The sequence below is a fragment of the Polaromonas sp. P1_F2 genome (genome assembly GCF_056405735.1).
Genome location: NZ_JBFUBN010000002.1, coordinates 396,468 through 449,938 on the forward strand (window position 1 = coordinate 396,468; position 53,471 = coordinate 449,938).

Genomic DNA, 53,471 nt, shown 5'->3' on the forward strand with positions numbered 1-53,471 from the left:
GATGTGCACCGTTTGCCCGGCGAAGGTGACGGAAACCTCGGTGCCCGTCAGGTAGTGCATGCCCTGGGCCTTGGCGGCCGCCGCGGCGCGCTGCTGGCCGCCGATTTCGTCATGGTCGGTCAGGGCCCAGAGTTCCACCCCGTTGGCCTTGGCCCGTTCGGCCAGCGCCTCGGGTGTCAGCGTGCCGTCCGAGACCACAGAGTGGCAATGCAGGTCGGCATTCAGGATGTTTTGCGGGGTCACATCGACATTTTAGGCTTTATGACTGCCAGCTGCAGTGCGCGCTCACATATCCCTGGTGGTGCCTCCGACCACCGGGCTACTACAAGCCCAAGGCTGTCAGCTCTGGCGAGAGGTTTTCCCAGGGCACGTCAAAGCCCGGCGTGCCGCGCTGCGGCGGCGGCGCATGGCTGCGCAGGGCCCAATGGGCGCCGGCCAGCACGCTGTCGATAAGCGGCACGCCGACCCCGGGCTGCAGGGCCGCGGCCATGCCGGCCAGGCCCGCGCCGCCCAGAATCACCGCCTGCGCGCCCAGCTGGCGCACCGCATCGCGGCAGGCCTGGGCCAGCAGGGTGCGCGCGGCGGCCGGGTCGGCGGCGAGCTGCGCGCCGGTCGGCGCCACGGTGTGGATGCCGGCCAGCGAAGGCGCATGGCCCAGAGCCTGGGCCAGCCGCTGCAGCATGGGCCCCCAGCGCTCGCCCCCGGTGACGATGGCAAAGCGGCCATGGCGCGCCGCCTCGATGAAGGCCGCCTCGGCCAGGCCGGTGACCGGCACCGGGCTGCTTTCGCGCAGCGCCAGCAGCCCTGGGTCGCCAAAGCAGCCTATCAGCACCGCGTCGGGCGCTTCCTTCGCGCCGGCCAGGGCAGCCGCCCAGGCGTCCAGCGTGGCATGCGCGGCCACCGCGTAACTGGCTTCGTCCGAAATATAGGGCGCGCCGAAACGCGCGGTGACGGTGCTGACCTGCACGTGCAGCCCGGCGGCGGCCTGCACATGGGTTTGCAGCAATGCGCTGACCGACGCTGAAGTATTCGGATTGATGACCAAAAGCCTACGCATGCCCGCCGCGCCCTACACCATTCCCGAGAACAGCGCCGACAGATCCGGCGCCTCGCCCGCCGGCGGCGTGAACTGCAGCTGCGACTCCAGGCGCGTCAGGTGCTCGCGCATGTGGCGCGTCGCTTCCCGCGCGTCGCGCAGGCGGATGGCATCCAGCAGCACGCGGTGTTCGCGGCAGCCGCAGGCGGCGGCTTCATCACGGCTGTCCTTGTGGCCTGTGCTGTAGGTCATCAGGATCAGCGAGGTGCGCGAGGTCAGTTCGCGCAGGATGCGGCCCAGCGTCTGGTGGCCGGCGCGCTCGGCGATCTGCAGGTGGAAGTCGCCCGACAGCCGGATCGCGCGGTGCATGTCGCCGGCCAGCCGCGCGGCCTCCTCGTCGTCAATGCAGCGCTTGAGCTGCCGCATGTCGGCCTCGTTGGCCCTGGCGATGAACAGCTCCACCAGCGTGGGCTCTATCAGCCGGCGGACCTCGAAGACCTCGCGCGCTTCCTGTTCGGTCGGCTGGGCCACGGTGGCGCCGCGATTGGGGATCAGGGTGACCACCTGCTCATTGGCCAGGCGCACCAGCACCGGGCGTATGCGCGTGCGCGACACGCCGAAGGCGCCGGCCAGCTTGTCTTCCCCCAGTTTGGTGCCCGGCGGCAGGCGGTGGTCCAGGATGGCCGAGACCACGCGCTCATACATCTCGCTGTCGGTCAGGGGCGTTGCGGGGGCTGCCGTATTCGCGGGGGTCATCGATGTCCTTTTTTCTGCCGCCTGCCGAGCCACCAGGCCAGGCCCATGGCCAGGGCCATGACCCCCAGCGACACCACGGTGGTGACGGTGCCCAGCGCATAGATGGACGGCGTGGTGACGGTGGTCGTCAGGCCCTGCAGTTCCAGCGGCAGCGTGTTGACGTCGCCGATGGCCTGCGAGGTGCGGGCGATTTCGTCCCAGCTCAGGGTAAAGCCGAACATGCCGATGCCCACCACCGAGGGCGCGACCAGCGGCAGCACCACATGGCGAAAGCCCTGCCACGGCGTGGCGCCCAGGTCGCGCGCGGCTTCCTCGTAAGCCGGGTTGAAGCGGTTGAACACGGCGAACATGATCAGCAGGCCGAAGGGCAGCGTCCAGGTCAGGTGCGCACCCAGCGCCGAGGTAAAGAGGCCCAGCGCCGTGCCGTAGTCTTCCAGCGCGCCGGACATGCCGAACAGCTCCAGCGCCTTCTTGATGCCGTTGTCCAGCAGGCGGAACTCCAGGCCTATGCCCAGCGACACGATGATGGACGGCATGATCAGGCTGGACACCACCACAAAAAACAGGGTGTTGCCGCCCGCGAGCTTTTTGCGGAAGGCCAGGCCGGCCAGCACCGACAGCACGACCGTGAACGCCGTCACCGCCAGGCCCAGGCCCAACGAGCGCTTGAGCGCCGCGCCTATGTCCACCACGCCCAGCCCCTCGGCCAGTTTGTGGAACCAGTGCAGCGAGACACCGCGCAGCGGAAAGGTCAAGCCGCCTTCCGGGCCCTGGAAGCTCAGCAGCACGATGACGAACATCGGGCCGTAAAGGAAGAGCACGAACAGCGCGAAGAATGCGGCGAGGAACCAGAAACCGGCAGAGCGTTTATCGGACATAGCTTAGAACCTCCGCAGGAGGGGCCGCAGCGCCGGGCCGCCCCAAGCAAGGCCAGCCCCCTCGGGGGGCAGCGTAGTACACGAAGTGACAAGCGTGGGGGTCATAGTTCTTTGCGGATGTCGACCAGCCGCGTCAAGGCCCAGATGATCATCAGCACCAGCGCCAGCAGGATCACCGCATTGGCCGCCGCCAGCGGGAACTGCAGGTAGGACGTCTGCACCTGGATGACCTTGCCGATGGAGGCGATCTGCTGGCCACCCATGACGCCTATGGTCACGAAGTCGCCCATCACGATGGTGATGACAAAGATGGAGCCGATGATGATGCCGGTGCGCGACAGCGGCACGATGACGTTCCACAGCGTCTGCCAGGCCGAGGCTCCGCTGTCGTTGGCCGCCTCGATCAGGCTGCGGTCGATTCGCATCATCGAGTTGAAGATGGGCACGATCATGAACATCGTGTAGAGGTGCACAAAGGCCAGCACCACCGAAAAGTCCGAGAACAGCAGCCACTCCACCGGCTGGTTCACCACGCCCATGCCCGTCAGGCTCTGGTTGACCAGGCCGTTGCGGCCCAGCAGCGGCACCCACGAAATCATGCGGATCACATTGGACGTCCAGAACGGGATGGTGCACAGCACGAAGAGCAGCGTCTGCACCCCTTGCGAGCGCACGTGAAACGCCAGGAAGTAGGACACCGTGAAACCCGTCACCAGCGTGATCAGCCAGACCAGGAAGCTGAACTTGAAGGTCGACAAATAGGTCTTGAAGGTCACGCACAGCTCGGCGGTGTTGCCGCAGCCGTCGAAGATGGCCAAGTAGTTCTTCAGCGTGAAGCCCGGCAGCAACTCGTATTCATTGAAGTCCCAGAAGCTCACCGCCAGCACCAGCGCCAGCGGGACCAGGAAGAACAGCACAAACACCGCCGTCAGAGGCAGCGCCTGCCACCAGGCGGCAAGGCTGCGGCCCGGTGCGCGCGTGGGTGAAGGCAAGGATGCGGTAGGTGTGCTCATGTGCTGGGTCTTGTTCTTGTTCCCTCTCCCCCTGGGAGAGGGTTAGGGTGAGGGCAGCAGCGCGCGCCGCCGGCCCTCACCCCACCCTCTCCCAGAGGGAGAGGGAGTAAGAAGGCAATGCGGTCAGGCTGCTACGAACTCATTCCATTTCTGAACCATGTAATTGTTCTCATCCATCACCGCATTCCAGCAGGCAATCCCGCCCATGCGCGCTTCGTAGCTGCCGCCGTCGCGCACCGCGCCGGCCTTGGCCAGCACGTCGCCGGTGGGGCTCTTGATGTCCTGCGAAGCGGGCTTGCCTTCCATCCAGTAGGCCCACTCATAGGCTTCCATCTTGGCCTTGGCGGTTTCCAGCACGGCGCTGTAATAGCCCTGGCGGTTCAGGTAGGCGCCGGCCCAGCCGTCGAGGAACCAGTTGATGAATTCATAAGCGCCGTCCAGCTTCTTGCCCGACAGCGTGGCGGGCAGGCCGAAGCCGGCGGCCCAGGCGCGATAGCCTTCCTTGAGCGGCTGGAAGTTGCAGGCGATGCCCTTGGTGCGCACGGCCGTCACGGCGGGGCTCCACATGGACTGGATCACCACCTCGCCCGACGCCATCAGGTTGACCGACTCGTTGAAGTCCTTCCACAGCGCGCGGAACTGGCCCGCCTTCTTGGCCTCGATCAGGGTGGCGATCGTCAGGTCGATCTCCTTCTTCGTCATGTTGCCCTTGTCCGGGTATTTGTAGATGCCTTTGGCCTCCACCACCATGGCCGCGTCCATGATGCCGATGGACGGGATGTTCAGGATGGCGGCCTTGCCCTTGAACTCGGGGTTCAGCAGCTCGGCCCAGGAACTGATGGGGCGCTTGATCAGGTCGGGGCGTATGCCCAGCGTGTCGGCGTTGTACACCGTGGGAATCAGCGACATGAACTGCGTTGGGCTCTTGGCGAAGACCTTGCTCTTTTCGCCTTCGAGGTAAATCACCTTCTTGGGCGCCGTGCCCTGGTCGCCCACGGCCTTGCCGGCCACCGTGCCGGTGGTGAACAGCGAGGTGATCTTGTCGGCGTTCTTGATCTTCTTCGTGTCTATGCCCTTGAGGTTGCCGGTGGGCACGATCTTCTTGAGCGAGAAGTACTCGGTGTCTATCAGGTCAAAGCTGTTGGGCGCGGTCACGGCGCGCTTGGTCACGTCGTCGGTGGTGACAGCCACGTACTGGATGGTGATGCCGGTGTCGGCCTTGAATTTTTCGGCAATCGCCTTGTCCTGGTTCACCGCGGTGCCCAGGTAGCGCAGCACGATTTTTTCCTGCGCATGCACGGCGGGAAACATGCCCGTGGCCAGGATGCCGGCCGTGCCCTTGAGCAGGGAACGGCGGGCCACGCCGCCTGCCGGTGTGTCGGCGGCGATGTCTTGGGGAGCTTGTTGATCAGGAAGAGCGTCGGACATGGTGAAAACTCCTGGTGAAGCGGTTGAGGAAAAATGATCTTCAGGGCGAGGGGGCAAGAAATGAAGGCGGGTCGCAGTCATTGATCAGGCTGCCAGCGAGTGCGCCGCCTCGGGTGCCCACGACAGCTGCACGCTGTCGCCGGGCGCATAGGGCCGGGCCGCGAACGCCGCTTCCGGCACCATCACCGACAGCTCGGCCGTGCTGCTGGCGCTCAGCGACACGCCGGGGTTCTGCAGGCCCAGCAGCACATAGGTGCCCTGGTACTCGACGTCGGTGACCACCGCCCGCCGGTTGTGCGCCGCGTCGGGCGCCGCCTGGCCGGCCGGGGTAATCTGCATGTGGTCGGTGCGCACGCCTATGCGGCCCGCCGGCGTGTCCAGCACGTTGTGGCCGCCCATGAAACGCGCGACGAATTCGCTCGCGGGCCGGTTGTAGACGTCGTGGGGTGAACCCACCTGCTCGATCAGCCCGTGGTTCATCACCACCATGGTGTCGGCCAGCGCCATCGCTTCTTCCTGCGAATGCGTGACGTGGATGAAAGTCAGGCCCAGCTCTTTCTGCCAGCGGCGCAGCTCGGCGCGCATCTGGATGCGCAAAAAAGGGTCCAGCGCCGACAGCGGCTCGTCCAGCAGCAGCACGCGCGGCTGCGTGATCAGCGCGCGCGCCAGCGCCACGCGCTGCTGCTGCCCGCCCGACAGCTCGGCCGGCTTGCGTTCGGCCAAGTGGCCCATCGCCACCCGCTCCAGCAGGTCGCCGGCCTGTTGCCGCCGCGCCGCCTTGTCCACGCCTTTCATCTTGAGGCTGAAGGCCACGTTGTCCAGCGCCGACAGGTGCGGGAACAGCGCGAAGCTCTGGAACATCATGGCCGTGCCGCGGCCGGCGGCCGGCAGGTTGGTGATGTTGCGGTTGTCCAGCAGGATGTCCCCGCTGGTGACGGACTCATGGCCCGCCATCATGCGCAGCGTCGTGCTTTTGCCGCAGCCCGAAGGCCCCAGAAGGCAGCAGTAGCTGCCGCTGGCGATGCGCAGGTTGATGCCGTCCACCGCCGGCCGGTCCTGCGGCGCGTACCGCTTGGTCAGCGCGACGGCTTCAATGGCGGCGGGCGTGGGGCTGGCAAGGGCGTTCATGCCAGCCTTGAGTGCAAGGCTTGTGCCAGGTTTTGTATGCGATTGGCGGCGAGATTGTGTACAAAATTCCTGCTTCTGGTGCCCATTCGCCCCTATCGGGTGCAAAAGCCACCGGCCACGGTGCGCGATGGAGACCCTGTCGCGGCTGCGGCTTCAAGGCCGCCGGTGATGGCCTACCATGGCGCTTACCTTTCCGGAATCCCCATGATCACCCTGCACCACCTGAACAACTCCCGCTCGCAGCGCATTCTCTGGCTCATGGAAGAGCTGGGCTTGCCCTACGAAATCCAGCGCTACCAGCGCGACCCCAAGACCATGCTGGCCCCGCCCTCATTGCGGGCCGTGCACCCCCTGGGCAAGTCGCCCGTGATCACCGACGGCGAGCTCACGCTGGCCGAATCGGGCGCCATCATCGACTACCTGGTGGGGCGCTACGGCGCCGGCCGGCTGGCCCCCGTGGCCGGCACGCCCGAGCACCTGCGCTACACCTACTGGCTGCACTACGCCGAAGGTTCGGCCATGCCGCCGCTCTTGCTCAAGCTGGTGTTCGACAAAATCGAGAACTCGCCCATGCCGTTTTTTGTGAAGCCGATCGCCCGCGGGATTGCCGGCAAGGTCAAGAAGACCTTTATCGAGCCGCAGCTGCGCCAGCACCTGGACTTCCTGGAAATGTCGCTGCCCCAGGGCGGCTGGTTCGCCGGCGCCGACTTCAGCGGCGCCGACATCCAGATGAGCTTCCCGCTGGAAGCGGCCGCCGCGCGCGGCGGGCTCAATGAAAGCCGGCCGCGCCTGATGGATTTCCTGGCGCGCATCCACGCCCGGCCTGCGTACCAGCGCGCGATTGAGCGCGGCGGCGAGTTCGGCCTGCAGTGATGCTGCGGTTTCCTCCTTCCCCCGCCGGGGGAAGGCCGGGATAGGGGCTCTCCGGCCTGCGATCCGGAAAAGACCCGAAAAACTCAGATTTCCGCGCCCTCGACCAGGAAACGCACCCGCTTCACGCCCTGCCACTCGTCCGCATCCAGCCGGAAGGCCAGCTTGACCCGCGCCGGCAAGGCCTCGGTATGGCCGAACCAGATGCCGTCCACCGGCTGGCCCTGGTGCTTGAGTTTGAGCGCCAGGTGTTTTTCGCCGACCAGGCGCTGCGACACCACTTCCACGATTTCGCTGAAGGTCGGCGCGGCAAAACCCTGGCCCCAGACTTCCTTGTGCAGCGTGTCGACCAGGTCGGCGCGCCGGTATTCGGGCGCCAGCGGGCCGTCGGTGTCCATGCGGCGCGTCAGCGTGGCCGCGTCCAGCCATTCATGCGCCACCTGCTGCAGCGCCTGCTCGAAGAGCTCGAAATTTTCCTCGGCGATGGTGCAGCCCGCCGCCATCGCGTGGCCGCCGAAGCGCAGCATCACGCCCGGGTGGCGCTTGGTCATCAGGTCCAGCGCATCGCGCAGGTGAAAGCCGGGGATGGATCGGCCCGAACCCTTGAGCTCGTGCTCCTTGCCCGGCGCCTGGCTCGCGGCAAACACAAAGGTCGGCCGGTGCAGCTTGTCCTTGATGCGCGAGGCCACGATGCCCACCACGCCCTCATGGAACTCCGGGTCGAAAATCGCGATGGCCGGCGGCGGCTCTTCGTCCTCGTCGATCATCGCGTCGGCCGCCAGCTGCGCCTGCTCGCGCATGCCGGCCTCGATGTCGCGGCGCTCGCGGTTGATGCCGTCCAGCGTTTTCGCGAGTTCCTCGCCGCGCGCCGCGTCGTCGGTCAGCAGGCATTCAATGCCCAGGGTCATGTCGCTGAGCCGGCCCGCCGCGTTGATGCGTGGGCCCAGCGCGAAGGCGAAGTCAAAGGTGGTGGCTACCGCCGCCTGCCGGCCCGCCGCGCTGAACAGACCCGCCAGGCCGGCCGGCAAGTGGCCGGTGCGTATGCGCTTGAGGCCTTGCGCCACCAGGCGGCGGTTGTTGGCGTCCAGCTTGACCACATCAGCCACCGTGCCCAGCGCCACCAGCGGCAGCAGCGCATCGAGCTTGGGCTGGCTGGCCGCGTCGAATACCCCACGCGTACGCAGCTCGGCCCGCAGCGCCAGCAGCACGTAAAACATCACGCCGACGCCGGCAATCGATTTGCTCTCAAACGTGCACTCCGGATGGTTGGGGTTCACGATCACGTCGGCCTCGGGCAGCACCACCAGCCCGTCCTTGAGTGCCGGCAGGTGGTGGTCGGTCACCAGCACCCGCATGCCGAGTTCGCGCGCGCGCGCCACGCCGTCCATGCTCGCGATGCCGTTGTCCACCGTCACCAGCAGGTCGGCGCCGCCGGCCTTCACGCGCTCGGCAATCGGCGCCGTCAGGCCGTAGCCGTCGGTCACGCGGTCCGGCACCAGGTAACCCACATGCGGCGCGCCCAGCAGCTTGAGGCCGCGCAGCGCCACGGCGCAGGCCGTCGCGCCGTCGCAGTCGTAATCGGCCACCACGCAGATTTTCTGGCCGGCGGCCATCACATCGGCCAGCAGCTTGGCTGCCTCCAGCGCGCCGCGCAGCGACGAAGGCGGCAGCAGCCGGCCCAGGCCGTCGTCGAGTTCGTCAATCGAATGCACGCCCCGCGCCGCATACAGCTGCGCCAGCAGCGGGTGGATGCCGGCCTGTTGCAGCGCCCAGACGCTGCGCGGCGGGACTTCGCGTACCTGGATTTTCATGAGGGGGTCAAAACTCTCTATATATATGAGGGGGTGTCTGGGCGCAGGGAATGCCGGGCGTTTTACAGCCGTTCCAGCACGGTCAACAAAGGGGTGGGCGACAGGCTTCCGGCGATTTTGGCGAAGAAGCCTTGCCGTGCCGTTGCAAACGTCGTCGCGCCGCGCTCTCCGCACAGCGTCAGCCGCACGGTCTCGCCCGCGCGCTGGCGCGCCAGCAGGGCGGCGATCTCGTTCGCATCCAGCGCCGCCCAGGCCTGGGCATAAGCCGCCCAGTCGTCGGCGAACACGGCTTGCGCCAGGCTGCGCGGCACGGCTACTTGCTCCCTCTCCCTCTGGGAGAGGGTTGGGGTGAGGGCCGACGGCCTGTGCGCCTGTCCTGGAGGATGAATCGGGGCTGTGTCGACAGGCTGTGAATGGATTGACGGCTGCTGGCCCTCACCCCCGCCCTCTCCCAGGGGGAGAGGGAGAAAATCCAGAGCGCCCGAGCCGCTAAGCCAGAAGGAGTTGACCGGCAGCTGGCGCCGCGCCGCGCGCTCGTCGTTGAGCGCATGCGTGTACAGCAGCATCTGCATCTCGTTTTGCAGCAGCTTCATCTTGCGCGCCGTGCTGTTGGCGTCGTTCTTGTCCTGCTTGGGCAGCCAGGGGTCCACATTGCGGCCCAGCACCCGGTCCAGCGAGGCGGTCGGCAGGCTGCGAAACAGCTCGCCCTCGGCCAGCCAGCGCGCCGGTCCCAGCGCGGGAACGTAGTGGATCGTGATGCCGTCGTCGATGAAATAAGGCTGCATGGCCGCCAGCAGCGCGCGTGATTCACCTTCCTGCAGGCCCAGCGCGGCCGGGTCCGTCAGCGTTGCATGCTCGCGGCCCATGGCCCAGTGGCAGGGCGTGATCCAGGCCCAGGCCTTGGCCGTGGCGGCCGGCAGGTGCAGCGCCGCATCGCGCGCCGCCCAGGGAATCAGGCCGTCCGCCGTACCCGAATCCGCCAGGCCCAGCGCCGGGGCCAAGGCCCGTTCATGCGGCGGCGACAGCGTGTGGGCATCCGCTTCATCAGTGTGCACTGACTTCATGCCCTTCAGCAGCTGGCCCAGGTTGCGCGTGCTGTCGGCCGGCAAAGCTTTCATCGTGGGCAGCCAGGCCTCCGCGCTGCAGGCCGCAAAGGGAAGCAGCAGCTGCGGCCCTGTGAAAGGGGTGGGGGAATTGGCTGACATGGGGCTATTGTCCGGGATGCAACAATACCCGCATGCAAATTCCCTACGAGCTGATATTGGGCTGGCGCTACACCCGCGCCGGCCGCGCCACCCGGCGCAACGGTTTTATCTCTTTTATCTCGGGTGTCTCCATGCTGGGCATCGCGCTCGGCGTCGCGGCCCTCATCATCGTGCTCAGTGTGATGAACGGCTTCCAGAAGGAAGTGCGCGACCGCATGCTGGGCGTGATCTCCCACATCGAGGTCTTCGCCCCGGGCGGCGTCGCGCTTCCCGACCCCGCCAAAACCCTGGCCGAAATCAAGGCCAACCCGCAGGTCACCGGCGCCGCCACCTTTATCGCGGCCCAGGCCCTGCTGGCCCGCGGTGAAGACATGAAGGGCACCATCGTGCGCGGCATAGACCCGGCGCTTGAAGGCCAGGTTACCGACCTTGCCGTGACCTCGGCGCCCACGCTGGCCAAGCTGGTGGCCGGCAATTTCGGCGTGGTGCTGGGCGGCGAGCTGGCCCGAGCCATGGGCGTGCGCGAGGGCGACACCGTCACCCTGATCGCGCCCAGCGGCCAGGTCACCCCGGCCGGCGTGGTGCCGCGCCTCAAGCAGATGACGGTGGTTGGCACTTTTGATTCCGGCCATTACGAATACGACTCGGCCCTGGTCATGATGCACCAGGAAGACGCCGCGAAAATCTTCCGCCTCGAAGGCCCCACCGGCATACGCATACGCCTGAAAGATTTGCACCAGGCGCGCGAAGTCGCTTATGAACTGTCGAGAAGCCTCAGCGGCGACTTGCTGATCCGCGACTGGACGCGCCAGAACAAGACCTGGTTCGCCGCCGTGCAGCTCGAGAAACGCATGATGTTCATCATCCTCACGCTCATCGTCGCGGTAGCGGCCTTCAACCTCGTCAGCACCCTGGTCATGACGGTCACCGACAAACGCGCCGACATCGCCATCCTGCGCACCCTGGGTTCCAGCCCGAAAAGCATCATGAAAATCTTCATGGTCCAGGGCGCGCTGGTCGGCGTCATCGGTACGCTTTCGGGCCTGCTGCTGGGCCTGGGCATCGCCTTCAACATCGACGTCATCGTGCCGGCGATAGAGCGTGCGCTCAACGCCAGCTTTTTGCCCAAAGACATTTACCTGATCAGCCGCATGCCGAGTGAACCGCAATACGCCGACATCATGCCCATCGTTGTCATCTCCCTGGTGCTGTCCTTCCTGGCCACCATCTACCCCAGCTGGCGCGCCAGCCGTGTGAACCCAGCGGAGGCTCTCCGCTATGAATGATCAAACCATGAGCTCAGCTTCCCCTTCTTCACTCCCTCTCCCCCTGGGAGAGGGCAGGGGTGAGGGCCAGCGGCCTCAAACCAACGGCGAAGTGGTTTTAAAAGCTAGCGCCCTCACCAAACGCTTCCACGAAGGCCTGATCGATTTGACGGTGCTTCACGGCGTCGACCTGCAAGTCCACGCCGGCGAAACCCTGGCCATCGTCGGCGCCTCGGGTTCCGGCAAAAGCACGCTGCTGCATTTGATGGGCGGCCTCGACGCGCCCACCAGCGGCCAGGTTGAATTGAAGGGCCAGACGCTCTCAGCCTTGTCGCCCCAGCAGCAAGGTGACTTGCGCAACAAGCACCTGGGTTTTGTCTACCAGTTCCACCACCTGCTGCCCGAATTCAGCGCTCTCGACAACGTCGCCATGCCCCTGTGGATACGCCGCGAGTCCCCGGCCGAATGCGCACGCATCGCCACCAAGATGCTGGCCGCCGTCGGCCTCAAGGACCGCATCCACCACCGCCCCGCCGAACTCTCAGGTGGCGAACGCCAGCGCGTCGCGATTGCGCGTGCGCTCGTCACGCAGCCCGCTTGCGTGCTGGCTGATGAGCCGACCGGTAACCTGGACAGGTCGACGGCCGACGGCGTGTTTGAACTGATGCTGCAACTTGCGCGCGACTTCGGCACGGCCTTTGTGCTGGTCACGCACGATGAAACGCTGGCCGCGAGATGCGGGCGGCGGTTCAGGCTGGTGTCGGGGCGGTTGTCGGAGTGGGCTTGAGCGGCTGCGTCGGACATGGCGTGCCGCGTCGACGGCAGCCTCCACTGTGAGGACTAGCGCTTCGTGTTACTTTGTCACGCATTCCCAAAATGAGCCTTAAACATTGGTTTCTTGCAAGCGCAATTGCCGTGCACGGCGCTGCTCAGGCCTTGTCGCCGGTTCGGGTTGAGCATGTTCGAGCCATCGAGCTGCCTGTGCATGCAGTAGCTTTGTCGGCGGCATCAAGAACAGAACTTCGCGAGTGGATTGAGTCACTGCGCGGCAATCGAGGGTTGTGTCGCTTTGAAGTAGCCGTGATCATGGGATGGGCCTCAAGGGATGAAGGCGACGCGCACCGAAGAAGCCAACTTGCCAAAATGCGAGCGGAGTATGTGGCGCATCAGCTAATGGGAAACTCACTGCCTCTGTCGAACACTTTCGTATCGGAAGGTGATTTGCAAATATCCGGCCCTTCACCTCCAAGCCGGGGAGTTACCGTTTACGTGCTGGGGTACCCGGCGATGGACGACTGTACTTCCTTCCGGGAGTACACGGCGGATACCGCCGCACAGGTGCGCGCGAGAAGGGCGGCCGTGGCCCAGCATCCGCGTGATCTCAAACCTGGAAGCCGAAACGATCGCCGAACCGGTCCCTGATTTATGCCGCGTTGTGAACGCCAGTGGTGTGCATGCTGGCCGATGAGCCCACCGGCAACCTGAGCCGCAGCACCATCAACGGCGTGTTTGAACTGACGCTGCAACTCGTGCGTGATTTCGGCACGGCTTTTGTGCTGGTCACGCATGACGAGACGCTGGCAGCTCGCTGCGGGTGGCGCTTCAGGCTGGTGTCGGGGCGCTTGTCGGAGTGGAACTCACTGCCGCTCGTTTGAACCCGGGCGGATGGACGCTTGCGCCGCGCCGGCATGAACTTGTGCAGCGCGATGTGCGGGGCGATTCCTGGCGAAGGCGAGAAACCAGAACGCAGCACCCGTCACTGCGCCATATCCTCCGAAGGCCAACGCATCCGACCCATTCACAATGCCGGTCGCGTCAAGACTGCTGAAACCGCTAAGGAAGGACGCCAGGACTCCCAGGGCTGAGGACACAACGATGATTCGCCAGGGCTCGCGCCAGCCGCGGAGCCGGAAATAAAGATAGGCGGGAATGCCGGTCATTGAGAAAAGATAGGCAAAGGGCGCGACGACGAAGATCCAGCTGAAGTGGCGATGCAGCGCGGCGGCCACGATGCAAGGCGCCAGGGGAGCCAGAAGGAAAGCCGCTATGGTGCGCTCGCGCCTGTGCTGTATCCGGCTTTCGAAATACGCGGCGCATAGCCTTAAATGCCGCATGCCATGATCGAGGCATTTCCGGGTAAAACTGTCTGTTATCGGCCCCATCTTGTTGGACAAGACGATTGACGGCCTTTCGGACAAAAACAAAAGAGCGGTGGCCGCCGCGATTGAAATCACCGCGAGCGACATGATGGACAGCGCCATGGTCAAAGCATAGGAAAATCCGTAACCGAGCATCGCCATCGCGCTCGCGCATACAAAGGAATTCAGGAGCGGCACGTGGATCAGGTACAGCGGAAACGATATCCGGCCAAGAAACCCGAACAGGGGCGTAGAAAGCACCCTTCGGAATGGAAGGCAGGCGTTGGCCCCCATCAAGACCAGCACCGCGCCTAAAGAGTGAAAAAAACTCACCGACGAGTGTGCAAAAGGAGTTCCGTTCAGCATCGGGACTGTCCGCTCAAAGAACGGTCGAACAATGTCCCATGGAAGGGCACTGTAGGGAATCGTTCCCCAAAAAACACCGACGCCCAACAGGATTGCCGCCCCTCTTGAGCTCAGCTTTCGATGGAGCTGGGTCAGTTGCAGCAAGGCGCCGAAGGCGAACAAACCGAGGTATGAACCAAATCCCGGAAGGGCCAGCGCGGAAAGAAGAAGAATTCGGTCTCGCGCGCGTATCTCTGGGCGCGACGTACGAAAAGCCGTCAGGCTGAAAACCGCAATCAGGATGAGTGATCCCCAGAGCTCAATGCGCATCGTCCAAAGAGAGGAGTTGTAAGCCGATGAGCCCACTATCAGCGCGCCATACAACCCTTCTTGAACCGCTCGGACAAATGAAGGTGCCTGCTGCATTTGATTTGCAAGCCAGGTGGACCTGGAAACTATCGCCAAATTCTGGTTTTCCATCAGGCCCGCGGCCAGCAGCACGTAGGAAATTAGACCGGCGGACAGGATGGAGGGTGTAAAACGGGCGTACCTCTTGACGAATAGCGCCACCGCTCCGAGGCGCGTTTTAACGAAGGAGTGCGATAAGACGTAGCCGCTGAGGGCAAAAAAAACGCAGACCGACAAGTCTCCCGCCATCGGTAGCAGGAATGGAGCGCCCGAAAGAGAAACATCCCAGGCAAAAGCACTGTGTGCAACCAGGCCGGTGGAGAGGGCGAAGTCGAAGGCAAGAATCCCGTGATAGACCACAACCACCAATGCGGCCAAGCCGCGCAAACCGTCTAGATGTGTGTCCCTCTCTGGCTGCATAAGGTCCCGGTTTGATTCATGTTTGCTCGAAAACGACCGCATCACTTGTGCAGCAGTTCGAATGCGGCCTTGCGGCCTTTCCATTCTGTGCAATTCTATGGCGGGAACACAAACTACCGGTTCTTTCCGGAGGCGCACGAGCAACCTGGACAGATCCACAGCCGACGGCGTATTTGAACTGATACTGCAACTTGCGCGTGATTTCGGCACGGCTTTTGTGTCGGTCACTCACGATGAAACGCTGGCCTCGCGTTGCGGGCGACGGTTCAGATAGGTATCGGGGCGATTGTCGGAGCGGGTTTGAGCGGGGCGTCAATACCACCTGCGACCCGACCCGCGGGCGGCAAGTGCCAAACAAGGCCATTGACCGGCCACCAGCCTCCACAGCCCCAGACAGGCATAATCCTTGATCCCTTCGCCGCGCGCGCAGGCGAATCTCCCTCACTTCGTGAGTCTTTCAACATGCCGTGCAGCTCCCTGCCTGCGGTCCAGGACACAGCACCTTCGCATGACTGATCATTACACCGCCCTCGGGCTGGACAGCGCAGCAACGCTGGCCGATGTCAAAAAAGCCTTTCGCCAGAAGGCCTCCTTCTGGCACCCGGACAAAAATGCCGACCCCGAGGCGCCCGGGCGTTTCAGGGCGGTGCAGCAGGCCTATGAGGTGCTGTCGGATGCGGACAAGCGCCAGGCCTATGACGACAACCGCCGCCGCAACCTGCTCGACAGCCCGATAGACACGGCGCGTGCCATCTGGACCGATTATTTCAACCCGCTGCTGTGACCCCGGCTGACCCAAAGAAGAACACCCCATGAAAAACCCGGCAGCATGAGCGTCTCCCCTTATTTCCTCGACCTGCGCTCGGCCTACCAGTCCGAGATGGATGACCTGCGATTCGACTCCGAGGGGCGCGACGTGTTGCACCAGCGCCTGGCCGGCAAACGCCAGGAGATGGCCTTTCTGGTGCAGATGATGGACACCAGCCCCGAGATGGTGGCGGTGGTGTTTCACCAGGGTTTTGATTTCACGGGAAAAGCCGTGATGGAACACCTGCTCACCCACGATGTCGATGTCGATGGCTTTCCGGCCTGGGGCAGCCTGGCGGATGGCTTTGTGCTGGCGCCCTGGGCCCAGGACCTGGCGCACATCGTGCTGCAGGCGCCCGGCGGGGAGAAATTCCTGACGCTGACGGCGGGGCTGGAATACATGGCGGGCCTGCCGGTTGCCGCGTCCATGGTGAGTGCCGAAGAAGACGATGACGGCGATGACGACGAAGACAGTGATGAGAACGGCGACGGCGCCCCGGTGATGTTTGAGGGCGATGACGAGCGTAAGCAAAGCGGCGATGCCCGGGCGCGCCATGAGGCAGGTTCCGACTGGCTGGTCCAGCAGGGCTTTGACGCCAAAGACTGATGCAAGCAAACATGACCTGGAAGGTAAACCCCTGATGACAACGCATCTCGCCCTGATCGAAAAAACCCAAAGCCTGATTGCGGCCGGCGACATCGTCGGCGCCGAGGCTGCGCTGGTCGGGCTGGCCGACGCCGAAGGTGATGCAGCGCTGATGGTGGTGCTGGAGCAGTTGCCGCCCAAGGACGTTCTGGCCGTCATTCGCGAGTACGACAATTCCAAGGCGTCGGTGGTCGGCCTGCTGGTCACACCCGCGCAGTTTGCCCGCGCCGTGGTGATTGAAAAGCTCTACAAGGACCTGACCCGCACGCATCTGCGCGGCATGGTCAATGCGGTGATCTTCCGGGAGGACGCGGACCCGGTCGAATTTCTCAGCGCGATCGGCGACCTGGACGGCGGCAGCGAAGCCCTCGCCGATTATTTTTCCGACCAATGGAGCCGTGTTGAGGGCTTTGCGCGCAGCGGCGGCTTTGAGGCGGCCGACGAGTACGGCAAGATGCTGTCCCAGTCCGCCCTGCTGGCCTCGGCCTACGAAAGACCGCGTGTCCAGCAGGAGGAGATCGCCGACCAGGACTGGATGCAGCTCGCCTGGATACTGCGTTACGAACTGCCGGACCTGTTCATTGAAATGCTGATGGTGCTGCGCGCCAAGGGCAGTGCCCACAAGGCGATAACTTCCGAAGGCGATGAAGAGGACGAGAACGACGACGATGTGCAGGACGACGGCAAGGTTGAGACCGGCGACACCGATCGCGGCAAGGCCACACCGACGGCGCGCGAGTCCGACGAGGAATCGGCGATTTGAGGGCGATCTGAGCCTTCGCAGCCATCTCCTTACCCAGATTACCCAGACTACCCAGACTACCCAGACAAGCCTCGTACCCATGCCGTCGCCTTCCACCATTTCGCTCTACGATACGCGCCACTTTTTTGAGAAGGCGCTGCAGTACGGCGTGCAGCACGGCATCATCAGTGCCGAAAAAACCGAAGCCATGCGGGTCGAAGGCCCCAAGGGCATGGTGCAGATCGCGCGTTATTTCGGCAATGAGTTTTTGCGTCCGGACCTTGAAAAGGCCCGCGATCGCATGGTGAACCTGATCAGCCTGTACCTCGAAAATTCCTGCCGCGGCGACCTCCGGCAGGCGGCTGAATCGCTGCGCGATTTCTCGCTGCTGTCGCGCTCCAAGGGCGGCTCGGACATGCTCAAGGCCTTGATCGCCATGCCGCAAAACAGCCACTTCGGCATGAATGAAGGCGGCGGCTTCACCGACGCGCACATTCCGCTGCTGGCCAAATGGTCGCTGCGCAGCCTGGCCGACTACCAGGCCGAACTTGCCCGGCGTAGCCAGGTGGCGCAGGTGATCGATGCGGCCGTCTGGCTTGCCGGCGAGCTGGGCATGGACGCCGCCGAACTCGAAGAAGCGGGCAAGGATGCCGAAGCGGTGATTCGCACCGCCTTGCTGGTGCCGGCGACGGGCCGCACCGAGATGCCCGACTGGGTCGCGTTCGAGAAGATGGTCACCGCCTTGCGCAAAAAACACGGGGCCGCTCCGGCTGCGCTGCCCCTCGTCGTTCCGAAAAAGCTGCCTGCCCATCTGCGGGATGTGGTGGAGGCGGTGCGACAGTCCGTGATGGCCGACGCGCCAAAAATACTCGATCCGGCCTTGCCGCCGCGCCAGTTGTTTGACCGCAGCCCGGCTTTCATGGGCCGGTACTTCTGGGTGGAAGACGGCCTGAACGAGGTCGATCACCATGACCGCCAGGCATCCGCTGTGTGGAGCAAGGTGACCGGCGGCAATGCGGACGACGGTTCGCTGTTGACCCTGTTCCTGTGCGTGGCCGCCGGTTCCGCGCCCAAGACCGTGCTGACCGAGAAAAGCGCCGCGACCCTGCTGCGCAAGATCCGCAAATCAGGTTTCAAGCCCGCGCTGGCCCACCAGTACATCGTGGACCACGCGCCGGTGCAGCACCAGGATGCCTACGCCAGCTTGTGGGATGATTTTGTGGAAGAGGCGCAGGCCACGCTGCAAAGCGATGCCGTTCATGCGCTCCACGACGCGCTGGCCTTGCTGCGGCGGGAATGCCATGTGCAATAGGTGGTGTGTGCCTGCGGCGGCGGGAACGCGGGCCAGGGCCTGAAACACGCAGCGACTCTTCCTCGATTGCAGGAGCGAGTTCGCGATGCCGGCACTGCGTCTATGCGGGTCTCTTGAGGTGTTCCTCAAATCATGCGCTTCTGCGGTGGGCCGAGCGAGCCGTCCTCGTTGACGCGATGAAAACCCAACTCGGACAGCTTCCACGACTGTGGGGCAGGTTTGAGCATTCCCTCCGGCACAAAGCCTGTGCCACATGCCTCGCAGTAGAGGCCGGCCACAAACTGTTGAAGCGACCCTTCTGTCACGAACTCGGCCTTCAGCCCATCGACACTGAGCCCACCCTCGCACGCGCAGGAAGAGCGCTCGTTGGGGCGGTGCTTCAGGTGTTCGGCATTGAGCTTGTCGATCAAGAGCAGCTTCTCGCGAACATTCTTGCTTGATGCGCAGTTCGGGCATTCGGTTGAAAGCATTGTTTGTGTCATGTGCGGGTGGAGTGTCAGGCAGCGCTGGTGATTCGCCACACGAAGACTCCGAAGGCGAGAAAAATGACTGCCAATCCCGCAAGCCGGCCGAAGCGCTTCCCGACGTATAGCGTGGTAGCCACAAATGCGAGCAGGCCGAAGAACCAGATCGTCCCGTGCCAACTGGTGAACCACTTGGAAAATAGCAGGAGAACCAGGCCCACGGTAGCCGTGGCGGCCGATAGCCACCAGGCGCCACGCGGAAGCCGGTCCGCCCAAAACCACAGCAGCAAGGATGCCGCCAGGACGACCGGCGCGGCAAACCGGGGCCAGCCATTGATCCACGGCACTAATTCCCTGGCGGTTTCGGTGCGTCCCACGCTGATGACCAGAACCTGGCCGGTGGATACTGCAGACACGATGGCGCTGAAAAAGGACCATAGGGCCGGCAGCAGCAGCAACCCGGCAAGCGCCAATGAGAGCTTGGCGTACGTGGACAGCGGCGGTGATTCGCTCATATGCCTAGCGATGCGCCCGGCTTGAAACACTCACCGAATTCTTATCCGGGTCCTTGGCGTTGGCGAACGAATAGCCATTGGCCTCATGGATAGCCCCGAACTTGAGCCCTCGCACCGCCGCTTCGGCCACAAAGGCCGCAACGTCCTTCACATGGAACACCAGCTTCACGCCCACCTGCCCGAGCTTCACCGATTTGGCGGCCTGGTGGACCAGTATCCCGGCGCCGGCTTGGGGCGCGCGCAGCTCAATGAGTCCTTCGCTGACTTCGCCGGTGGTGATGAAACCAAAATGCCGGGCATAGAAGTCCGCGGACTTCTTCATGTCGCGTGCGTAGAGGATGACGGTGCCTAGCGGTGAGTCCATATCAGGTGTCCAGTGCGTGAGAGGAGCCTGCTCCGTGATTTTTGGACCAACCCTCAAGCCTCAACATAAAGATACCGGTCCGCATTCTCGCAAAGATGCCTGACCAGCCGCGGAATACGCTCCCAGTCATCCTTGAAGGGATTGTCCACGGCCTCATACGCGGCCTCGATCCGGTCGTAGTCCAGCGGTGTTTGTGTGTACTGCGCCAGCATGCGCGCCAGCGCCATGGCTTCCTCCGGCAGGCCGGCTTCGGCATAGGCTTTTGCCGCGGCCTGGACCAGTTCCGGCCCCGAGTTGTCCGTACCCGTCTTGAAGCCTTCGCCGGCCCGGCTTGTTTCCCACTGGAAGATCGCGTAGACCATCCGGTAGCCGGGTGGCAGCTGGTCGAGAAGGTGGCCGGGGTTTTCGATGTCCAGTTCAAGCGCCAACTGGTACATGCCTTCCTCCGGCGTTCCCTCGCTGTCCGACTGCCAGAACGGGGAAACATCGGAGCCGGCGGAACTGGAGGCCCCGTTCACCATCTCAAGGACAAGGGGCGGGATGATATGTGTCATTTGGGGCCTGTTTGAACCGGTGCCGTTGAAGCCGCTTATGCGCCCAGCATTCGGCTGAATGAGCCGAATCGGTAAAAGGCAAAGCCGGCCATCAAGAGCAGGAACAGCATGAAGACGATAAATGTTTTCCTGTTCTCGCGGCGCGCACGCTGCAAGGCGTCGGTGCTCGAGGCCTGCCACTCGCCGGCCTGGTCCATCGCCAGCAGATTCCGGCCCGCGGCCTCGACGTTCATGGCCTTGATGTCGGCGATGAGCGTGTTCTGCTCTTTCAGCAGGTCACGGATCTCGGATAACAGCGCTGTCTGGTTAGTGTCCATTGGTTTCTCCCCCTTTGACTTCTGTTGGCTAAGTAGCTGTCACGACAAATCCTGCAAATGATTCTAGGCGAGGGATCGCCTAGCGCTCATACCTTGCGTCTACGCCGATCCAGCCGTTGGTCCGCAGAACTTTGTTCGCCGCGGCCATGACGTCTAGCCAGACAGGCGATTCATGCATCTCGAAAAGCCGGTCTGGAAGCTGCGAAACCCGCACGTCGTAGAACTCGTTGAACTCAGCCAGGGTTTCAAGCTCGCGCGGCGAAAATTCGGCATCAAATTTCGCATCACCCGGATGGAGAAGTCGTCAAACCATTGGTTGACCAGTTCCGTCGCCACATTGATGCGTGGTGCGTGCTGTTGATACTCAAGCTGCTCAGACGGCGCTGCGATCAGCTGCAGCGTGTTGATGATGTTGACGCGGTGGGGTCCCATAAGAGCTAGCGTCCAATCCGGGCGGCTCTGCAGGTGCTGGCTTTGGGGGGATTGCGGTGTGGTTTACCCAACATATCGCCTCCAGATTCCGATCACAACAAACCAGAGAACTGCGATGCCCAGGAGTTGAAGGATTCCCTTGGCGGTCAAGGACATCGGGCCACGCCTTTTCGCGGCGACTTCTTTCTTGAAGTCGGTGAACGAGGCGATGAAGTCTTCTTCAAACTTGATCTGCCTGTTGAGCTGCTCGTACGCCTCCGGCTGGCTTGCAGCGTCCGGCAACGTCCGCTCCTGCAAGAGCTGGTCCCTGCGCTTGCGGGCATCCGACAGGGGGTCGACCCACAATGAGCGAAGCTTAGCCATGCGCCGGCACCTGGCGAAACGCCCGGCTCGAAACACTCACCGAATTCTTGTCCGGGTCGTTGGCGTTGGCGAATGAATAGCCATTGGCCTCATGGATCGCCCCGAACTTGAGCCCCCGCGCCGCCGCTTCGGCCACAAAGGCCGCGACGTCCTTCACCTGGAACACCAGCTTCACGCCGACCTGCCCGAGCTTCACCGACTTGGCGGCCTGGTGGATCAGTATCCCGGCGCCCGCATTGGGCGCGCGCAGTTCGATGAGCCCTTCGCTGACTTCGCCAGTCGTGATGAAACCAAAATGCGTGGCGTAGAACCCGGCGGACTTTTTCATGTCTCGCGCGTAGATGATGATGGTGCCTAGTGGTGATCGCATAGGAGGTATCGCCTTATGTGTCCTGGCCTCAATTTGAAATGCCGAGCCTCGCGCTCAACCGCCTGCTGAACGTCTGGCATACCATCCGAAGAACCAACGGATGGCGACGTAATGAATGGCCGAGATGAAAAGGAAAAAACCGGCGGCCAAAGCCAACGCACTCCCCGATGTGAAGGTGCGCAGGAAACTCCAGACCTCGCTTGCCGGAACCAGGGCTGCAATGAACACGGCTGCGCAAAGAAGCGAGACCAGCCACACACACAAGAGGGCGCGCCATGCAAAAGACGATTTCTCTTCATTGGTCGGAGCGCGAGCATGATCCTTTGCGAATGCCATGGACGCGAAGAGGGTGGCGCCCAACACGGAGGTCACGGCGAACGGTGCGCCAGATTGAATTTTCAGGATTTCGGCGAGTCCTGCCAATAGAACAATCAGGATGAGGTAAGAGGCGGTGAAAATTTTGATGTAGCGGCTCAAGATGCCCTCCAGTGAATTGTTGTGATTCGTCTAACCTGGATCAATGTCGCGGATCATTCTAGGCCGCAAAGCATCCCCTGGCACCGTCAATCCCTGGAAGCTGTCCTACACCGCAGTGGAAAATTTGAGCCATACCATACGCCTTTTAACAAGAGACAGACAGGAGACCGTATGGACAACTACCACATCAAATCGCACGATGGCCATTGGGACCTGACCCGGCAAGGGGCTGATCGCGCGTCCCTCAGCAAGCCCACCAAGGCGGAGATCCTCGAAGCCACGCAGCAGTTCATGGCCGGAAAGACCGGCTCCGTGAAAATCCACCGCGCCGACGGAACGTTCGAGGAAGAGCGGACTTATCCGCGCTCTGCGGACCCGTCCACATCCAAGGGTTAGTTCGGCATCCCAAGCCTGGATTCAATGAATACGATAGGCGCTCTTGCCTCCCCCCGGTGGTTGCCGGGGTGCCCAACGCTTCAACTCACCACAACTTCAGGAGACACACAATGGCCAGCAAAAAAGTCAGCAAGAACACCATCTGCCTCTGGTACGAGCGCGACGCGCTTGAGGCCGCGAAGTTCTATGCCCAAACATTTCCCGACAGCAAGGTCGGCGAGATATTCCACGCGCCCGGCGACTACCCCGACGGCAAGCAAGGCGACGTGTTGACGGTCGAGTTCACCGTCGCCGGCATCCCCTGCATCGGGATCAACGGCGGCCCGACCTTCAAGCAGAGCGAGGCCTTCTCTTTCCAGATCGCGACCGACGACCAGGCCGAGACCGACCGCCTGTGGAACGCGGTCGTCGGCAATGGCGGGCAGGAAAGCCAGTGCGGCTGGTGCAAGGACAAGTGGGGCCTGTCATGGCAGATCACCCCGCGCGCCCTCACCGATGCGATAGCCGACCCTGATCGCAAGGCCGCCAAGCGTGCCTTCGACGCGATGATGGAGATGAAGAAGATCGACATCGCCAAGATAGAGGCCGCACGGCGGGGCTGAAGCGCGAGCTCAAACCCTCTTTCGCACTGATCGCGTATCTCCCGCGGCCCGGCTGTTGCAGCCCGGGCCGTCTGCTTTGTGGTGACCGTTTCACGCGCGAAACCGCCGGGCGAAATGGGACGGGACCTTGGGGCCTCGTCCTACACCCGTGGACACTCAGCCTCCTAGCATGAATAAACCAGCAATGAAAAGCCATCGCCGTGGCTTGTCTGCAATGCACGGTTGGAGGCGATTCATTCACGGGAAGAAGGCGTGGATGGCGTGATACAGCGGCATTTATGGCTCTTCAGACTTTCATCCACTTTCTGAAGGAGAACGACATGATTGGAATCAAACAAAGCATACTTTGCGCGGCGCTATTCGCCGGCCTGGCAGGCTGCAGCGGCATGTCTACGCAAGACCGGAACACCGTCATCGGCGCCGGTGTCGGCGGTGTGGCCGGCTCGGCTTTGAGCGGCGGCAGTGCCCTGGGTACTGTCGGCGGCGCCGCGGTCGGCGGTGTGATCGGCCACGAGGTCAGCAAGCCGAAACGCTAAGCCTTAGCCCGGAAGCCGGGTTCGTTCGCGCATGAAGCGCCAGGCAGGCGCTGCATGTGTACGAACCCGGATGCTTTATGCGCACCGACACCTTGGTCCATGAAGGCCTGACACTCGGCCTGATCGCGGCCGGCGATCCCGCCAGGCCCGCCATCGTGCTTTTGCACGGCTGGCCTCATTCGAAGGATCTCTACGCCCCGGTGGTCGACACGCTCGCCACCGGGCATTTTGTGCTGGCCTTCGATTTACCCGGCATCGGCGATTCACGCGGCGCCCCAGCTTCCGCGGAGAAGACCGTCCTGGCCGACATCGTGATCGGCGCGGCGGAACGCGCCGGTGCGCGCTCACCCGTCATTGCCGGCCTCGATGTGGGCGGCATGATCGCCTATGCGGCCGCGCGCGACCACGGTGAGCGCATCGCCGGGGCTGTGGTCATGAACACCGTGGTCCCCGGCATTGACCCTTGGGACAAAATTCTGGCCGACCCCCGCATCTGGCACTTCGCCTTCCATGCCCTGCCTGAACTGCCCGAGCTTCTGGTCACGGGCCACCAGCGCGCCTACTTTGATTTTTTCACCGACTTCCTGGCCGGCAACAAGGAGGCCGTGACCGAGGCGCATCGCGCCGCCTTCGCACAAGCCTACGAGCGCCCCGAAGCGCTCAAGGCCGGCTTTGACTGGTACCGCGCCCTGCAGGCCGATGCCCGGCACAACAGCCGGCACAAAAACATCGAAACGCCGATGCTCTACCTGCGCGGCGACGCCGACGGCCGTTCGCCCGATGACTACCTCCCCGCCCTGAAGGCCGCGGGTGCCAAGCGCCTCAAGGGTGAGGTGCTGGAGGGCAGCGGCGAGTTCGCGCCGCTGGAGGTGCCCAAGGCTTTCACGCGGGCGCTGGCCGCCTTCGCGAAAGAATGCCAGGCCGGTTGATCCGGCCGTGCCGTTTCAGGCTCAGGCCGCTTGCGGCAAGTAGCTGGGCCGTGCCGCCGTCATGCCTTGCTTGACATGCTGTGTCACCTCATCGGCCAGCACTTCATCGGCGCCGGCTTCCAGGCCGTCCAGCGCACGCTTGACGATGTCCTCGGGGCTGGACTTGGGCACTTCGAAGCCGCGCGTGAGGTCGGTGTCGACATAGGCCATGTGCAGGCCCAGCACCTGGGTTTTCTGGGGCGCGAGTTCGCTGCGCAGGGCATTGGTGAGCGACCAGGCCGCCGACTTGCTGGCCGAGTAGGCCGCCAGTTCGCCGCCGTTGACCCACGAGGCCACCGACAGCACATTGAGCAGCGCGCCGCCGCCGTTGCCCTTGAGCACGGGCGCGAAGGCCTGGCTCATGCGCAGCACGGCAAAGAAGTTGGTCTCAAAAATCCGCCGCGCAACCTCCTCGCTGTCGGCCGCCAGGAAGCCGCCCGGCTGGGCAATGCCGGCGTTGTTGATCACCAGGGTCACGTCGGATGCCAGCGCCGCGGCGGCCGCCACGTCTTCGGGTTTGTTGACGTCAAGGCGCAGGGCCTGCACACCGGGCAGGGTGACGGTGGCCGGGTCACGCGCGGCCGCATACACCTTGCGGGCGCCGCGTGCCAGCAGCTCGCGCGCGAAGGCCAGACCTATGCCGCGGTTGGCGCCGGTGACGAGGACAACAGCGTTTTTTATTTGCATGAGAAAACTCCAGTGGGTGGGAAAAGAAAAGCAGACCAGGGAAAACAGGTTCACTTGACCTTGATGACGACCTTGCCTTTTGCACGGCCCGCCTCGACGTAGGCCAGAGCCTCGTTGCTTGCTTCGAACGGAAAGACCCGGTCCACCACGGGGCGGATGACCCCAGCATCGAAGAGCCGCGTGATCTCGCGCAGTTGGTTGCCACTGGCCTTCATGAAGAGGAACGCGTAGTCAACTCCGCGGCCCTTTGCCCTGCGCCGGATGCCTGAACTCAGCATGCGCATCACCAGCTTTACGAATGCAGGAGCACTGCTTTCCTTGCCGAATGCGGGATCGGGTGGGCCGGAGATGGAGATGAGTTTCCCACCGGGCTTAAGCACACGCAGTGACTTCTCCAAGGTCTTGCCGTCCTGGCTGTTGAGGACCACGTCGTAGTCGCGCAAGATGTCTTCGAAGTCCAGCGTCTTGTAGTCGATCACGACGTCCGCGCCCAGGCTCTTCACGAGCGCGACATTGCCAGTGCTCGTCGTCGTGGCGACGGTTGCGCCTAGATGTTTGGCCAACTGGATGGCAAAAGTGCCTACGCCGCCCGAGCCTGCCTGGATGAAGACCTTCTGCCCCTTTTGCAGCTTGGCCTTCTCGACCAGTGCCTGCCAGGCCGTCAAGGCCACCAGCGGGATGGACGCGGCTTCTTCCATCGTCAGGCCCTTGGGCTTGAGCGCCAGGGACGCCTCTTTGACCGGGACGAATTCAGCGAAGGTACCGATCCGGAAATCATCCGGTCGCGCATAGACCTCGTCACCCAGCTTGAACTGCCGCACGCGCGGACCGACCTTGACGACCACCCCGGCGACGTCGTGGCCCAGGATGAGGGGCAGGCGATAGGGCAGTATGAGTTTGAACTCGCCGTTGCGGATCTTGAAGTCCAGCTGGTTCACGCCAGCGGCATGCACCTGGACCAGGACCTCGTCATCGCGCAGCTCCGGGATCGGCATGTCCGCAAACCGCAAACTGCTCTTTTTTCCATAACGTTCAACGATGAATGCTTTCATGATGTTTTCACTCCCAGCATCACGTCGAGCCGCAGGTCTTTTCGAATCCCGGCATCCACCAGACCAGCAGGCGCAAATCTGCGTAGCAATCGCAGGCGGCTCGCGAGCCCGCCAGCTGTGTATCGGAGTTTCGGGCGAGCGGCATTGGCAGCTTTCAGCACGACGTCAGCCACGACGCCGGGCTGTTCCGCAGTTGCCATCACTTCTTTCACGCGCTGGCTCACGGCGGCGCGAACCTCGCGGTACTCGTGGAGCTTGGCGTCGGGTTCCAGGAAGTTCGCGTCGAACGGCGTCTTCGTGTATGCGGGCTCGATGACCGAGACCCGGATGCCCCTCGTGCGTAGCTCATGGTCGAGCGACTCGGAGTAGCCTTCGATCGCGTGCTTCGTCGCCGCATACAGTGCCCCGTACGGCATTGGCAGGAAACCAAGCACAGAGCCGATGTTGATGATGCGTCCCGCACCCTGCCGGCGCATATGCGGCAAAACGGCGCGCGTCATCCGGACGATCCCGAAGAAGTTGGTGTCGAAGATGGCCTGGGCCTGCGTGATCGAACTCTCTTCCGCACCGGCCGGGGCGACGCCGAAACCCGCGTTGTTGACCAGCAGGTCTATGCGGCCCTCAAGCTGAATGAGCTGCTGCACCGCGGCTTCCACCGACGCGTCCTGGGTCACGTCCAGCGGCAGCATGTCAAAAGCTTGCCCGCCTGCCTGGCCGCCGCGCCGGCTGGTGCCGTAGACCCTGTAGCCTGCCGCGGCCAGCCGCTGTGCGGTCGCTTCGCCTATGCCTGAGGAGGCGCCTGTCACCAGGGCAATCTTGTTGTGGGTGTTCATGGTTCGTGTCTTTCGGTGAAAAATGAGTTTGGCATGATGACTGTCATATATAAGGGCGAAGAAAAAAGCAGGCGTGGCTCAAAAAAAAGGGTTCAGTGGGAAACCGGAACCAGCTGCTGCAGCGCGGCTTCGCAAAAGCTGTCCGCCAGCGCGGGCTCGTCGACCACACGCGCCACCAGCAAGGTGCCGACCATGGTGGCCACCGTCGCCAGCGCGCGTTCGTGGGCGCCGGGCTGGCCCCAGTCGGGCGACTGGCGGGCGACAAAGTCCACCATCTCCTTGACGTGACGGGTGATCGCGCGGCGCACTTCAGGCACCTGACGCGGCGTCTCCGAGCCCAGCGCGGCCAGGGGGCAGCCCAACTCCACCTGCTCCCGGTGCTCCGGCGAGAGGTAGGCGCGCAGCATGGCCGCCATGGCCTGTTCAGGCGGCGAGCCGGCCGCAACGCCCGCTATCACGGCGGCAGACTCGCTGCAGGCCCGGGTCGCGGCTTCGGCCAGCATTGCCTCGCGCGAGGCGAAGTGCGCATAAAACGCCCCATGCGTCAGGCCGGCCTCTTTCATGATGTCGGCCACGCCCGTGCCGTCGTAACCGCTGCGCCGTATCGCCCGCGCGGCCACCGACACGATGCGTTCGTGGGAGGCTTCTTTGGCGGCTGACCGGGCGTTGATTTTGGGTGGTTTTGCGTTTCGCATGATGTGCATCATACATTATTTGGTCAAAACACGCCCTGTGAAGGTTTTGGGCCGGTCCGTGATGGGTTTTATCTGCGCAAATCTGCGTAATCTGTGGATAAAAGATCCATCCGCAGATTTCGCAGATTTACACAGATTGAAGAGGAGGAATTTGTATTTCGGACTCCATCCCTGTGCCCATGCTCCTGCCACACGACTTTGCATCGTGATGGTCTTAATCTGCGTAAATCTGTGAAATCTGTGGATAGGTTTTTCGGCAGATGGGCCGGCCTTAGTGGGCCAGGGCCAGAACCAGCCAGGGCACCCCAAAGCGATCCACCAGCTGGCCAAAGCGCGCGGCCCAGGGCATTCGCGTCAGCGGCGCCTTGACTTGGCCGCCCTCTGCCAGGGCCTCAAAGACGCGAGTGGCCTCCGCGACGCTCTGGGCATGCAGGGAGATGTTGAAACCGCGCATAGGCTCAAACTCGTCGGGCGGCACGTCATTGCCCAGCAGCGCCCAGTCGCCCATCTGCAGTTCGGCGAAGCGTATGTGTTCGGGCGCCGAAGGTTTGGAGCCCGGTGGCAGCGGAACATCCGGCGTGTCGCCCAGGGCGTTCATTACGGTGATCTTGCCCTGAGCACTTTTTCATAAAGTTCAAAGGCCTGGCGGCAGTTGCCGTTAAAGGCCAGTTGCGGCATGAGTTTCATCACAAGTCCTCCTTGGCCGGCGGTGAGTGTGTCGCTGGCGAGCTGTCTATTCCAAGCTAGGCCTGTGAGGGCCAAGTGCCAGCTCCGGGTTTCAGCTTTGGGCGTAGGACTTGGCTGACTGGCCCACTCCCCACGAAAGTCTGTTGCCTACGTGTTGCGCGGCCCGTGACTGACAAAGTCCTGTATTTGTGCGCGATCAGACTCTGGAATCCATCCCATTGAAACAGGAGATTTCTCAATGCCAGAGAGCCACAAAGAGATTCTGCAAAAAGCCAACGCGGCCATCATGAAAGGTGACTACGAAGGATTCCTGAAGTTCTGCACCGAGGACACGGAGTGGACATTTGTGGGTGACAGGACGCTGAAGGGAAAGGACGCCGTTCGCGAGTGGATGGCGAGCGAGTACAAGGAGCCGCCGAGGTTTGAGGTCCACCAGATGATCGCCGACGGGGACTTTGTTGCGGCGCTTGGGGAGATCACTTTGAAGGATGACGCGGGGAAGGATGTTCGCCATGCCTACTGTGATGTCTGGCGGTTTCGGGATGGGAGGATGGCTGGGTTGCGGGCTTTTGTTGTCTAGGTTGGTTGACGGCCACTCAGCCCTTGGGCTCCACTGCCCATGACGAGCCTTCACCAAAAGAGGCGCGGCATCCAGGACACTCCCGCGAATCGGTCGGAATGGTTCTTTGGCAGTTTGGGCAAGTTCCGGGAGGGCCGACGGGGACATAGGCTTGGGTCGACGAGGGAGAGTCTTTCCCTGCCGGAGCCAGCACCACAGGCTTTGGTTCGGGAAACGACATATATGCCGCAATCCCCATGAACACGAGGAGCGCCCAGAAGCTGAACGCAAGCATGAGGACGCCCAGGGGGGACGGTATGCCTAACAGTGCAATGCCTAGCCCCACCCAGAGACCGGTTACAAAGCACGCGCCAATCAGGGCAAGAAAGGTTCGAAAACGAAACAGCATGACCAGTCCGAGGACGACGGCGCAAATAAGCGGGAGCTGTATAAGTACTGAAAATTCTTGGGCAGATGGGCCGAACATTGGTCTTTCAGTTTTAAAGGTCTTGCGTTATTTGAGTGGTCCCTGATGTCTATTGCTTCACGTAGGTAATCTTTCCGTTTCCAAATTGGTTGCCGTTAATGCTCATCACGCCGGACCACTTTCTCGCTGGGTTAGACATGCTCAAGGTTGATTTATTCACTGTCCAGGAGAAGGTTTTGTTTCCCTTCCACTCACTGAACTCGCCTTGCCCATTTTCGCGAAAGGTCAGAGTTCTGCCCTTTGAGTCTTTCCATGCGCCGGGCATATTTTTTTGGTTCTTGGGTGTTTCCCGATCAACCCGGTCAACAACTTCCACCACGATGTCTTTATTGGGGGACGATATGGGTTCTGGTGTTCCGTAGAACAACTCCCTGAGCACATACAGCGGATGTTCAGCAGAAATGACAGGCTTGCCTTCGCTCGTCTTTGTTACTGCGCCCAAAAGAATGCAGCCCTTGCTATGCTGTGGTTTGGAGCCGCCATGAAGGAGGATATCCGTCCGATTGGGAGGGACTCGCGATACCTCCAGCAGGAAATCGCCGGAGTGCCCCATCTCACCGCCAACACCCTGGACGAAGTTCTTGCTCGATTGATAGCGCATGACTCCGCGATAAATTCCAGGCTCTATCTTCAAGTCTTCGTTTTCCATCGTTGGGCCAATGACCTTTCCATTGACGGAAATTGTCCCGGTGAGTGCGTTCTCGCTTAACCCCGTCCTTTCGATCAGCACCTTGAATTCGTCAGCAGCGCTCGCGGGGGTATTCAGCGCCAAGGCTACGCATGAGATGGCGATCCGAAGTGCTACTGCGAAATTGGGGTGCATATATATGGCTTTCCACTATTGAGGCTCAAGTATTGGAGGGATGACGGCTAACAAGCGATATGCTATCGGGTTGGTCGTTGAAACGACATCCTGCAATTGGAGTACTTGTTGCGAATGCTGCCCGCCATTCCTCCTGCGATGTTCGGCGTTTTTTGGGATTGGCAGGATGGCCGAGCTACAGGCTTTTGTTATTCAGGCTCGGCTGGAGAATGGGTGCTCGAGCCAAGTGTCGTTGGTGCGAAGGGATTTCTGCCGTCAAGCCGCATCGCGCCACAGCAGGATGGTCCCGCAATGGCCGCAAGACTTGGGGTTGAAGTCCAGGCCATCAACTCCGCCTGGAGTTCGAGCGCACACGGGACATTTGTACTTTGCTCCGCCAATGGACAGAAGCACAAAGGCCACGCCGAAGATTGAAAATTGAAGCCAGGCAGGCGCCTCCATCACCAAAGCCACAACGAAGGCAAGCAGGAAAGCCATGCCGGGGACGAAGTAACGGGCGAGCAGTCTTGCGCGGAGCTGCTGGAAGCTGATCGCTCGCTGTTTCATGTAGTCGCTACCGGAGAGCGGCATGGGGTCTACCTGTGGGGAAAAATCTGGAACAAACGGATCGCTGACCGGGGCGCGCGATCGTCAGATGCCATTGATGGAAATGTACCCCGCCAGTGCGATGGCACAAAGCGCCACGACCTTCGAAAGGAGCCCCAGTGTGGGCTGTGGGTTGCGTTTGGCATGGATGTGGTCGACAAGCAGTGCGGTGACCAAGGTCAGGACGATGATAGGCATCGAGATCGCACGGTGTTCGACGAACAGGTACCAGTAGAGCGGGTCCAGCGAAAACCTCACTCCGGTGTAGCGCAGGTAAACCTCCCGCATCAAAAAGCCAAGGCAAAAAATCATGAGGAGCCACGCCAGAAGGCCGCGCAGCAGGCCGCAGAAGGACGCTTCTTCAGGCTCACGGTCTTTGTTCATTGATTCCAAGGCTTCAGCCCTCCACCAGTTTTGCCAGCTTGGCCAGCGACATGCGCCAAGCGGCTTCGTTGTCGGCCGGCGCGCCACCGGGCGGCACGCCTTCATGCGGGCGAGTTCAATGCTTCGGTTCTACCCATGCACGCAGCAAGCAAGGCTGCAAAGGTGCGAAGACGGAATAGCATGGTCAGTCCGAGGACGACGGCACAAATAAGCGGAAGCAGTACGAGTGCTGAGAACTCTTGGGCAGATGGGCCGAACGTTGACTCTCAGTATAAAAACTTGCGCTACTGGGCTAGCTCCTGAGGGGCGGATTCGTGGCTAAACAATTAGCTGTCGCCGGACAAGAAATTGGGCATGAGGTGCAGCGACGCGAAGTCCGGCGATGAATGCGTCATTCTGCTCCAGCGGGGGTAGCGCGATCAGGTGGCTCTCAACCTGCAATCCAGTGCAGTAGATGTTCGGTGAAAAGTAGGTGCGATACATCAGAACCTTTGAAACCTGGGCAGCGCGGAAGACGTGACGCACGCCTGGTGTTTCGAGTGCGATTCCTTCACTGGTCACCTCGACGGTCAGCGATTCCAGCTCCGTGGTGGTCTTCGACATGCGCCGCGACTGGAAAAAGCCGATAGCGCCGGTTGTTGCAATGACGATGACCAATGGTCCGAAAGGCGACGCGTTGTCTGGATGATTCCGCTGCGAGAACGCGAGAAGGGCAAACAAGGCCAGCACAGACGACATCATGATGAATAAGCGGCGGGGTCCGCCACGGCGCATGGTGATGTATTTTTCGGAAACCTTGTGACGCATGTGCGAGTGAATCGGTGTTCAGGAATCCAGCTAATGTATACCGCAACACCAGCGGCAAGAGGCTTGCCGGCAAGTCTTGGTCGCTCCGCCAGGGAAGGCTTTTAGCCCTCAAAGAATCCGATTAAACCAAAGCAGCGACAAACTAGCCGACACCAAGGCCAGCGCAGCCGCCAGCAGCGCAAGTAAACCGGAAATCTCCGTCTCCTTCTTCTCAATCGCCAACCGAGAACTCAAGGTCTCATAGACTTTCTTCAAGTCCGCCGCGGTACCGGCATAGAAGTACTCCGCCTGAGTAGTCCGGGCGATGCCCTTCAAGGTCTCCTCATCGAGCTTGACGCGCATGGACCAGCCTTCAAAGCCAATCGTTTCGCCATCGACCGTACCGACACCCACGGTGTAGACACGCACGCCGCGGTCGGCGGCGGCTTTGGCGGCGTCCAAAGAATCCACGCCTGTGGTGCGCTGGCCGTCGGTCAGCAGGATGATGGCGCCTGAGGTGTAGGAGCCGGGGGCGACGGGGACGAACTCCTTCTTCGCGCCCTTGTCGGGGGCCAGGGCCTGGTCTATGGAGGTGCCGCGCGGTTTTTCGCGGCCGTATTGCATGGACGCTAAATCAATGCCGGCATCGGGGAACAGTTCGGCCAGCGAGACGACGATGCCGTTGCCAATCGCGGTGCCGCGCTGCAACTGGAATTTGTCGATGGCGACGACCAGGTCTTCGCGGCTCAGTGTGGGTTGCTGCACGACGGAGGCCGTGCCGGCGAAGGCGACGATGCCTACGCGCACATTGCGCGGCAGGTCGGCGAGGAAAGCCTTGGCGGCGTTCTGCGCGGCGACCAGGCGATTGGGCAAGACGTCGGCGGCGCGCATGCTGCCGGAGACGTCCATGGCGAGGATGATGGTTTCGCGTTGTGAGGGCAGGCTGATGACGGCGAAGGGGCGCGAGGCGGCGACCAGCATGGCGGCAATCGACAGCAGGAAGAGTATCGGCGGCACATGCCGGCGGAAGCTCTGGCCGCGGCCCATGGCTTCGCGCACGATGGAGAGGCTGGCGTAACGCAGCGCCATTTTTTTCTTGCGGCGCAGCAGCCAGATGTAGATGAGCACCAGCAGCGGGATCGCGAGCAGCAGCCACAGAAATTCCGGCCACAAAAACGTCGGCAAGGGCAGTTTGGACATGAAGGAGGTGAGCCAGCTGGGAAGGTTCATGGTGAGATGTCCTTGGCAGCGTCAGGCGGCGCGCTTCAGGTGGGTGGGCATGGCGCCACCCGATGTGCGGCTGCGGCGCTTGCGCAGTTCGGTGAAACGCATGATGGCGTCGACCAGGTTGTCGTCGGTCGAGAGTTCCAGCGCGTCAACGCCGGCGCGGGCCAGCGCCTGCCTTAAATCGGCCTCGCGCTGAGCCGCGATGCGCGCAAAACGTTTGCGGAAGCCGGCGTCATGGGTGTCGACCAGCAACTGTTCGCCGGTTTCGACGTCGCGTATCGGGATCAGGCCCAGGTCGGGCAGGTCCAGCTCCAGCGGGTCGAGCAGGCGCACGGCCACCACCTCATGGCGGCGGGCCAACTGGCCCAGGGGTTTCTCCCAGCCGGGTTCGCTGATGAAGTCGGACACGACGAACACGGTGGAACGGCGGCGCACCAGGTTGGCGGCGGATTCGAGCAGCTCGTGCAGGCGTGTCGGGCCGAGGTCGCTTGTTTCAGGCCTGGTCTGCAGGGTGTGCAGCAAATGCAGCACATGGTGGCGGCCGCCGCGCGCGGGGATCACGGCGTCGACGCCCGATCCATACAGCATGGCGCCCACGCGGTTGCCGTGGCGGGTCAGCATGCGGGCCAGCACGGCGACAAATTCGGCCGAGACATTGCGCTTGCGCTGCTCGCTGGAGCCGAAGTCCATCGACGGGCTCAGGTCCAGCAAAAACCAGGCGCTCATCTCGCGGTCTTCGGTGAAGACGCGCACATGGGGTTGTTCAAGCCGCGCGGTGACGTTCCAGTCGATGTGGCGTACGTCGTCATGGTGTTGGTACTCGCGCAGGTCGGCCAGATCCATGCCGGTGCCGCGCAGTAGCGTGCGGTAGTCGCCTTGCAGCAGGCCGTCGAGGCGGCGCAGCACCGTCCACTCGAGCCGGCGCAGCAGTTGGTCTGCGTTGGCGGCAGCGGATTTGACCGGTTCAGGCGGCGAGTTTTTCATGCTCTAAGGGTTTCGCGGGCTGGGGGATTTTTGCCATGATTTTGGCGATGAGCCCGTCGGCGGTAAGCCCTTCGGACAGCGCTTCATACGACAGCACCAGGCGGTGCCGCAGCACGTCGGGCACCAGGTCGGTCATGTCTTCGGGCAGGGCATAGCTGCGGCCGCGCAGCAGGGCCAGGGCGCGCGCGCCTTCGGTCAGGTTGATGGTGGCGCGCGGGCTGGCGCCGAAGGTGATGAAGCGCTGCAAATCCTTCAGCCCATGCTTGACGGGGGTGCGGGTGGCTGAGACCAGGCGCACGGCGTACTGCACCAGCGAGGGGTCGACGTAGATGCGGCGGCACTCGGCCTGCAGCGCGGCCAGCTGTTCGGTGGTGGCAACGGCGCTCACGGCGACGGCCGAGCCGGTGACGCGCTGGACGATGACAAATTCTTCCTCGTCGGTGGGGTAGTCGACCAGCACCTTCATCATGAAGCGGTCGACCTGGGCCTCGGGCAGCGGGTAGGTGCCTTCGGTTTCGATGGGGTTCTGCGTGGCCATGACCAAAAAGGGATCGGGCACTTTGTGGGTGGTGCCGGCAATCGTGACCTGGCGCTCCTGCATGACCTCGAGCAGCGCACTCTGCACCTTGGCGGGCGCGCGGTTGATTTCGTCGGCCAGCAGCAGGTTGGTGAAGACGGGGCCCAGCGAGGTGCTGAACTCGCCGGTTTTCTGGTTGTAGATGCGGGTGCCCACCAGGTCGGCCGGCACCAGGTCGGGCGTGAACTGGATGCGCTTGAACTGGCCCTGCACGGTGTTGGCCAGGGTCTTGATGGTCAGGGTTTTGGCCAGGCCGGGCACACCCTCGACCAGCAGGTGGCCCTGGGCCAGGATGGCGACCATGACGCGCTCGAGGAAGCGGTCCTGCCCGACCACCACGCGCTTGACCTCGTAAAGGATCTGCTCCATGAGCTGGGCGGTGTCGTGGTTGGCGTTTTGCGGAGTGGTCTGTTCCATGCGGCGGGGTCCTTGCAGGCTGGGGTCAGGAGGTGTGGAAGGTGTTCAGAACGGCGGCATGCCGGCGGCCGAGGCGGCGTTCTCGATGGGCACGGCGAAGCCGATGCCGACAAAGGTGCGCTGCTGGTTGGGGTTGAAGATGGCGGTGACGATGCCGATGACCTCGCCGTCCATGGTGACCAGCGGGCCGCCGGAGTTGCCGGGGTTGGCGGCGGCGTCGAACTGGATCAGGTTGCTCATCATCTGCTTGCCCTCGGGCGAGCGGAAGTTGCGCTTGAGCCCGGAGATCACGCCCTGCGAGGCCGAGGGCCCTATGCCGAAGGGATAGCCGACGGCCATGACCTGGTCGCCGGGGGCCAGGTCGGCGGTGGAGCGCATGGTGGCGGCGATCAGGTCGTCGGGGATCTTGTGGGCCTGCAGCACGGCCAGGTCGTTCTCGGGCTGCACGCCGGTGATGCTGGCGGTGGATTCCAGGCCGTCGGCGAAGGTGATCTTGATGGTCTGGGCGTTCTGCACCACGTGCAGGTTGGTCAGGATGATGCCCTTGTCGACGATGACCACGCCGGTGCCGACGCTGCGCTCGCCGTCTTCCTTGCCGTCCTTGTCCTTGCCCAGGCCGACGATGCGCACGACCGAGGGAATGATGGTGTCATAGGCCTTGGTGCCGGGCGAGGGCAGCACCGTGGTTTCCAGGGTTTTGAGCACGGCCGCGTTGATGTCTTCCTGGGTCAGCTTGCGCGCCGGGTTGCGCAGCGGCGAGGCAAAGCTGAAGGCCAGCAGCAGGGCCAGCAGGCCGACGACGGACCACAGCAGGTAGAGCTGGTGGCGCGCCAGCCGCTGGCTGAGCCGGGCAAGGCGGGGGAAGCGGGAAGGTGGGGGAGGGGAAGCTGGGACGGCGTCCGCGGTGGTGGCTTCGCCGGGCGGCTGCGCCTGGGCGTCATCCGCGCCCTGCGCCGGACGGTTTGAACTGCTGTAAAGGGCTGGCCTGCGCATCCGTTCACCTCTGAGGTCAAAGTGTCAAAACCGGGCTGATACGGGGCGAAAAATCGGTTGGAAGGCGGTTTCCAGGCCCTGTATTTACAGATGCACCGTATCACGATTCCTTCATCCATGCACGCCATTTGGCTATCCGCTGGAAGGGCTTTGTAAAGCGCTCGGGGTGCTGGAAACCTTCAAAAAAACCTCTTGGCGTTGATGCTAGGTCTTTGCTCCCTCCCCCGCTGGGGGCGGTTGGGGGTGGGGGCCTGCGGCGGTCGAACGATTGCCTGGCTTGTTACGGCCGCCGGCCCTCACCCCAACCCTCTCCCAGAGGGAGAGGGGGCAAGAAGCCGTCATCAGTGCCCGGGGGAATCCGCGGGTTTGCGCAGCAGCGTCAGCGCCAGCGCAGCCGAAGCCAGCATCAGGAACAGGCTCACCGCATTGAGCACCGGCGTCGCGCCTTCGCGCATGCGGCCGTACATCATGACGGTGAGCGGCGCGTCCGAGCCGACCAGCATCAGGGTGGTGTTGAAGTTCTCGAAGGACATCAAAAACGAGATCGCGGCCGCGCCTATGAGCGCGGGTTTCAGGTAGGGCAGGGTGATGGTGGTGAAGACGGCGGCGCGGGATGCGCCCAGGTTGTAGGCGGCTTCTTCCAAAGTCATGTCAAACCGTTTCAGGCGCGCGGTGATGACCAGGGTGGCGATGGAGACGATGTAGGAAAACTGGCCTATCACCACCAGGGGCAGGCCGGGGCGCAAAAAGTCGAGTTCCAGGCCCCACCAGTCGTCGGCCAGCTGCGCCATCCGGCTGGCGAAGGCCAGGATGGAGATGCCCAGGATGACGCCGGGGATCACCAGCGGCGCCAGCATCAGGAAAGACAGGGCCTGCTTGCCGGGGAAGCGCGCGCGTTCGATCAAAAAAGCATTGGTGGTGCCGACCAGCACGGCCAGCACCGTGACCCAGGCGGCCACGACCACGCTGGTCCAGAGGCTGGCCAGCATGGGCCCGTCGGAAAACAGGCCGCTGCGGCCGGCCTTGCTGCCGAAAAACCAGTCGAGCGTGAAGCCGCGCCAGGGTGGCGCCGGGTAGGGCGCGTCGTTGAAGGCGAACACGGCGACCACCACCAGCGGCAGGAACAGGAAGGCGAAAAACGCCAGGGCATAGGCCCAGGTGCCGGCGCGCAGCCAGGCGGGGCGGGGCAGGGAGGCGATCATGCGGAAGCTTTCATGGTCATGAACGCCGCATCACTTCGCCGAACTTCTGGCCGGTGAGTTTCAACCCAAGCCAGACGATAGCCGTGGACAAACCCAGCAGCAAAAAGCCAAAGGCCGCGCCCTGTTCCCAGTTAAAGCGCGTGATGAACTGCGTGTAGATCTGCTCGGTGAACCATAGCGAATTTTTGCCGCCCAGCAGCGTGGGCGTGAGGTAGTTGCCCAGGGTCAGCATGAAGACCACGATGCAGCCGGCGAGGATGCCGGGCGCGGCATGCGGGATCACGATCTGGCGCAGGATGGAGGGGCCGTTGCCGCCCAGGTCGTAGGCGGCTTCGATCAGGGTGTCGTCCAGGCTTTCGAGTGCGCTGATCAGCGGCACCACCATGAAGAGCATGGAGGTGTAGACCAGGCCGACCAGGATGGTGGCGTCGCGGTAGAGCAGCTCGACCGGCGCACCGGTGATGCCCAGTTGCACCAGCACGGCGGGCAGCACGCCGGATTCGCGCAGCAAAATCATCCAGCCCAGGGTGCGCACGGTCTCGCTGACCCAGAAAGGGATCAGGCACATCACCAGCAGCAGCGACTTGACGCGGCCGCGCACCAGCTTGGCGATGGTCCAGGCGATGGGGAAAGCCAGCAGCAGCGTGATGACTGTGGCCAGGATGGACATCAGCGCGGTGCGCACAAAGGTGTGCCAGTACAGCGGCTCGTCGATGAAGGTGCGGTACTGCGCGAGGCTGGGCGCGTACTGGCGCGGCGCGATGCGCTCGCGCAGCGACAGCACGGCGAGGTCTATGTGCGGTAGCACGATCAGGCCGATAAGCCAGACCAGGGCCGGCGCCAGCAGCAACAACAGGATCAGCCGGGCCTGTGACTGGCCCGAACCCGGCGCACCGGTGGAGGGCAGGACGGCCGCGGCTTGCATGGCTGCGGCCTCAGGTATTGCCGAAGCAGACGGCCTGCTCCGGGTCGAAGCTGAAAGCCACCGTCTCGCCGATGCGCAGATCGGCGAAGCGCCCGGTCTGCGGCAGCGCGATGCGGAACTCGGTGCGGCTGGCGGTTTCGCGCAGCAGCACGGCGGAGTTGGCGCCGTCGAACAGCAGGCTTTCGACCTGGCCGGCATAGACCGTGTGGTTGGCCGGCAGTTCGGTCGCGTCGCGTGCCAGGTTGATGGCCTCGGGCCGTACGAAGGCCTGCACCGCCTGCTCGGGCTGCAGCCGGCCGGCTGCGCGGGCGCGCAGGGCCAGGCCGTCGCCGGTGATGAGCGCGACCACGGCGCCGGCCTCCGCGCCGGCCGCACCGGTGCTGGCGGCCAGCTTGTTGTTGGCGCCGACAAAGCCGGCCACAAACGGGGTTTGCGGCTGGTAATAGAGCTGCTGCGGCGTGCCGACCTGCTCGAAGCTGCCGGCGTTCATCACGGCGACATGGTCGGACAGCACCAGCGCCTCGGACTGGTCGTGCGTGATGTAGACAAAGGTGGTGCCGAAGGCGGCCTGCAGCTGCTTGAGCTCGACCTTCATGTGCTCGCGCAGCTTGAGGTCGAGCGCGCCCAGCGGCTCGTCGAGCAGCAGCAGCGTGGGCTCGAGCACCAGGCTGCGCGCGATGGCCACGCGCTGGCGCTGCCCGCCCGAGAGCTGGTCGACGCGCTTGTCCTGCATGCCGGGCAGGCTCACGCGCTCCAGCATGGCGCCGACCTTGGCGGCGATGTCGGTGCGCGACAGGCCGCGCCGCGCCAGGCCGTAGCCGACGTTCTCGCCGACGGACATCATGGGGAACAGCGCCAGGTGCTGGAACACCATGTTGACGGGCCGCTGGTTGGGCGGCACGCCGTTCATGGGCTTGCCGCCGATGTGGATCTGGCCCGCGTCGGGCGACAGAAAGCCGGCGATCATGCGCAGCAGCGTGGTCTTGCCGCAGCCCGACGGGCCGAGGATGGAGAAAAAGCTGCCGCGCTCCACCGTGAAGGACAAATCCTTCACGGCGGGCTGGCCGGCGTAGGTTTTACCGACGTGCTCGGCTTGCAGGTCTGCGTGCACCGTGGGCGCGGAGGTGGCGGTTACTGGGCGGCCTTGATGCGGTCCAGTACGCGGCCTTCGATGTCCTCGATGCCGGCGGGCACAGCTGGGTACCACTTGACGTTTTTCAGCGCGGCCTCGGGGAAGCTGGCGGCGAACTGGGCCTTGAGCTTGGGGTCGGCGAGTTGGTCGGCGCCCTTGGAGGCGGTGAAGTTGCCGGCCGAGCCCGCGACCTTGGCGGCGATTTCAGGGCGCATGTTGAAGTTGATCCAGGCGTAGGCGGCGGCATCGTTGCGGCCCTTGGCGGGGATGGCGAAGGTGTCTATCCAGCCGAGGGCGCCGGACTTGGGCGCGATGAACTGGATCTCGGGTTTCTCGCCATTGAGCTTCCAGCCGCCGGTGTCCCACATCATGGCGCCCACGACTTCGCCGGCGCGCATGCCGTTGAGCAGCTGGTCCTTGTTGTCCCAGTAGAACTTGATGTTGCCCTTGCAGGCGATCATGGTCTTGCCGACTTCATCCATCAGCGCGCCGTAGGCTTTCGGGTCCTTGTACAGCGCGAAGGGGTCCTTGCCGGAGGCGAAGGCGAAGGCCAGCAGGGTGGGGCGCTTCAGGCGCACGGCGGTCTTGCCCTTGAACTCGGCCTTGCAGAGGTCGGGGTAGTCGGCCATCTTGGCCAGCTTGGTGTTGACGACCAGGCCGTCGGTGCCCCAGATGTGCGGCAGGCCGTAGACCTTGCCGTCCAGTGTGGTGTTCTTCTTGGTGGCTTCGAGCATGGAGGGGATGAAGAGATCGGACTTGATCTTGCTGAGGTCCATGGGCTTGTAGATGCCGAACTCCTGCTGCGGGCCGGTGATGCGGTCCTGCGAGGGCTGGGCCAGGTCGAAGCCGGCGCCGCCGGTGGCGCGCAGCTTGGAGATCATTTCCTCGTTGTTCGAGAGCGTCAGCTCGACGTCGATGCCGGTTTCCTTCTTGAACTGCGCCACGACGTCGGCGGGGACGTAGTCGGCCCAGGTGATCAGCCGCAACTTCTGGTCTTGTGCCCAGGCGGTGCCGGCGAGGCTGGAGGCAACAAGGCCGGCGCCGAGAATCTGGCTCATCAGGCGGGATAATTTCATATGGCTTTCCTTGGGATGTCCGCTTGGACGGGGGTTGACGAAAAGGAGCAGTGAAAGAAACCGGAGCGAAAACGGTGCCGAACGGGTAGATGTTCCGCCTGAAAAAAAGCATAGGGTGTCCCGATTTCATTTCTGTGTCAACATCTTTGGCGACTGGCCGGGCTCCGTTGTTTTTTCTTCCACCATCTACTTATCCTCTACGTAGCGCATGACTTTCTGGATAGACACCCATTGCCACCTGGACGCCGGGGAACTGGCCGCCGACGTCGCCGAGGTGCGCGCGCGGGCCGCCGCAAACGGCGTGGCGCACTGCGTGCTGCCGGCGGTGGGTGTGTTCAACTTTGAGGCGGTGCGCGTGCTGGCGCACCGCTTCTCGGACAGCTATGCATTGGGCATACACCCGCTGTGCGTACCGCAGGCGCGTGATGAGGACCTGCAGGCGCTGGACGCGGAACTCGCGCTCAGGCGTGAGGACCCGCGGCTGGTGGCGGTCGGTGAAATTGGCCTTGATTATTTTGTGCCGGCGCTCACGCAAAGCCCCCAGCGCGAGCGCCAGGAGCACTTTTACCGTGAGCAGCTCAAGCTGGCGCGTAAGCACGGCCTGCCGGTGATCCTGCATGTGCGGCGCTCGGCCGACAAGCTGCTCAAGCACCTGCGCGATCTGGCGCCCGAAGGCGGCTGGCACGGCATAGGCCACGCGTTCAACGGCAGCGCGCAGCAGGCGGAGGAGTTCCTCAAGCTGGGTTTCAAGCTCGGTTTCGGCGGCGCCGTGACCTTTGAGCCGGCACTGCAGCTCAGGCGCCTGGCGACCGAGCTGCCGCTGGAGGCGCTGGTGATGGAAACCGATTCGCCCGACATCCCGCCTCACTGGATCTACACCACGGCGGCCGAGCGCGAGGCCGGCAAGCCGCAAGGCCGCAACGAGCCGGGCGAGCTGCCGCGCATCGCGCAGCAGGTGGCGGAACTGCGCGGCATCAGCGTGGACGCGCTGGCGGCCGCGACCACGGCCAATGCGCGGCACGCCCTGCCCAAGCTGGGGGCGCTGCTCGCATGAAGGCGGTGCCTCTGGAAGGCCTGGCGCCGCTGGTCTCCAGCAATACGCGCCTGCTCATCCTGGGCAGCTTTCCGGGTGCGGCCTCGCTGGCGGCGCAGCAGTACTACGGCCACCCGCAAAACCATTTCTGGAAAATCCTCAAGGCGCTCTGGCCGCCCGGCCCTTCGGATGCGGGGCCCGATGGCTATAAGGTCCGCCGCGAATGGCTGCTGTCCAAAGGCCTGGGCTTGTGGGACGTGTACGCGGCCTGCGAGCGCGAGGGCAGCCTGGACAGCGCGATCCGCAACGCGGAAGTGAACGACCTGGCGAGCCTGCGCCGGCTGTGCCCGGCGCTGGAAGCGATCGCCCACAACGGCGGCGAAAGCTTCAAGCATTCAAAGCACACACTGGCGCTGGGCTTGCCGGTCTACAAGTTACCCTCGACCAGCCCGGCGAACGCCTCCTGGAGTTTTGAGCGCAAACTCGCGGCCTGGCGGGAAGTTTTTGAAAAACACGGACTGGTTTGATGCAAAGAAAAGATACGGCCAAAGAAATGGCCAAACAGGTGGCCAAAGTGAGCGCGGAACTGGAGTTACCCGAGGTCAATTTCTCGGACTACGGCGATGTGCGCTTTCTGCACCTGGGCACCGAATGGGTGCAGGGCTCCATGCTGCGCGACGCGCCCTACGACATCGAGCTCGAGTATGTGCAGCGCATGATGGCGGGCCTGCTGTTCATGGACGCCGCGGCCATGCCCAAAAAACACGCCATGCAGCTGGGCCTGGGCTCGGCCGCGCTGACCAAGTTCTGCTACAAAAAGCTGCGCATGAAGGTGACGGCCGTCGAGATCAACCCGCAGGTGGTGACGGCCTGCCGGGTCTGGTTCAAGCTGCCGCGCGACGATCTGCGGCTGCATGTGATCGAGGCCGATGCCGCCGCTGAAATCAGGAAGCCGGCCCACCATGGAACGGTGGACCTGTTGCACGTGGACCTTTACGACCATGAAGCCGCCGCGCCGGTGCTGGACAGCGCCGATTTCTACGCCGACTGCCGCGCGCTGCTGGCCGAGGACGGCGTGATGACGGTGAACCTCTTCGGCCGCGATTCCAGCTACCTGCAGTCGCTGACCAAGATCGCCGAAGCCTTTGGCCCCGAAGCGGTGTGGGCCTTCACGCCGACGCGCGAAGGCAACACCGTGGTGCTGGCACAGCGCGAGCCCACGCGGCCCGAGCGCGCCGCGCTCTTGCTGCAGGCCGGCGTGATCGAGTCGCGCTGGGACCTGCCGGCCAAAAAGTGGCTGCGGCTGTTCAAGCCGGTGGCTTAAGGTCCGGTGAAGAAGCCGGGGCGGGCAGGGTGGCAAAAGCCATGAGGGATGGGGTACAGTGCCACCCATGAGCGCTGTGACCCACCCCAAGCCCCACCGTGATGCGCATGCGAAAAAAGGCCACGCCGGCCCCCTGGACTGGCGCATCCTGGTGGAGTGGCTGGGCGACGATGGCGTGATCAGCGCCGCCGAAGCGCAGCGCACCATCGCGCGCTGCTCGCAGGTGCAGAGCGCGCAGCCGCCGCTGATGCGGCTGGCCAGCGTCGGCATGACACGGCTGGCCGACGGCAAGCCGCTGGACATCGAGACCATGTCGCAGTGGCTGGCGGGCCGGGCCGGCCTGGCCTACCTGCGCATAGACCCGCTCAAGGTGGACGTGGGCAAGGTGGCCGACACCATGTCGGCCATGTATGCCGAGCGCCACAAGGTGCTGCCGGTGCAGGTGACGCCCAGCGAGGTGGTGATCGCCACCTCCGAACCCTTCATCACCGACTGGGTGCAGGAAGTCGAGCGCCAGGCCAAGCGCAGCGTGCGCCTGGTGGTGGCCAGCCCGCAGGAGATCACCAAGTTCACGGCCGAGTTTTTTGCGCTGGCCAAATCGGTCAAGGCGGCGGTCAAATCGGGCAGCGCGTCGGGCTCGGCGAGTTTCGAGCAGCTGGTGGAGCTCAACAAGAGCAACAAGCAGCTCGACGCCAACGACCAGGGCGTGGTGCAGGTGGTGGACTGGCTCTGGCAGTACGCCTTCGACCAGCGCGCCAGCGACATCCACCTGGAGCCGCGCCGCGAGCAGGGCGTGATCCGTTTCCGCATCGACGGCGTGCTGCACCCGGTCTACCAGCTGCCCATGGGCGTGCACAACGCGATGACGGCGCGCATCAAGCTGCTGGGCCGCATGGACGTGGTGGAAAAACGCCGCCCGCAGGACGGCCGCATCAAGACGCGCAACCCGCGCGGCGACGAGATCGAAATGCGCCTGTCGACGCTGCCCACGGCCTTCGGCGAAAAAATGGTGATGCGGATTTTCGATCCGGACACCACGGTGAAGAACCTCGACGCGCTGGGTTTTTCGCAGCACGACGCCGACCGCTGGGAAAGCCTGGTCAAGCGGCCGCACGGCATCATCCTGGTCACCGGGCCGACCGGCTCGGGCAAAACCACCACGCTGTATTCCACGCTCAAGCGCCTGGCGACCGAGGAAGTCAACGTCAGCACCATCGAGGACCCGATCGAGATGATCGAGGCCTCCTTCAACCAGACGCAAGTGCAGGCGCACCTGGATTTCGATTTCCCCGAAGGCCTGCGCGCGCTGATGCGGCAGGACCCGGACATCATCATGGTGGGCGAGATCCGCGACCTGCAGACCGCCGAGATGGCGGTGCAGGCGGCGCTCACCGGCCACCTGGTGTTCAGCACGCTGCACACCAACGACGCGCCGTCGGCGGTCTCGCGCATGATGGAGCTCGGCATTCCTTCTTACCTGATCAACGCCACCATGCTGGGCGTGCTGGCCCAGCGGCTGGTGCGCACCCTGTGCCCCAGCTGCCGCGAACCCGACGAGAGCGCCGCGCGCGAGACCCTGGCCGAGCTGGTCAAGCCCTGGCAGATCAGCGGCGGCTACCGGCCCTACAAACCGGTGGGCTGCGTGGACTGCCGCATGACGGGTTTCCGGGGCCGCATGGGCCTCTATGAATTGCTGACGGTCACCGAAGGCTTCAAGGAAAAGGTCTCCAAGGAGCCGAACATCGATGCACTGCGCCGCCAGGCGGTCAGCGAAGGCATGCGCCCGCTTCGGCTGGCGGGTGCGCTGAAAGTGGCGGAAGGCCTGACCACCATCGACGAAATACTCGCCTCCACACCACCTTTATCCTGAAACCTGTTCAGAGGCCTCAATACGGTGCCTGTTCTGGCCGTAAACAGGTCCTGGACTGCGGGTTTTCACGGATTTTCAGCACTCTTTCAGGGCACTCTGCTTTTATGTAAGTGAGGGGTAAGTGAAAGATTGATGAAAGGTAAGTGAAAGCCACATGTCGGGCCTGGGGGATTGAATGCACAATCCACCGATTCTTTCTTTTATGTATTGAGGAGACAGCCGTGAATATCAAGAGTCAGAAAGACTTTTTCTCCGGCCTCATGTTCATGGGCGTCGGCGTGGCGTTCGCATGGGGGGCTACCACCTACAACGTGGGCGAAGGCGCCCGCATGGGCCCCGGCTATTTCCCGCTGATGCTGGGCGTGCTGATGGCCCTCCTGGGCGCCGGCATCACCTTCAAGTCGCTGGTCGTCGAAACCGAAGGCGGTGACAAGATCGGCAAATGGGCCTGGAAGCCGCTGGCCTACATCATCCTGGCCAACCTGATCTTCGGCGTCCTGCTGGGCGGCCTGCCCAGCATCAAGCTGCCCCCCATGGGCATGATCGTCGCCATCTACGCGCTCACTTTTATTTCCAGCATGGCCGAAGCCGGCTGGAAAGTCAAAAACACCTTCATCCTTGCGACCGTGTTGGCCATCGGCAGTTACCTCGCCTTTGTCGTCCTGCTCAAGCTGCAGTTCCCGGTGTGGCCTTTCTTCATCGGCTAAGGAGATATAAAAAATGGATCTGATTGCAAATCTCTCGCTGGGTTTTGGCGTGGCGTTCACGCCCATCAACCTGGTGTATGCCTTTATCGGCTGCCTGCTGGGCACGCTGATCGGCGTGCTGCCCGGCATCGGCCCGGTCGCCACCATCGCCATGCTGCTGCCCGCCACCTACGCACTGCCGCCCGTGTCGGCGCTGATCATGCTGGCCGGTATTTACTACGGCGCCCAGTACGGCGGCTCCACCACCGCCATCCTGGTCAACCTGCCGGGAGAATCTTCGTCGGTGGTCACCTGTATTGACGGCTACCAGATGGCGCGAAAAGGGCGAGCGGGCCCGGCGCTGGCCGCGGCCGGCCTGGGCTCCTTCTTCGCCGGTTGCGTGGGCACGCTGATCCTGGCGGCTTTCGCGCCGCCGCTGACCGAACTGGCCTTCAAGTTCGGCCCCGCCGAATACTTCGCGCTGATGGTGCTGGGCCTGATCGGCGCCGTGGTGCTGGCTTCGGGCTCGCTGCTCAAGGCCATCGCGATGATCGTGCTGGGCCTGCTGCTGGGCCTGGTCGGCACAGACGTGAACTCCGGTGTCGCGCGCTTCAGCTTTGACGTTCCCGAACTGACCGACGGCATCGGCTTTGTGACCATCGCCATGGGTGTGTTCGGCTACGGTGAAATCATCAGCAACCTGGCACAGCCCGAGCATGAACGCGAAGTGTTCACGGCCAAGGTGTCCGGCCTGTTCCCGACCAAGCAGGATTTCAAGGACATGCTGCCCGCCGTATTGCGCGGCACTTTCCTGGGCTCGGCGCTCGGTATTTTGCCGGGCGGCGGCGCCTTGCTGGCGGCCTTCGCGGCCTACGCGCTGGAAAAGAAGATCAGGATGAAACCGGGCGAAGTGCCATTCGGCCAGGGCAACATCCGCGGCGTGGCCGCACCCGAGTCGGCCAACAACGCCGGCGCGCAGACTTCCTTCATCCCGCTGCTGACGCTGGGCATTCCGCCCAACGCCGTGATGGCCCTGATGGTGGGCGCCATGACGATCCACAACATCCAGCCCGGCCCGCAGGTCATGACCAGCAACCCCGAACTGTTCTGGGGCCTGATCGCCTCGATGTGGATCGGCAACGCGATGCTGATCATCCTGAACCTGCCGCTGATCGGCATGTGGATCAAGCTGCTGACCGTGCCTTACCGCTACCTGTTCCCGGCCATCGTGCTGTTCTGCGCGATCGGCGTGTATTCGACCAACAACAACACCTTCGACATCTGGATGGTCGGCATCTTCGGTGTGATCGGCTACCTGTTCGTCAAGCTGGGCTGCGAACCCGCGCCCTTGCTGCTGGGCTTCATCCTGGGGCCCATGATGGAAGAAAACCTGCGCCGTGCCCTGCTGCTGTCGCGCGGCGACTGGAGCGTGTTCGTCACGCGTCCGCTGTCGGCCGGCTTGCTGGGCGCCGCCCTGCTGCTGCTGATCATCGTGCTGCTGCCCTCGGTCAAGAACAAGCGCGAGGAAGCCTTCGTCGAGGAGTGACCGCGAACCCTTTCGGAGCCCCGGCCCCGCCCACGCAAAAGGCACCTTCGGGTGCCTTTTGTTTTGCCTGTTCGCAGCCTAATCGGCCTCCAAAACCGTTGCACAATCGCTGAATGAAACGTAAACATATCATTCAGCTCGCGGCGGCTTTTAGCTCGGTTCTGGCCACGGCGTTCAGCGGGCCCGCCATGGCCCAGGCCTATCCCTCCAAACCCATCCGCATGATCGTGCCTTTCCCGGCCGGTGGCGCGACCGACATCCTGGCGCGCGCGCTGTCGCAAAAGCTGGGCGAGAAAATCGGCCAGACGGTGGTGGTCGACAACCGGCCGGGCGCGGGCGGCACCATAGGCGCCGATGCGGCTTCCAAGTCGCCGCCGGACGGCTACACGCTGTTGCTGGCGACCTCGAGCACGCACAGCATAGGCCCGGCCATCAACCCGAAAATCCCCTACAACGCCGACACCGACTTCACGCCCATTGCCTATGTGGCGAGCTCGCCCAACGTGGTGCTGGTGCCCAATTCCTCGCCGTCCAAAAACATGAAGGAGTTCATAGACCACGCGCGCAAGAACCCGGGGCGCCTGAACTACGCCTCCAGCGGCAACGGCACCATCGTCCATCTGACAAGCGAGTATTTCAAGGCCCAGTCGGGCACCTTCATCCTGCACATTCCCTACCGCGGCACTGCGCTGGCCATGCCAGACCTGATCAGCGGCAAGGTCGACGTGCTGTTCGATTCCTTTGTGACCGGCATGCCGCATGTCCGGGACGGCAAGCTGCGGGCGCTGGCGGTGACCACGCTCAAGCGCACCTCGCTCGCGCCCGACATGCCGACGGTGTCGGAAACCCTGCCGGGCTTCGAGTCGGTCACCTGGTTCGGCGTGTACGGCCCCAAGGGCTTGCCGCAGGAGCTGGCGGCCAAGGTCAACCAGGCCGTCAACGCCGCGCTGGCCGAGGCCGACGTGAAGGACCGCTTCGCCCGGCTGGGCGCGGAGCCCACGGGCGGCAGCCCGGCGGCCTTCGCGGCCATGGTCAAGGCGGATACCGCCAAGTGGAAAAAAATCATCGCCGAGCGGAAAATCACGGCTGATTGATTCCCTTGCGCGCGCCGGGCCTGCCCGGGGCCGGCGCGTCATCGCTCTTCGCTCTTTGGGCTGGCGGCGTGCGGCCGCTCTTTGTTTGCCCTCACCAGGTCATCCCATCATGAACTTCAATTACAGCAACCCCTACACCTCCACCCGCCTGCCGCTGTTCGCGCGCAACGTCGTGTCGACCTCGCACCCGCTGGGCGCGCAAGCCGGCCTGCGCATGCTGCTCAAGGGCGGCAACGCAGTGGACGCGGCCATTGCGGCCGCGGCCGCCATGACCATCGTCGAGCCGGTGAGCAACGGGCTGGGCAGCGATGCCTTCTGCATCCTGTGGGACGGCAAGGAGCTGCACGGCCTCAACGCCTCGGGCCGTGCACCGCAGAGCTGGACGCCGGATTACTTCAGCCGCAAGTACGGCGCGGATGCATCCACGCCGCCGAAGCGCGGCATGGATTCAGTCACCGTGCCGGGCGCGGTCGCCAGCTGGATGGCGATGAGCGAGCGTTTCGGCAAGCTGCCCTTTGCCGACCTCATGGAGCCGGCCATCGAGATCGCCGAACGCGGCTACCTGCTGCCGACCGTGGTGCAGCAGAAGTGGGCGGCCGCTACGGATGAGTTGAAGTCGCTGCCAGGCTTCGCGCAGTCCTTCCTGCCCTGGGGCCGCGCGCCGAATGTCGGCGAGCTGTTCCAGTTCAAGGCTGCCGCCAAGGCGCTGCGCGCGATTGCCGATACCAAGGGCGCGGCCTACTACGGCGGTGCGATTGCCCAGGCGATTGAAAAGTTCTCCGCGCAGAACGGCGGCAGCATCACCGCCAAAGATTTTGAGAGCTACAAGCCGGAATGGGTCAAGCCTATCGGCAAGGACTACCGCGGCTACACCCTGCACGAGATTCCGCCCAACGGCCAGGGCATCGCCGCGCTGATCGCGCTGGGCATCCTGGACAAGTTCGACGTGGCGGGCCTGCCGGTGGACGGCGTGGATTCCCAGCATTTGCAGATAGAGGCCATGAAGCTGGCCTTTGCCGACACCTACAAATACGTGGCCGAGCCTTCGTCAATGGCGGTGACGGCCGAGCAAATGCTCGATGACGCCTACCTCGCATCCCGTGCCAAACTCATAGACATGAAAAAGGCACAGGACTTTGGCGCGGGCAACCCCGTCAAGGGCGGCACGATTTACCTCACGGCGGCCGACGAGAACGGCATGATGGTGAGCTTCATCCAGAGCAACTACATGGGCTTCGGCTCGGGCTGCGTGGAGCCGGAATTCGGCATCAGCCTGCAGAACCGCGGCCACGGCTTCAGCCTGCAGCCGGGCGCCAACCAGGTCGCACCGGGCAAGCGCCCCTTCCACACCATCATCCCGGCTTTCCTGAGCAAGGACGGCCAGCCGGTGATGAGCTACGGCGTGATGGGCGCCAACATGCAGCCGCAGGGCCATATGCAGACGCTGGTGCGCATGCTGGACTACGGCCAGAACCCGCAGGCCGCCTGCGACGCGCCGCGCTGGCGCTACAACGCCGGCATGGAGATCAACGTCGAAGCCGCGATGGACGCGCGCACCGTGCAGGGCCTGAAGGAACGCGGCCACCGCGTGGAAGTCATCAACGATTCCTACCAGGATTTCGGCGCGGGCCAGTTTATCTGGCGTGCCGGCAACCCCCAGGCCGAAGGCTACGTGGCGGCCAGCGATGCGCGGCGCGACGGCCAGGCCGTGGGTTTTTAAGCGGGCGATTTTGAGCTCTCCACCCGACGCTCCCACCCCAGCGGCCACCCCCAAAAGCCTCGCGCCCGGCCTGCTGCTGGCGACCTTCGGCGCCATCGCCTTCAGCGGCAAGGCCATCATCGTCAAGCTGGCCTACCGCTACGGCGTGGACGCGGTCACGCTGATCATGTACCGCATGCTGTTCGCGCTGCCGATCTTCGCGGTGATGGCCTGGTGGGCCAGCCGCGGCAAGGCGCCGCTGACGCGCAAGGACTGGCTGGGTGTGCTGTGGCTGGGCTTCACCGGCTACTACCTCGCGAGCTTCCTGGACTTCGCGGGGCTGGCCTTCATCAGCGCCTCGCTCGAACGCCTGATCCTCTACCTGAACCCGACGCTGGTGTTGCTGCTGGGCCTGGTGATGTACAAGCGCCGCGTCAAGGCGCCGCAAATCATCGGCATGGCCATCAGCTACTGCGGCGTGGTGCTGGTGTTCGGCCACGAGATCACACTGCAAGGCTCGGACGCGGCCTGGGGCGCGCTGCTGGTGTTCCTGAGCGCGGTGAGCTACGCGCTTTACCTGGTCTACAGCGGCGAGATGGTCAGGCGCCTGGGCGCGCTGCGCCTGGTGGGTCTGGCGACGACGGTGGCCTGCCTTTGCTGCCTGCTGCAGTTCGTGCTGCTGCGGCCCCTGAGCGCGGCCGCCGTCGCGCCCGAGGTGATCTGGCTGTCGCTGCTCAATGCCACTCTGTGCACCGCCGTGCCGGTGCTCATGGTGATGATGGCCATCGAGCGCATCGGCGCCGGCATGGCCGCACAGACCGGCATGGTGGGGCCCATGTCCACCATCCTGATGGGCGTGCTGATCCTCGGTGAGCCCTTCACGGCCTGGGTGGCGGCGGGGACTGTGCTGGTCATTGCGGGGATCTTCGTCTTTACTCGAACAAGATAGCCCCCACGCTCCCCCACTTTGTGTGGGTCGCTGCCCCCCGAGGGGGCCGCTGCGCCTGCGGCCCGGCAAAGCCGGTTCCGCGGCCCCTGCTGGTAGGAGACCCGGGCTCTACGGTCCCTACTGTGGCGTTGCGGAGTGCTCGCCCATCTGCATCTGGCTCAACGCTTGCCTGACCCTTTCCAGGGGAGCGCTCCAGTCATCGGCTTTTTCCTGCCTGAACAGTCGCGCGCCTGGATACCAGGGGCTGTCCTCGCGCTGGAGCAGCCAGCGCCAGTCCGGCGCATGGGGCAGCAGGATCCAGACCGGTTTGCCCAGGGCTCCCGCCAGGTGCGCGGTGCTGGTGTCCACGCTGATGACCAGGTCCAGCGTGGAGATGAGTGCGGCGGTGTCCGCGAAATCGGCCAGTTCCCGGCCCGGGAAGCTGACGCGGCCATCGGCTTCGAGCGCCGCCGCGTCGGTTTCGCGTAAATCGGGCTGAAGGCATACCGCTTTCATGCCGTCCGGCAGGGCGTGCAACAAATGGCCCATGGGAATGGAGCGTTGCTGGTCGCGCCTGTGCGCGGGATTGCCGGAGCAGACGATGCCTATGCGCGGGGCCGGCATGCCGGGGGAATCCATCCGCTTGCGCCAGTGTTCGACACGCTCGGGTGCGGCCCGCAGGTAGGGGCCGGGCGCCGACACGATTTCGCGGGTGTGGAGGCCGAGCGCCAGCGGAAGGCTCATCAAGGGGCAGTGGAGATCAAATGCCGGCAGCGGCTCGCCCTCTTCAACGACGAGCACGCCGGGGGCCAGGCCCGAGAGCAGGTCGCCAAGCCCACGCTGCACCTGCATGACCACGCGCGCGCCCAGCGCGGCGACAGCAGCCGCGTACCGGCAGAACTGCAGGGTGTCGCCATAACCGTATTCGAAATGGAGCAGGACGGTTTTTCCCGCGACCGGTTCGGCCCCGAGCCATAGCGGCTGGGCAAAGTGGCGGTCGTAGGCGCCGTGGCTCACCCTGGAGCGCCACTCCCATTCCGTCCAGCCCCGTTCATAGTCACCCAGCAGCAGGCTGGCGAAACCCAGGCCCCAGTGCGCCGGGGCATTGTGAGGGTCTATTTCCAGGATGGCCTTGTAGCGCTCAACCGTTTTGTCGTACTGGCCTTCGTAGGACGCCTGCGTCATGAAGTCGAAGTCGGGCCGAAGGCGCAGGACCTCCCGAAGGTGGGAGGCCGCCAGGGCCATGTCGCCCTGGTCTTGCGCCAGGGTCGCCAGCATGAAATGTGCGTCGAACTGGGACGGGTCGAGAACCAGCGCCTGTTCGAGCGCAAGCCGCGCTTCGCGGAAGTCCTGCTGTTCGCAAAGGACGTAACCCAGGTTGACGAAGGCGGCAGCGTTATGCGGGTCCGCCAGGGTGGCGGCGCGATAGCGCAAGCCGGCCCCCTGCAGATCGCCCCTGGCCAGCAGTGCGTTGCCCTGTTTTTTCAGCTCGGCGGAACCGGCCGCGCCGGCGGGAGGCGGCGCTTGTGGATCCGCGACGCTCCGTTCTTCCGCTTTTTGTTGTTTACCCAGCCGGCTCCAGAATCCCATACCGCCCTTTGTCCTGCCCGTGAATCAGAGCCGGATTGTCGGCCTATTTTTTGGCGGGTGCTTTCCCTGCTGCCGGCGCCTGTGCCGTAGGCCGGCGGTTCGCGGCGCCCAGGCGCTGTGCCACGGTGACGGCGGGCTGCCCCGCGTAGGCGTCCAGGCGTGTGCCCATGGCTTGCTCGAGCTGGTTCAAGCGGGTTTGTGCGGGCGGGTGCGTGCTCAGCGACAGGGCGAACAGCGCGTCGTCGGGCGCGGCGGTGCGAAGCTGCTGCAGCACCCCCACAAGGCCGTAGGGGTCGAAGCCGGCGCGCGTGGCCAGGGCCACGCCGGTGCGGTCGGCGTCGAATTCGTCCTGCTGGTCCAGGCCCTTGGTGTACATGTTGCGGCCCAGTGCCAGCAGTTGCGAGGACACCATGCCGCCCAGGTCGTTCTTGAGCTGCGAACCGATGACCTGCGTCAGCAGGCCGGCGCGCGCGCTCTTGTTCAGCGCGATCAGGTGGTGCTTGGCCGTGACGTGGGTGATTTCATGGGCCAGGATGCCGGCCAGTTCACCCTCGTCGGCGACGCGGTCCATCAGTCCCTTGGTGACGAAGACATAACCGCCCGGCGTGGCGAAGGCATTGAAGCCGGGATCGTCGAGGATGGCGAAGGTCCAGGGCAGGTCGGGGCGCGAGGACTGCAGGCTGATCCAGCGGCCCAGCTGGTTGAGGTAGCGCTGCATGGCGACGTCGGGGTACAGCGGCTTGCTGCCCAGCAGCACGGCGGCCAGTTGCTGGCCGATCTGGATTTCGCGCGGTTCGTCGATCTGGTCCAGTGACTGCGACAGCAGCTTGAACAGGTCGCCGCCTTGGGCCGCCTGCTGCCCGCCCGGCGAGAGGCTGGCGCCCAGCAGCGCGCCGGCCAAGCCGGCCGCCGAATTGGGTTGTGCCTGCGCCGGCTGCGCGGGCTGGTTGGGGCGAATCAGCGACTGGAACAGGCCGCCCAGCGCCTTGCCGGCATCCTGGGCGTGGGCGCCGAGCGGGAGCAG

Annotated in this window: 59 protein-coding genes and 2 pseudogenes (2 of these 61 cut by a window edge); 23 read left to right on the forward strand and 38 right to left on the reverse strand. The window is 63.8% G+C overall.

What is annotated here, in order from left to right; genetic code table 11:
* The 7 genes from AC1D0O_RS05765 to AC1D0O_RS05795 form a co-directional block, all read right to left on the reverse strand.
* Positions 1 to 243: the 5' portion of a 3',5'-nucleoside bisphosphate phosphatase gene (locus AC1D0O_RS05765; RefSeq protein WP_477652578.1), read on the reverse strand. 618 nt of this gene lie to the left of the window's left edge; only the first 243 of its 861 coding nucleotides appear in the window; the start codon lies at positions 241 to 243; the stop codon falls past the left edge of the window.
* A 79-nt stretch (positions 244 to 322) separates the two neighbouring features.
* Positions 323 to 1,057, reverse strand: a complete 735-nt coding sequence (locus AC1D0O_RS05770) for an aspartate/glutamate racemase family protein (protein WP_477652579.1) — start codon at positions 1,055 to 1,057, stop codon at positions 323 to 325.
* Positions 1,058 to 1,069: 12 nt separating this feature from the next.
* Positions 1,070 to 1,792 carry a GntR family transcriptional regulator gene (locus AC1D0O_RS05775; protein ID WP_477652580.1) on the reverse strand — a complete coding sequence of 241 codons (723 nt, stop codon included), beginning with the start codon at positions 1,790 to 1,792 and terminating at the stop codon, positions 1,070 to 1,072.
* Positions 1,789 to 2,670, reverse strand: coding sequence for an ABC transporter permease (locus AC1D0O_RS05780; protein ID WP_477652581.1), 882 nt, complete (start codon positions 2,668 to 2,670; stop codon positions 1,789 to 1,791). Before AC1D0O_RS05780 ends, AC1D0O_RS05775 begins: the two co-directional genes overlap by 4 nt.
* A 101-nt stretch (positions 2,671 to 2,771) precedes the next feature.
* Positions 2,772 to 3,683: an ABC transporter permease gene (locus tag AC1D0O_RS05785; protein ID WP_477652582.1), complete on the reverse strand. Its 912-nt coding sequence runs from the start codon at positions 3,681 to 3,683 to the stop codon at positions 2,772 to 2,774.
* A 123-nt stretch (positions 3,684 to 3,806) separates the two neighbouring features.
* A complete protein-coding gene (locus tag AC1D0O_RS05790; protein ID WP_477652583.1) occupies positions 3,807 to 5,111 on the reverse strand; it encodes an ABC transporter substrate-binding protein in 1,305 nt (434 codons plus the stop codon).
* 84 nt (positions 5,112 to 5,195) lie between these two features.
* Positions 5,196 to 6,239, reverse strand: coding sequence for an ABC transporter ATP-binding protein (locus AC1D0O_RS05795; RefSeq protein WP_477652584.1), 1,044 nt, complete (start codon positions 6,237 to 6,239; stop codon positions 5,196 to 5,198).
* 204 nt (positions 6,240 to 6,443) lie between these two features.
* Here AC1D0O_RS05795 and AC1D0O_RS05800 point away from each other — a divergent pair, with 204 nt between their 5' ends.
* Complete coding sequence (locus tag AC1D0O_RS05800; RefSeq protein ID WP_477652585.1) at positions 6,444 to 7,112, forward strand: glutathione S-transferase; 669 nt, start codon at positions 6,444 to 6,446, stop codon at positions 7,110 to 7,112.
* A gap of 83 nt (positions 7,113 to 7,195) precedes the next feature.
* Here the strand turns inward: AC1D0O_RS05800 and recJ are convergent, their stop codons facing one another.
* Both recJ and AC1D0O_RS05810 read right to left on the reverse strand, forming a co-directional pair.
* A complete protein-coding gene (gene recJ / locus AC1D0O_RS05805) occupies positions 7,196 to 8,920 on the reverse strand; it encodes a single-stranded-DNA-specific exonuclease RecJ (protein WP_477652586.1) in 1,725 nt (574 codons plus the stop codon).
* A gap of 62 nt (positions 8,921 to 8,982) precedes the next feature.
* Positions 8,983 to 10,125, reverse strand: a complete 1,143-nt coding sequence (locus AC1D0O_RS05810) for a hypothetical protein (RefSeq protein WP_477652587.1) — start codon at positions 10,123 to 10,125, stop codon at positions 8,983 to 8,985.
* A 32-nt stretch (positions 10,126 to 10,157) separates the two neighbouring features.
* Here AC1D0O_RS05810 and AC1D0O_RS05815 point away from each other — a divergent pair, with 32 nt between their 5' ends.
* From AC1D0O_RS05815 to AC1D0O_RS05825, 3 genes and pseudogenes are all read left to right on the forward strand, one after another.
* Positions 10,158 to 11,411: a lipoprotein-releasing ABC transporter permease subunit gene (locus tag AC1D0O_RS05815; protein ID WP_477652588.1), complete on the forward strand. Its 1,254-nt coding sequence runs from the start codon at positions 10,158 to 10,160 to the stop codon at positions 11,409 to 11,411.
* A gap of 91 nt (positions 11,412 to 11,502) precedes the next feature.
* The gene (gene lolD / locus AC1D0O_RS05820) at positions 11,503 to 12,177 is read left to right on the forward strand and encodes a lipoprotein-releasing ABC transporter ATP-binding protein LolD (RefSeq protein WP_477652589.1); all 675 of its coding nucleotides are present in this window, start codon (positions 11,503 to 11,505) and stop codon (positions 12,175 to 12,177) included.
* Positions 12,178 to 12,829: 652 nt separating this feature from the next.
* Positions 12,830 to 13,045, forward strand: a pseudogene (locus AC1D0O_RS05825) (lipoprotein-releasing system ATP-binding protein LolD); the annotation flags it as partial.
* Here AC1D0O_RS05825 and AC1D0O_RS05830 read toward each other — a convergent pair.
* Positions 13,028 to 14,785 (reverse strand): acyltransferase family protein, encoded by a 1,758-nt coding sequence (locus AC1D0O_RS05830; RefSeq protein ID WP_477652590.1) that lies wholly within the window; start codon positions 14,783 to 14,785, stop codon positions 13,028 to 13,030. The pseudogene AC1D0O_RS05825 and the gene AC1D0O_RS05830 overlap by 18 nt on opposite strands.
* A 52-nt stretch (positions 14,786 to 14,837) precedes the next feature.
* On the opposite strand from AC1D0O_RS05830, the pseudogene AC1D0O_RS05835 reads away from it, so the two are divergent.
* From AC1D0O_RS05835 to AC1D0O_RS05855, 5 genes and pseudogenes are all read left to right on the forward strand, one after another.
* Positions 14,838 to 14,975: pseudogene (locus AC1D0O_RS05835) on the forward strand (lipoprotein-releasing system ATP-binding protein LolD); the annotation flags it as partial.
* Between the two features lie 234 nt (positions 14,976 to 15,209).
* Entirely contained in the window at positions 15,210 to 15,485 is a 276-nt protein-coding gene (locus AC1D0O_RS05840; protein WP_477652591.1) for a DnaJ domain-containing protein, read from the forward strand.
* 45 nt (positions 15,486 to 15,530) lie between these two features.
* A complete protein-coding gene (locus AC1D0O_RS05845; protein WP_477652592.1) occupies positions 15,531 to 16,115 on the forward strand; it encodes a hypothetical protein in 585 nt (194 codons plus the stop codon).
* A gap of 34 nt (positions 16,116 to 16,149) precedes the next feature.
* Positions 16,150 to 16,917 (forward strand): hypothetical protein, encoded by a 768-nt coding sequence (locus tag AC1D0O_RS05850; protein ID WP_477652593.1) that lies wholly within the window; start codon positions 16,150 to 16,152, stop codon positions 16,915 to 16,917.
* A 79-nt stretch (positions 16,918 to 16,996) separates the two neighbouring features.
* Positions 16,997 to 18,208 (forward strand): hypothetical protein, encoded by a 1,212-nt coding sequence (locus AC1D0O_RS05855; protein WP_477652594.1) that lies wholly within the window; start codon positions 16,997 to 16,999, stop codon positions 18,206 to 18,208.
* Between the two features lie 125 nt (positions 18,209 to 18,333).
* On the opposite strand, the gene AC1D0O_RS05860 is transcribed toward AC1D0O_RS05855, so the two are convergent.
* From AC1D0O_RS05860 to AC1D0O_RS05900, 9 genes are all read right to left on the reverse strand, one after another.
* A complete protein-coding gene (locus tag AC1D0O_RS05860; protein WP_477652595.1) occupies positions 18,334 to 18,678 on the reverse strand; it encodes a hypothetical protein in 345 nt (114 codons plus the stop codon).
* A gap of 26 nt (positions 18,679 to 18,704) precedes the next feature.
* Positions 18,705 to 19,187, reverse strand: a complete 483-nt coding sequence (locus AC1D0O_RS05865) for a hypothetical protein (protein WP_477652596.1) — start codon at positions 19,185 to 19,187, stop codon at positions 18,705 to 18,707.
* 4 nt (positions 19,188 to 19,191) lie between these two features.
* Positions 19,192 to 19,551, reverse strand: coding sequence for a VOC family protein (locus AC1D0O_RS05870; RefSeq protein ID WP_477652597.1), 360 nt, complete (start codon positions 19,549 to 19,551; stop codon positions 19,192 to 19,194).
* Positions 19,552 to 19,604: 53 nt separating this feature from the next.
* A complete protein-coding gene (locus tag AC1D0O_RS05875; RefSeq protein ID WP_477652598.1) occupies positions 19,605 to 20,105 on the reverse strand; it encodes a DMP19 family protein in 501 nt (166 codons plus the stop codon).
* 35 nt (positions 20,106 to 20,140) lie between these two features.
* A complete protein-coding gene (locus AC1D0O_RS05880) occupies positions 20,141 to 20,422 on the reverse strand; it encodes a hypothetical protein (protein WP_477652599.1) in 282 nt (93 codons plus the stop codon).
* A 153-nt stretch (positions 20,423 to 20,575) separates the two neighbouring features.
* On the reverse strand, positions 20,576 to 20,854 hold the full coding sequence (locus AC1D0O_RS05885) for a hypothetical protein (RefSeq protein ID WP_477652600.1): 279 nt from the start codon (positions 20,852 to 20,854) through the stop codon (positions 20,576 to 20,578).
* A gap of 63 nt (positions 20,855 to 20,917) precedes the next feature.
* Positions 20,918 to 21,217 (reverse strand): hypothetical protein, encoded by a 300-nt coding sequence (locus tag AC1D0O_RS05890; protein WP_477652601.1) that lies wholly within the window; start codon positions 21,215 to 21,217, stop codon positions 20,918 to 20,920.
* Positions 21,210 to 21,587 (reverse strand): VOC family protein, encoded by a 378-nt coding sequence (locus AC1D0O_RS05895; protein ID WP_477652602.1) that lies wholly within the window; start codon positions 21,585 to 21,587, stop codon positions 21,210 to 21,212. Before AC1D0O_RS05895 ends, AC1D0O_RS05890 begins: the two co-directional genes overlap by 8 nt.
* A gap of 54 nt (positions 21,588 to 21,641) precedes the next feature.
* Positions 21,642 to 22,064: an ABZJ_00895 family protein gene (locus AC1D0O_RS05900; protein WP_477652603.1), complete on the reverse strand. Its 423-nt coding sequence runs from the start codon at positions 22,062 to 22,064 to the stop codon at positions 21,642 to 21,644.
* A gap of 171 nt (positions 22,065 to 22,235) precedes the next feature.
* Between AC1D0O_RS05900 and AC1D0O_RS05905 the strand changes: the two genes are divergently transcribed.
* The 4 genes from AC1D0O_RS05905 to AC1D0O_RS05920 all read left to right on the forward strand — a co-directional run bounded on the left by AC1D0O_RS05905 (position 22,236) and on the right by AC1D0O_RS05920 (position 24,527).
* On the forward strand, positions 22,236 to 22,460 hold the full coding sequence (locus AC1D0O_RS05905; protein WP_477652604.1) for a DUF2188 domain-containing protein: 225 nt from the start codon (positions 22,236 to 22,238) through the stop codon (positions 22,458 to 22,460).
* Between the two features lie 110 nt (positions 22,461 to 22,570).
* On the forward strand, positions 22,571 to 23,062 hold the full coding sequence (locus AC1D0O_RS05910) for a VOC family protein (RefSeq protein ID WP_477652605.1): 492 nt from the start codon (positions 22,571 to 22,573) through the stop codon (positions 23,060 to 23,062).
* 320 nt (positions 23,063 to 23,382) lie between these two features.
* On the forward strand, positions 23,383 to 23,598 hold the full coding sequence (locus AC1D0O_RS05915; protein ID WP_477652606.1) for a glycine zipper 2TM domain-containing protein: 216 nt from the start codon (positions 23,383 to 23,385) through the stop codon (positions 23,596 to 23,598).
* A gap of 77 nt (positions 23,599 to 23,675) precedes the next feature.
* Positions 23,676 to 24,527 carry an alpha/beta fold hydrolase gene (locus AC1D0O_RS05920; protein ID WP_477652607.1) on the forward strand — a complete coding sequence of 284 codons (852 nt, stop codon included), beginning with the start codon at positions 23,676 to 23,678 and terminating at the stop codon, positions 24,525 to 24,527.
* A gap of 21 nt (positions 24,528 to 24,548) precedes the next feature.
* On the opposite strand, the gene AC1D0O_RS05925 is transcribed toward AC1D0O_RS05920, so the two are convergent.
* The 5 genes from AC1D0O_RS05925 to AC1D0O_RS05945 all read right to left on the reverse strand — a co-directional run bounded on the left by AC1D0O_RS05925 (position 24,549) and on the right by AC1D0O_RS05945 (position 28,431).
* On the reverse strand, positions 24,549 to 25,253 hold the full coding sequence (locus AC1D0O_RS05925; RefSeq protein ID WP_477652608.1) for an SDR family oxidoreductase: 705 nt from the start codon (positions 25,251 to 25,253) through the stop codon (positions 24,549 to 24,551).
* 50 nt (positions 25,254 to 25,303) lie between these two features.
* Positions 25,304 to 26,305: an NADP-dependent oxidoreductase gene (locus AC1D0O_RS05930; RefSeq protein ID WP_477652609.1), complete on the reverse strand. Its 1,002-nt coding sequence runs from the start codon at positions 26,303 to 26,305 to the stop codon at positions 25,304 to 25,306.
* Positions 26,302 to 27,138, reverse strand: a complete 837-nt coding sequence (locus AC1D0O_RS05935; RefSeq protein WP_477652610.1) for an oxidoreductase — start codon at positions 27,136 to 27,138, stop codon at positions 26,302 to 26,304. Before AC1D0O_RS05935 ends, AC1D0O_RS05930 begins: the two co-directional genes overlap by 4 nt.
* Before the next feature lie 92 nt (positions 27,139 to 27,230).
* Positions 27,231 to 27,845 carry a TetR/AcrR family transcriptional regulator gene (locus AC1D0O_RS05940; RefSeq protein ID WP_477652611.1) on the reverse strand — a complete coding sequence of 205 codons (615 nt, stop codon included), beginning with the start codon at positions 27,843 to 27,845 and terminating at the stop codon, positions 27,231 to 27,233.
* A gap of 259 nt (positions 27,846 to 28,104) precedes the next feature.
* Positions 28,105 to 28,431, reverse strand: coding sequence for a VOC family protein (locus AC1D0O_RS05945; RefSeq protein ID WP_477652612.1), 327 nt, complete (start codon positions 28,429 to 28,431; stop codon positions 28,105 to 28,107).
* A 327-nt stretch (positions 28,432 to 28,758) separates the two neighbouring features.
* Between AC1D0O_RS05945 and AC1D0O_RS05950 the strand changes: the two genes are divergently transcribed.
* Positions 28,759 to 29,100, forward strand: coding sequence for a nuclear transport factor 2 family protein (locus AC1D0O_RS05950; RefSeq protein WP_477652613.1), 342 nt, complete (start codon positions 28,759 to 28,761; stop codon positions 29,098 to 29,100).
* A gap of 515 nt (positions 29,101 to 29,615) precedes the next feature.
* On the opposite strand, the gene AC1D0O_RS05955 is transcribed toward AC1D0O_RS05950, so the two are convergent.
* From AC1D0O_RS05955 to AC1D0O_RS06010, 12 genes are all read right to left on the reverse strand, one after another.
* Complete coding sequence (locus tag AC1D0O_RS05955) at positions 29,616 to 30,389, reverse strand: DUF5675 family protein (RefSeq protein ID WP_477652614.1); 774 nt, start codon at positions 30,387 to 30,389, stop codon at positions 29,616 to 29,618.
* 255 nt (positions 30,390 to 30,644) lie between these two features.
* On the reverse strand, positions 30,645 to 30,959 hold the full coding sequence (locus AC1D0O_RS05960; protein ID WP_477652615.1) for a hypothetical protein: 315 nt from the start codon (positions 30,957 to 30,959) through the stop codon (positions 30,645 to 30,647).
* A gap of 60 nt (positions 30,960 to 31,019) precedes the next feature.
* Positions 31,020 to 31,358, reverse strand: coding sequence for a hypothetical protein (locus AC1D0O_RS05965; protein ID WP_477652616.1), 339 nt, complete (start codon positions 31,356 to 31,358; stop codon positions 31,020 to 31,022).
* A gap of 318 nt (positions 31,359 to 31,676) precedes the next feature.
* The gene (locus tag AC1D0O_RS05970) at positions 31,677 to 32,165 is read right to left on the reverse strand and encodes a hypothetical protein (RefSeq protein ID WP_477652617.1); all 489 of its coding nucleotides are present in this window, start codon (positions 32,163 to 32,165) and stop codon (positions 31,677 to 31,679) included.
* Between the two features lie 108 nt (positions 32,166 to 32,273).
* Positions 32,274 to 33,374 carry a VWA domain-containing protein gene (locus AC1D0O_RS05975; RefSeq protein WP_477652618.1) on the reverse strand — a complete coding sequence of 367 codons (1,101 nt, stop codon included), beginning with the start codon at positions 33,372 to 33,374 and terminating at the stop codon, positions 32,274 to 32,276.
* A gap of 21 nt (positions 33,375 to 33,395) precedes the next feature.
* Positions 33,396 to 34,355: a DUF58 domain-containing protein gene (locus AC1D0O_RS05980; protein ID WP_477652619.1), complete on the reverse strand. Its 960-nt coding sequence runs from the start codon at positions 34,353 to 34,355 to the stop codon at positions 33,396 to 33,398.
* Positions 34,336 to 35,349, reverse strand: coding sequence for an AAA family ATPase (locus AC1D0O_RS05985; RefSeq protein WP_477652620.1), 1,014 nt, complete (start codon positions 35,347 to 35,349; stop codon positions 34,336 to 34,338). The genes AC1D0O_RS05980 and AC1D0O_RS05985 overlap by 20 nt, the downstream gene beginning before the upstream one ends.
* A gap of 45 nt (positions 35,350 to 35,394) precedes the next feature.
* Entirely contained in the window at positions 35,395 to 36,342 is a 948-nt protein-coding gene (locus AC1D0O_RS05990) for a S1C family serine protease (RefSeq protein WP_477652621.1), read from the reverse strand.
* 341 nt (positions 36,343 to 36,683) lie between these two features.
* A complete protein-coding gene (locus tag AC1D0O_RS05995) occupies positions 36,684 to 37,544 on the reverse strand; it encodes an ABC transporter permease (RefSeq protein ID WP_477652622.1) in 861 nt (286 codons plus the stop codon).
* A 16-nt stretch (positions 37,545 to 37,560) separates the two neighbouring features.
* Positions 37,561 to 38,469, reverse strand: coding sequence for an ABC transporter permease (locus tag AC1D0O_RS06000; protein ID WP_477652623.1), 909 nt, complete (start codon positions 38,467 to 38,469; stop codon positions 37,561 to 37,563).
* 10 nt (positions 38,470 to 38,479) lie between these two features.
* On the reverse strand, positions 38,480 to 39,580 hold the full coding sequence (locus AC1D0O_RS06005; protein WP_477652624.1) for an ABC transporter ATP-binding protein: 1,101 nt from the start codon (positions 39,578 to 39,580) through the stop codon (positions 38,480 to 38,482).
* Positions 39,581 to 39,600: 20 nt separating this feature from the next.
* Positions 39,601 to 40,677, reverse strand: coding sequence for an extracellular solute-binding protein (locus AC1D0O_RS06010; protein WP_477652625.1), 1,077 nt, complete (start codon positions 40,675 to 40,677; stop codon positions 39,601 to 39,603).
* A 208-nt stretch (positions 40,678 to 40,885) separates the two neighbouring features.
* Here AC1D0O_RS06010 and AC1D0O_RS06015 point away from each other — a divergent pair, with 208 nt between their 5' ends.
* From AC1D0O_RS06015 to AC1D0O_RS06055, 9 genes are all read left to right on the forward strand, one after another.
* On the forward strand, positions 40,886 to 41,731 hold the full coding sequence (locus AC1D0O_RS06015; protein ID WP_477652626.1) for a TatD family hydrolase: 846 nt from the start codon (positions 40,886 to 40,888) through the stop codon (positions 41,729 to 41,731).
* Entirely contained in the window at positions 41,728 to 42,237 is a 510-nt protein-coding gene (locus tag AC1D0O_RS06020; protein ID WP_477652627.1) for a DNA-deoxyinosine glycosylase, read from the forward strand. Before AC1D0O_RS06015 ends, AC1D0O_RS06020 begins: the two co-directional genes overlap by 4 nt.
* On the forward strand, positions 42,237 to 43,034 hold the full coding sequence (locus AC1D0O_RS06025) for a class I SAM-dependent methyltransferase (protein ID WP_477652628.1): 798 nt from the start codon (positions 42,237 to 42,239) through the stop codon (positions 43,032 to 43,034). Before AC1D0O_RS06020 ends, AC1D0O_RS06025 begins: the two co-directional genes overlap by 1 nt.
* A gap of 67 nt (positions 43,035 to 43,101) precedes the next feature.
* On the forward strand, positions 43,102 to 44,904 hold the full coding sequence (gene tfpB / locus AC1D0O_RS06030; RefSeq protein ID WP_477652629.1) for a type IV pilus assembly ATPase TfpB: 1,803 nt from the start codon (positions 43,102 to 43,104) through the stop codon (positions 44,902 to 44,904).
* A gap of 221 nt (positions 44,905 to 45,125) precedes the next feature.
* A complete protein-coding gene (locus AC1D0O_RS06035; protein WP_477652630.1) occupies positions 45,126 to 45,611 on the forward strand; it encodes a tripartite tricarboxylate transporter TctB family protein in 486 nt (161 codons plus the stop codon).
* 13 nt (positions 45,612 to 45,624) lie between these two features.
* A complete protein-coding gene (locus tag AC1D0O_RS06040; RefSeq protein WP_477652631.1) occupies positions 45,625 to 47,136 on the forward strand; it encodes a tripartite tricarboxylate transporter permease in 1,512 nt (503 codons plus the stop codon).
* A gap of 113 nt (positions 47,137 to 47,249) precedes the next feature.
* Positions 47,250 to 48,230, forward strand: coding sequence for a Bug family tripartite tricarboxylate transporter substrate binding protein (locus tag AC1D0O_RS06045; protein ID WP_477652632.1), 981 nt, complete (start codon positions 47,250 to 47,252; stop codon positions 48,228 to 48,230).
* A gap of 109 nt (positions 48,231 to 48,339) precedes the next feature.
* Positions 48,340 to 49,950, forward strand: coding sequence for a gamma-glutamyltransferase family protein (locus tag AC1D0O_RS06050; RefSeq protein WP_477652633.1), 1,611 nt, complete (start codon positions 48,340 to 48,342; stop codon positions 49,948 to 49,950).
* A 10-nt stretch (positions 49,951 to 49,960) separates the two neighbouring features.
* Positions 49,961 to 50,878, forward strand: a complete 918-nt coding sequence (locus AC1D0O_RS06055) for a DMT family transporter (RefSeq protein ID WP_477652634.1) — start codon at positions 49,961 to 49,963, stop codon at positions 50,876 to 50,878.
* Between the two features lie 117 nt (positions 50,879 to 50,995).
* Here the strand turns inward: AC1D0O_RS06055 and AC1D0O_RS06060 are convergent, their stop codons facing one another.
* Together AC1D0O_RS06060 and AC1D0O_RS06065 are read right to left on the reverse strand one after the other, a co-directional pair.
* Positions 50,996 to 52,447, reverse strand: coding sequence for a tetratricopeptide repeat protein (locus AC1D0O_RS06060; RefSeq protein ID WP_477652635.1), 1,452 nt, complete (start codon positions 52,445 to 52,447; stop codon positions 50,996 to 50,998).
* Positions 52,448 to 52,490: 43 nt separating this feature from the next.
* Positions 52,491 to 53,471: the 3' portion of a M48 family metalloprotease gene (locus AC1D0O_RS06065; protein ID WP_477652636.1), read on the reverse strand. Its footprint extends 66 nt past the window's final position; only the last 981 of its 1,047 coding nucleotides appear in the window; its start codon lies off the right edge, out of view — the gene reads right to left on this strand; it ends in the stop codon at positions 52,491 to 52,493.

What these genes read in the sequence shown, in the direction of transcription:
- AC1D0O_RS05770 (WP_477652579.1), bottom strand. Translation starts at nt 1,057, where the DNA reads ATGCGTAGGCTTTTGGTCATCAATCCGAATACTTCAGCGTCGGTCAGC.
- AC1D0O_RS05775 (WP_477652580.1), bottom strand. Translation starts at nt 1,792, where the DNA reads ATGACCCCCGCGAATACGGCAGCCCCCGCAACGCCCCTGACCGACAGC.
- AC1D0O_RS05780 (WP_477652581.1), bottom strand. Translation starts at nt 2,670, where the DNA reads ATGTCCGATAAACGCTCTGCCGGTTTCTGGTTCCTCGCCGCATTCTTC.
- AC1D0O_RS05785 (WP_477652582.1), bottom strand. Translation starts at nt 3,683, where the DNA reads ATGAGCACACCTACCGCATCCTTGCCTTCACCCACGCGCGCACCGGGC.
- AC1D0O_RS05790 (WP_477652583.1), bottom strand. Translation starts at nt 5,111, where the DNA reads ATGTCCGACGCTCTTCCTGATCAACAAGCTCCCCAAGACATCGCCGCC.
- AC1D0O_RS05795 (WP_477652584.1), bottom strand. Translation starts at nt 6,239, where the DNA reads ATGAACGCCCTTGCCAGCCCCACGCCCGCCGCCATTGAAGCCGTCGCG.
- AC1D0O_RS05800 (WP_477652585.1), top strand. Translation starts at nt 6,444, where the DNA reads ATGATCACCCTGCACCACCTGAACAACTCCCGCTCGCAGCGCATTCTC.
- recJ (WP_477652586.1), bottom strand. Translation starts at nt 8,920, where the DNA reads ATGAAAATCCAGGTACGCGAAGTCCCGCCGCGCAGCGTCTGGGCGCTG.
- AC1D0O_RS05810 (WP_477652587.1), bottom strand. Translation starts at nt 10,125, where the DNA reads ATGTCAGCCAATTCCCCCACCCCTTTCACAGGGCCGCAGCTGCTGCTT.
- AC1D0O_RS05815 (WP_477652588.1), top strand. Translation starts at nt 10,158, where the DNA reads ATGCAAATTCCCTACGAGCTGATATTGGGCTGGCGCTACACCCGCGCC.
- AC1D0O_RS05830 (WP_477652590.1), bottom strand. Translation starts at nt 14,785, where the DNA reads ATGGAAAGGCCGCAAGGCCGCATTCGAACTGCTGCACAAGTGATGCGG.
- AC1D0O_RS05840 (WP_477652591.1), top strand. Translation starts at nt 15,210, where the DNA reads ATGACTGATCATTACACCGCCCTCGGGCTGGACAGCGCAGCAACGCTG.
- AC1D0O_RS05845 (WP_477652592.1), top strand. Translation starts at nt 15,531, where the DNA reads ATGAGCGTCTCCCCTTATTTCCTCGACCTGCGCTCGGCCTACCAGTCC.
- AC1D0O_RS05850 (WP_477652593.1), top strand. Translation starts at nt 16,150, where the DNA reads ATGACAACGCATCTCGCCCTGATCGAAAAAACCCAAAGCCTGATTGCG.
- AC1D0O_RS05855 (WP_477652594.1), top strand. Translation starts at nt 16,997, where the DNA reads ATGCCGTCGCCTTCCACCATTTCGCTCTACGATACGCGCCACTTTTTT.
- AC1D0O_RS05860 (WP_477652595.1), bottom strand. Translation starts at nt 18,678, where the DNA reads ATGCTTTCAACCGAATGCCCGAACTGCGCATCAAGCAAGAATGTTCGC.
- AC1D0O_RS05865 (WP_477652596.1), bottom strand. Translation starts at nt 19,187, where the DNA reads ATGAGCGAATCACCGCCGCTGTCCACGTACGCCAAGCTCTCATTGGCG.
- AC1D0O_RS05870 (WP_477652597.1), bottom strand. Translation starts at nt 19,551, where the DNA reads ATGGACTCACCGCTAGGCACCGTCATCCTCTACGCACGCGACATGAAG.
- AC1D0O_RS05875 (WP_477652598.1), bottom strand. Translation starts at nt 20,105, where the DNA reads ATGACACATATCATCCCGCCCCTTGTCCTTGAGATGGTGAACGGGGCC.
- AC1D0O_RS05880 (WP_477652599.1), bottom strand. Translation starts at nt 20,422, where the DNA reads ATGGACACTAACCAGACAGCGCTGTTATCCGAGATCCGTGACCTGCTG.
- AC1D0O_RS05885 (WP_477652600.1), bottom strand. Translation starts at nt 20,854, where the DNA reads ATGGGACCCCACCGCGTCAACATCATCAACACGCTGCAGCTGATCGCA.
- AC1D0O_RS05890 (WP_477652601.1), bottom strand. Translation starts at nt 21,217, where the DNA reads ATGGCTAAGCTTCGCTCATTGTGGGTCGACCCCCTGTCGGATGCCCGC.
- AC1D0O_RS05895 (WP_477652602.1), bottom strand. Translation starts at nt 21,587, where the DNA reads ATGCGATCACCACTAGGCACCATCATCATCTACGCGCGAGACATGAAA.
- AC1D0O_RS05905 (WP_477652604.1), top strand. Translation starts at nt 22,236, where the DNA reads ATGGACAACTACCACATCAAATCGCACGATGGCCATTGGGACCTGACC.
- AC1D0O_RS05910 (WP_477652605.1), top strand. Translation starts at nt 22,571, where the DNA reads ATGGCCAGCAAAAAAGTCAGCAAGAACACCATCTGCCTCTGGTACGAG.
- AC1D0O_RS05915 (WP_477652606.1), top strand. Translation starts at nt 23,383, where the DNA reads ATGATTGGAATCAAACAAAGCATACTTTGCGCGGCGCTATTCGCCGGC.
- AC1D0O_RS05920 (WP_477652607.1), top strand. Translation starts at nt 23,676, where the DNA reads ATGCGCACCGACACCTTGGTCCATGAAGGCCTGACACTCGGCCTGATC.
- AC1D0O_RS05925 (WP_477652608.1), bottom strand. Translation starts at nt 25,253, where the DNA reads ATGCAAATAAAAAACGCTGTTGTCCTCGTCACCGGCGCCAACCGCGGC.
- AC1D0O_RS05930 (WP_477652609.1), bottom strand. Translation starts at nt 26,305, where the DNA reads ATGAAAGCATTCATCGTTGAACGTTATGGAAAAAAGAGCAGTTTGCGG.
- AC1D0O_RS05935 (WP_477652610.1), bottom strand. Translation starts at nt 27,138, where the DNA reads ATGAACACCCACAACAAGATTGCCCTGGTGACAGGCGCCTCCTCAGGC.
- AC1D0O_RS05940 (WP_477652611.1), bottom strand. Translation starts at nt 27,845, where the DNA reads ATGATGCACATCATGCGAAACGCAAAACCACCCAAAATCAACGCCCGG.
- AC1D0O_RS05945 (WP_477652612.1), bottom strand. Translation starts at nt 28,431, where the DNA reads ATGAACGCCCTGGGCGACACGCCGGATGTTCCGCTGCCACCGGGCTCC.
- AC1D0O_RS05950 (WP_477652613.1), top strand. Translation starts at nt 28,759, where the DNA reads ATGCCAGAGAGCCACAAAGAGATTCTGCAAAAAGCCAACGCGGCCATC.
- AC1D0O_RS05955 (WP_477652614.1), bottom strand. Translation starts at nt 30,389, where the DNA reads ATGCACCCCAATTTCGCAGTAGCACTTCGGATCGCCATCTCATGCGTA.
- AC1D0O_RS05960 (WP_477652615.1), bottom strand. Translation starts at nt 30,959, where the DNA reads ATGCCGCTCTCCGGTAGCGACTACATGAAACAGCGAGCGATCAGCTTC.
- AC1D0O_RS05965 (WP_477652616.1), bottom strand. Translation starts at nt 31,358, where the DNA reads ATGAACAAAGACCGTGAGCCTGAAGAAGCGTCCTTCTGCGGCCTGCTG.
- AC1D0O_RS05970 (WP_477652617.1), bottom strand. Translation starts at nt 32,165, where the DNA reads ATGCGTCACAAGGTTTCCGAAAAATACATCACCATGCGCCGTGGCGGA.
- AC1D0O_RS05975 (WP_477652618.1), bottom strand. Translation starts at nt 33,374, where the DNA reads ATGAACCTTCCCAGCTGGCTCACCTCCTTCATGTCCAAACTGCCCTTG.
- AC1D0O_RS05980 (WP_477652619.1), bottom strand. Translation starts at nt 34,355, where the DNA reads ATGAAAAACTCGCCGCCTGAACCGGTCAAATCCGCTGCCGCCAACGCA.
- AC1D0O_RS05985 (WP_477652620.1), bottom strand. Translation starts at nt 35,349, where the DNA reads ATGGAACAGACCACTCCGCAAAACGCCAACCACGACACCGCCCAGCTC.
- AC1D0O_RS05990 (WP_477652621.1), bottom strand. Translation starts at nt 36,342, where the DNA reads ATGCGCAGGCCAGCCCTTTACAGCAGTTCAAACCGTCCGGCGCAGGGC.
- AC1D0O_RS05995 (WP_477652622.1), bottom strand. Translation starts at nt 37,544, where the DNA reads ATGATCGCCTCCCTGCCCCGCCCCGCCTGGCTGCGCGCCGGCACCTGG.
- AC1D0O_RS06000 (WP_477652623.1), bottom strand. Translation starts at nt 38,469, where the DNA reads ATGCAAGCCGCGGCCGTCCTGCCCTCCACCGGTGCGCCGGGTTCGGGC.
- AC1D0O_RS06010 (WP_477652625.1), bottom strand. Translation starts at nt 40,677, where the DNA reads ATGAAATTATCCCGCCTGATGAGCCAGATTCTCGGCGCCGGCCTTGTT.
- AC1D0O_RS06015 (WP_477652626.1), top strand. Translation starts at nt 40,886, where the DNA reads ATGACTTTCTGGATAGACACCCATTGCCACCTGGACGCCGGGGAACTG.
- AC1D0O_RS06020 (WP_477652627.1), top strand. Translation starts at nt 41,728, where the DNA reads ATGAAGGCGGTGCCTCTGGAAGGCCTGGCGCCGCTGGTCTCCAGCAAT.
- AC1D0O_RS06025 (WP_477652628.1), top strand. Translation starts at nt 42,237, where the DNA reads ATGCAAAGAAAAGATACGGCCAAAGAAATGGCCAAACAGGTGGCCAAA.
- tfpB (WP_477652629.1), top strand. Translation starts at nt 43,102, where the DNA reads ATGAGCGCTGTGACCCACCCCAAGCCCCACCGTGATGCGCATGCGAAA.
- AC1D0O_RS06040 (WP_477652631.1), top strand. Translation starts at nt 45,625, where the DNA reads ATGGATCTGATTGCAAATCTCTCGCTGGGTTTTGGCGTGGCGTTCACG.
- AC1D0O_RS06045 (WP_477652632.1), top strand. Translation starts at nt 47,250, where the DNA reads ATGAAACGTAAACATATCATTCAGCTCGCGGCGGCTTTTAGCTCGGTT.
- AC1D0O_RS06050 (WP_477652633.1), top strand. Translation starts at nt 48,340, where the DNA reads ATGAACTTCAATTACAGCAACCCCTACACCTCCACCCGCCTGCCGCTG.
- AC1D0O_RS06060 (WP_477652635.1), bottom strand. Translation starts at nt 52,447, where the DNA reads ATGGGATTCTGGAGCCGGCTGGGTAAACAACAAAAAGCGGAAGAACGG.